The 57,671-nt window shown below is 71.2% G+C and carries 47 protein-coding genes (2 of these 47 cut by a window edge); 27 read left to right on the top strand and 20 right to left on the bottom strand.

Annotation, left to right across the window (positions count from 1 at the left end):
* From NNW99_RS05310 to dnaK, 5 genes are all read left to right on the top strand, one after another.
* Window positions 1–2,054: the 3' portion of a phage holin family protein gene (locus tag NNW99_RS05310; protein ID WP_215117534.1), read on the top strand. 19 nt of this gene lie to the left of the window's left edge; the window shows 2,054 of its 2,073 coding nt (coding positions 20–2,073); its start codon lies beyond the left edge, outside the window; it ends in the stop codon at window positions 2,052–2,054.
* Window positions 2,055–2,154: 100 nt separating this feature from the next.
* On the top strand, window positions 2,155–2,583 hold the full coding sequence (locus tag NNW99_RS05305; RefSeq protein ID WP_215117533.1) for an OsmC family peroxiredoxin: 429 nt from the start codon (window positions 2,155–2,157) through the stop codon (window positions 2,581–2,583).
* A gap of 119 nt (window positions 2,584–2,702) precedes the next feature.
* A complete protein-coding gene (locus tag NNW99_RS05300) occupies window positions 2,703–4,082 on the top strand; it encodes a hypothetical protein (RefSeq protein WP_215117532.1) in 1,380 nt (459 codons plus the stop codon).
* Window positions 4,079–4,819 (top strand): glycerophosphodiester phosphodiesterase family protein, encoded by a 741-nt coding sequence (locus tag NNW99_RS05295; RefSeq protein ID WP_215117531.1) that lies wholly within the window; start codon window positions 4,079–4,081, stop codon window positions 4,817–4,819. The genes NNW99_RS05300 and NNW99_RS05295 overlap by 4 nt, the downstream gene beginning before the upstream one ends.
* Window positions 4,820–4,891: 72 nt before the next feature.
* The gene (gene dnaK, locus NNW99_RS05290; RefSeq protein WP_215117530.1) at window positions 4,892–6,757 is read left to right on the top strand and encodes a molecular chaperone DnaK; all 1,866 of its coding nucleotides are present in this window, start codon (window positions 4,892–4,894) and stop codon (window positions 6,755–6,757) included.
* Window positions 6,758–6,782: 25 nt separating this feature from the next.
* On the opposite strand, the gene NNW99_RS05285 is transcribed toward dnaK, so the two are convergent.
* Both NNW99_RS05285 and NNW99_RS05280 read right to left on the bottom strand, forming a co-directional pair.
* Complete coding sequence (locus NNW99_RS05285; RefSeq protein ID WP_215117529.1) at window positions 6,783–7,250, bottom strand: nitrate reductase molybdenum cofactor assembly chaperone; 468 nt, start codon at window positions 7,248–7,250, stop codon at window positions 6,783–6,785.
* 93 nt (window positions 7,251–7,343) lie between these two features.
* A complete protein-coding gene (locus NNW99_RS05280; protein ID WP_215117528.1) occupies window positions 7,344–8,207 on the bottom strand; it encodes a helix-turn-helix transcriptional regulator in 864 nt (287 codons plus the stop codon).
* A 239-nt stretch (window positions 8,208–8,446) separates the two neighbouring features.
* Here NNW99_RS05280 and NNW99_RS05275 point away from each other — a divergent pair, with 239 nt between their 5' ends.
* On the top strand, window positions 8,447–8,872 hold the full coding sequence (locus NNW99_RS05275; RefSeq protein WP_215117527.1) for a hypothetical protein: 426 nt from the start codon (window positions 8,447–8,449) through the stop codon (window positions 8,870–8,872).
* On the opposite strand, the gene NNW99_RS05270 is transcribed toward NNW99_RS05275, so the two are convergent.
* Entirely contained in the window at window positions 8,854–9,669 is an 816-nt protein-coding gene (locus tag NNW99_RS05270; RefSeq protein ID WP_215117526.1) for a helix-turn-helix domain-containing protein, read from the bottom strand. The genes NNW99_RS05275 and NNW99_RS05270 overlap by 19 nt on opposite strands.
* Window positions 9,670–9,797: 128 nt before the next feature.
* On the opposite strand from NNW99_RS05270, the gene NNW99_RS05265 reads away from it, so the two are divergent.
* Window positions 9,798–10,103, top strand: a complete 306-nt coding sequence (locus tag NNW99_RS05265; protein WP_215117525.1) for a 4a-hydroxytetrahydrobiopterin dehydratase — start codon at window positions 9,798–9,800, stop codon at window positions 10,101–10,103.
* Between the two features lie 4 nt (window positions 10,104–10,107).
* Window positions 10,108–10,866 (top strand): class I SAM-dependent methyltransferase, encoded by a 759-nt coding sequence (locus NNW99_RS05260; protein ID WP_215117524.1) that lies wholly within the window; start codon window positions 10,108–10,110, stop codon window positions 10,864–10,866.
* Here NNW99_RS05260 and NNW99_RS05255 read toward each other — a convergent pair.
* A complete protein-coding gene (locus NNW99_RS05255; RefSeq protein ID WP_215117523.1) occupies window positions 10,835–11,311 on the bottom strand; it encodes a hypothetical protein in 477 nt (158 codons plus the stop codon). The genes NNW99_RS05260 and NNW99_RS05255 overlap by 32 nt on opposite strands.
* On the bottom strand, window positions 11,308–11,787 hold the full coding sequence (locus NNW99_RS05250) for a hypothetical protein (protein WP_215117522.1): 480 nt from the start codon (window positions 11,785–11,787) through the stop codon (window positions 11,308–11,310). Before NNW99_RS05250 ends, NNW99_RS05255 begins: the two co-directional genes overlap by 4 nt.
* Before the next feature lie 39 nt (window positions 11,788–11,826).
* Between NNW99_RS05250 and NNW99_RS05245 the strand changes: the two genes are divergently transcribed.
* Both NNW99_RS05245 and NNW99_RS05240 read left to right on the top strand, forming a co-directional pair.
* Window positions 11,827–12,795: a YafY family protein gene (locus tag NNW99_RS05245; protein ID WP_215117521.1), complete on the top strand. Its 969-nt coding sequence runs from the start codon at window positions 11,827–11,829 to the stop codon at window positions 12,793–12,795.
* 38 nt (window positions 12,796–12,833) lie between these two features.
* Window positions 12,834–14,744 carry a rhamnogalacturonan lyase gene (locus NNW99_RS05240; protein WP_285439931.1) on the top strand — a complete coding sequence of 637 codons (1,911 nt, stop codon included), beginning with the start codon at window positions 12,834–12,836 and terminating at the stop codon, window positions 14,742–14,744.
* Window positions 14,745–14,807: 63 nt separating this feature from the next.
* On the opposite strand, the gene NNW99_RS05235 is transcribed toward NNW99_RS05240, so the two are convergent.
* From NNW99_RS05235 to NNW99_RS05225, 3 genes are all read right to left on the bottom strand, one after another.
* Window positions 14,808–15,437, bottom strand: coding sequence for a hypothetical protein (locus NNW99_RS05235; protein WP_251057708.1), 630 nt, complete (start codon window positions 15,435–15,437; stop codon window positions 14,808–14,810).
* 150 nt (window positions 15,438–15,587) lie between these two features.
* A complete protein-coding gene (locus tag NNW99_RS05230; RefSeq protein ID WP_215117520.1) occupies window positions 15,588–18,242 on the bottom strand; it encodes a cellulose binding domain-containing protein in 2,655 nt (884 codons plus the stop codon).
* A gap of 210 nt (window positions 18,243–18,452) precedes the next feature.
* On the bottom strand, window positions 18,453–21,371 hold the full coding sequence (locus NNW99_RS05225) for a glycoside hydrolase family 48 protein (protein ID WP_215117519.1): 2,919 nt from the start codon (window positions 21,369–21,371) through the stop codon (window positions 18,453–18,455).
* Between the two features lie 415 nt (window positions 21,372–21,786).
* Here NNW99_RS05225 and NNW99_RS05220 point away from each other — a divergent pair, with 415 nt between their 5' ends.
* Entirely contained in the window at window positions 21,787–23,508 is a 1,722-nt protein-coding gene (locus NNW99_RS05220; protein ID WP_215117518.1) for a glycoside hydrolase family 6 protein, read from the top strand.
* A gap of 150 nt (window positions 23,509–23,658) precedes the next feature.
* Window positions 23,659–24,552 (top strand): trans-aconitate 2-methyltransferase, encoded by an 894-nt coding sequence (locus NNW99_RS05215; protein WP_215117517.1) that lies wholly within the window; start codon window positions 23,659–23,661, stop codon window positions 24,550–24,552.
* An 81-nt stretch (window positions 24,553–24,633) separates the two neighbouring features.
* Here NNW99_RS05215 and NNW99_RS05210 read toward each other — a convergent pair whose 3' ends face one another.
* The 3 genes from NNW99_RS05210 to NNW99_RS05200 form a co-directional block, all read right to left on the bottom strand.
* Window positions 24,634–25,425 carry an aldo/keto reductase gene (locus NNW99_RS05210; protein ID WP_215124155.1) on the bottom strand — a complete coding sequence of 264 codons (792 nt, stop codon included), beginning with the start codon at window positions 25,423–25,425 and terminating at the stop codon, window positions 24,634–24,636.
* Window positions 25,426–25,585: 160 nt separating this feature from the next.
* Entirely contained in the window at window positions 25,586–27,412 is a 1,827-nt protein-coding gene (locus NNW99_RS05205) for a long-chain fatty acid--CoA ligase (RefSeq protein ID WP_215117516.1), read from the bottom strand.
* Window positions 27,413–27,656: 244 nt separating this feature from the next.
* Window positions 27,657–28,535: a LysR substrate-binding domain-containing protein gene (locus NNW99_RS05200; RefSeq protein WP_215117515.1), complete on the bottom strand. Its 879-nt coding sequence runs from the start codon at window positions 28,533–28,535 to the stop codon at window positions 27,657–27,659.
* Window positions 28,536–28,706: 171 nt separating this feature from the next.
* On the opposite strand from NNW99_RS05200, the gene NNW99_RS05195 reads away from it, so the two are divergent.
* The gene (locus NNW99_RS05195) at window positions 28,707–29,720 is read left to right on the top strand and encodes a bile acid:sodium symporter family protein (RefSeq protein WP_215124154.1); all 1,014 of its coding nucleotides are present in this window, start codon (window positions 28,707–28,709) and stop codon (window positions 29,718–29,720) included.
* Here NNW99_RS05195 and NNW99_RS05190 read toward each other — a convergent pair.
* The 3 genes from NNW99_RS05190 to NNW99_RS05180 all read right to left on the bottom strand — a co-directional run bounded on the left by NNW99_RS05190 (window position 29,656) and on the right by NNW99_RS05180 (window position 33,846).
* Window positions 29,656–30,891, bottom strand: a complete 1,236-nt coding sequence (locus tag NNW99_RS05190; protein ID WP_215117514.1) for a DUF4185 domain-containing protein — start codon at window positions 30,889–30,891, stop codon at window positions 29,656–29,658. The genes NNW99_RS05195 and NNW99_RS05190 overlap by 65 nt on opposite strands.
* 11 nt (window positions 30,892–30,902) lie before the next feature.
* Window positions 30,903–32,774: a sialidase family protein gene (locus NNW99_RS05185; protein WP_215117513.1), complete on the bottom strand. Its 1,872-nt coding sequence runs from the start codon at window positions 32,772–32,774 to the stop codon at window positions 30,903–30,905.
* 154 nt (window positions 32,775–32,928) lie between these two features.
* On the bottom strand, window positions 32,929–33,846 hold the full coding sequence (locus NNW99_RS05180; RefSeq protein ID WP_215117512.1) for a zinc-binding dehydrogenase: 918 nt from the start codon (window positions 33,844–33,846) through the stop codon (window positions 32,929–32,931).
* A gap of 103 nt (window positions 33,847–33,949) precedes the next feature.
* Between NNW99_RS05180 and NNW99_RS05175 the strand changes: the two genes are divergently transcribed.
* Window positions 33,950–34,387, top strand: a complete 438-nt coding sequence (locus NNW99_RS05175) for a MarR family winged helix-turn-helix transcriptional regulator (protein WP_215117511.1) — start codon at window positions 33,950–33,952, stop codon at window positions 34,385–34,387.
* 93 nt (window positions 34,388–34,480) lie between these two features.
* On the opposite strand, the gene fdhD is transcribed toward NNW99_RS05175, so the two are convergent.
* From fdhD to NNW99_RS05150, 5 genes are read right to left on the bottom strand one after another with little or no spacing between them, the layout of a single operon-like run.
* Window positions 34,481–35,329, bottom strand: coding sequence for a formate dehydrogenase accessory sulfurtransferase FdhD (gene fdhD, locus NNW99_RS05170; protein WP_215117510.1), 849 nt, complete (start codon window positions 35,327–35,329; stop codon window positions 34,481–34,483).
* A gap of 7 nt (window positions 35,330–35,336) precedes the next feature.
* Entirely contained in the window at window positions 35,337–36,197 is an 861-nt protein-coding gene (locus NNW99_RS05165) for a 2Fe-2S iron-sulfur cluster-binding protein (RefSeq protein WP_215117509.1), read from the bottom strand.
* A complete protein-coding gene (locus tag NNW99_RS05160; RefSeq protein WP_215117508.1) occupies window positions 36,194–38,017 on the bottom strand; it encodes an NAD(P)H-dependent oxidoreductase subunit E in 1,824 nt (607 codons plus the stop codon). Before NNW99_RS05160 ends, NNW99_RS05165 begins: the two co-directional genes overlap by 4 nt.
* A gap of 6 nt (window positions 38,018–38,023) precedes the next feature.
* On the bottom strand, window positions 38,024–39,949 hold the full coding sequence (locus NNW99_RS05155; RefSeq protein WP_215117507.1) for a molybdopterin oxidoreductase family protein: 1,926 nt from the start codon (window positions 39,947–39,949) through the stop codon (window positions 38,024–38,026).
* The gene (locus NNW99_RS05150) at window positions 39,946–40,917 is read right to left on the bottom strand and encodes a 2-dehydropantoate 2-reductase (protein WP_215117506.1); all 972 of its coding nucleotides are present in this window, start codon (window positions 40,915–40,917) and stop codon (window positions 39,946–39,948) included. The genes NNW99_RS05155 and NNW99_RS05150 overlap by 4 nt, the downstream gene beginning before the upstream one ends.
* Before the next feature lie 227 nt (window positions 40,918–41,144).
* Between NNW99_RS05150 and NNW99_RS05145 the strand changes: the two genes are divergently transcribed.
* The 4 genes from NNW99_RS05145 (at window position 41,145) to NNW99_RS05130 (ending at window position 44,506) form a co-directional block, all read left to right on the top strand.
* The gene (locus NNW99_RS05145; protein WP_215117505.1) at window positions 41,145–42,476 is read left to right on the top strand and encodes an OFA family MFS transporter; all 1,332 of its coding nucleotides are present in this window, start codon (window positions 41,145–41,147) and stop codon (window positions 42,474–42,476) included.
* A complete protein-coding gene (locus NNW99_RS05140; RefSeq protein WP_215117504.1) occupies window positions 42,448–42,585 on the top strand; it encodes a hypothetical protein in 138 nt (45 codons plus the stop codon). Before NNW99_RS05145 ends, NNW99_RS05140 begins: the two co-directional genes overlap by 29 nt.
* A 151-nt stretch (window positions 42,586–42,736) precedes the next feature.
* A complete protein-coding gene (locus NNW99_RS05135; protein ID WP_215117503.1) occupies window positions 42,737–43,675 on the top strand; it encodes a beta-ketoacyl-ACP synthase III in 939 nt (312 codons plus the stop codon).
* Between the two features lie 153 nt (window positions 43,676–43,828).
* Window positions 43,829–44,506, top strand: a complete 678-nt coding sequence (locus NNW99_RS05130; RefSeq protein ID WP_215117502.1) for a GntR family transcriptional regulator — start codon at window positions 43,829–43,831, stop codon at window positions 44,504–44,506.
* A gap of 12 nt (window positions 44,507–44,518) precedes the next feature.
* Here the strand turns inward: NNW99_RS05130 and NNW99_RS05125 are convergent, their stop codons facing one another.
* On the bottom strand, window positions 44,519–44,926 hold the full coding sequence (locus NNW99_RS05125; RefSeq protein ID WP_215117501.1) for a PaaI family thioesterase: 408 nt from the start codon (window positions 44,924–44,926) through the stop codon (window positions 44,519–44,521).
* Between the two features lie 254 nt (window positions 44,927–45,180).
* Here NNW99_RS05125 and NNW99_RS05120 point away from each other — a divergent pair, with 254 nt between their 5' ends.
* The 9 genes from NNW99_RS05120 to NNW99_RS05080 form a co-directional block, all read left to right on the top strand.
* Window positions 45,181–46,362 carry an ROK family transcriptional regulator gene (locus tag NNW99_RS05120; protein ID WP_184588398.1) on the top strand — a complete coding sequence of 394 codons (1,182 nt, stop codon included), beginning with the start codon at window positions 45,181–45,183 and terminating at the stop codon, window positions 46,360–46,362.
* A gap of 108 nt (window positions 46,363–46,470) precedes the next feature.
* Window positions 46,471–47,988, top strand: coding sequence for a sugar ABC transporter ATP-binding protein (locus tag NNW99_RS05115; RefSeq protein ID WP_215117500.1), 1,518 nt, complete (start codon window positions 46,471–46,473; stop codon window positions 47,986–47,988).
* Entirely contained in the window at window positions 47,985–49,001 is a 1,017-nt protein-coding gene (locus tag NNW99_RS05110; protein ID WP_215117499.1) for an ABC transporter permease, read from the top strand. Before NNW99_RS05115 ends, NNW99_RS05110 begins: the two co-directional genes overlap by 4 nt.
* Before the next feature lie 17 nt (window positions 49,002–49,018).
* Window positions 49,019–50,065 carry a substrate-binding domain-containing protein gene (locus NNW99_RS05105; protein ID WP_215117498.1) on the top strand — a complete coding sequence of 349 codons (1,047 nt, stop codon included), beginning with the start codon at window positions 49,019–49,021 and terminating at the stop codon, window positions 50,063–50,065.
* A gap of 61 nt (window positions 50,066–50,126) precedes the next feature.
* Window positions 50,127–51,341 carry a Gfo/Idh/MocA family protein gene (locus NNW99_RS05100; RefSeq protein ID WP_215117497.1) on the top strand — a complete coding sequence of 405 codons (1,215 nt, stop codon included), beginning with the start codon at window positions 50,127–50,129 and terminating at the stop codon, window positions 51,339–51,341.
* Window positions 51,342–51,356: 15 nt separating this feature from the next.
* Entirely contained in the window at window positions 51,357–52,355 is a 999-nt protein-coding gene (locus NNW99_RS05095) for a sugar phosphate isomerase/epimerase (RefSeq protein ID WP_215117496.1), read from the top strand.
* A 126-nt stretch (window positions 52,356–52,481) separates the two neighbouring features.
* The gene (locus tag NNW99_RS05090) at window positions 52,482–56,222 is read left to right on the top strand and encodes a ThuA domain-containing protein (RefSeq protein ID WP_215117495.1); all 3,741 of its coding nucleotides are present in this window, start codon (window positions 52,482–52,484) and stop codon (window positions 56,220–56,222) included.
* Window positions 56,223–56,304: 82 nt separating this feature from the next.
* Complete coding sequence (locus tag NNW99_RS05085; RefSeq protein WP_215117494.1) at window positions 56,305–57,495, top strand: inositol-3-phosphate synthase; 1,191 nt, start codon at window positions 56,305–56,307, stop codon at window positions 57,493–57,495.
* Window positions 57,492–57,671, top strand: partial view of an SCO3242 family prenyltransferase gene (locus tag NNW99_RS05080; protein WP_215117493.1) — the beginning only. It continues 897 nt past the right edge of the window; 180 of the gene's 1,077 nt are visible here — the first part of the coding sequence; its start codon is at window positions 57,492–57,494; the stop codon falls past the right edge of the window. The genes NNW99_RS05085 and NNW99_RS05080 overlap by 4 nt, the downstream gene beginning before the upstream one ends.

Genomic DNA, 57,671 nt, shown 5'->3' with positions numbered 1-57,671 from the left:
GGCGGGTCGCCAGTCAGATCGGGCGGAGCGTCGCCGTGTGGGCGGTCTCCACCGTCACCCTGCTCCTGCTCGCGGGTATCCTGCCGGACTTCCGGCTCCGCTCGGAGGGCGGCGACAGCGCCACCGACATCGCCGTCACGGCGGCCTTCGGCGCCGGCGCCTTCGGTCTGCTGTCGGCCGTGGTCTGGCCGCTGCTCGTCCGGCTCCTGCTCCTCGTACCGGCGCTCGTGCTCGGGCTGCTGGTGTTCTTCCTGAACGGCGCGCTGCTGCTGCTCGCCCTGCGTCTCAACCCCGCCGAGCGCGGCGCCGCCGCCCCGGAGACGGCCGTCGTGGTCGCCGCCGTGATGTCCGCGGTGGCGTCCGCCACCGGTGCCGCCCTGGCCGTGCGCGACGACGACGCCTACCGCCGCAGGCTGTACCGCCTCTCCGACCGCCGCCGCCGGTCCGGGCCGCCCAGCCCGTCCAGCCCCGGCACGGTGTTCCTCCAGCTCGACGGCGTCGGCCACGACGTCCTGCTGGACGCGGTAGGCAAGGGCCTGATGCCCACCGTCGCCCGCTGGCTCGACTTCGGTGACGGCGGCCGCTCCACCCACCGCCTCACCCCTTGGCGCACCGACTGGTCCAGCCAGACCGGCGCCAGCCAGCTCGGCATCCTGCACGGCAGCAACCACGACGTCCCCGCCTTCCGCTGGTACGAGAAGGACACCCGCGAGGTCGTCGTCTGCAACCGCCCGACCAGCGCCGCCGAGCTCCAGCGCCGCGCCGTCGAGTACGCGGGACACGGCGGTCTGCTCACCGTCGACGGCGCCAGCCGCGGCAACCTGTTCAGCGGCGGCGCCGAGCAGCAGGCCCTCGTGCTGTCCATCGCCACCCGCCGCCGCAGCCGCGAGAACCGCTCCCGGGCGGGCTACTTCGCCTACTTCTCGGATCCGGCCAACGCCGTGCGCACCGCCCTGTCCTTCGTCGCCGACGTCGGCCGGGAGATCGGCCAGTCCACCCGGGCCCGGCTGCGCAAGCAGCGCCCGAGGGTCTCCCGCGCGGGCCTCTACCCGTTCGTCAGGGCCTTCGCGACGGTCGTCGAGCGGGACGTCGTCGTCGCCTCGGTGACGGGCGACATGCTCGTCGGCCGCGCCGCCGTCTACGCCGATCTGGTGGCCTACGACGAGGTCGCCCACCACTCCGGCCCGGCGAGCCGCGACGCGCAGAAGGTCCTGGAGAAGCTCGACCGGTCGCTCGCCCTGATCGAGAGCGTCGCCGAGCACGCCCCGCGCCCGTACCGCATCGTGGTGCTGTCCGACCACGGCCAGAGCCCCGGCGAGACCTTCCGCTCCCGCTACGGCCTCACCCTCGGCGATCTGGTGCGGGCGGGGTGCGGACTGCCCGTGTCGCGCAGCGCGGAGCGCACCCGCAGCGGGGCGGAGGCCCGCGCCGCCGTGCGGGCCGCCCTGCGCATCCCGGTCGAGGAGGGCGGCGAGCGGCACCGCCCCGCGCGCCGCCCGGAGCCGATCGTGCTGGCCTCCGGCAACCTCGGCCTGGTCTCCTTCCCGGACGTCACACACCGGATGAGCAAAGAGGAGATCGACGCCCGCCACCCCGCGCTGCTGCCGACCCTCGCCAACCACCCCGGCATCGGCTTCCTGCTGGTCCGCAGCGACGAGCACGGCGGAGTCGTCCTCGGGGCGAACGGCGCCGAGATCCCGCTGGCCGGCCTCGACGACGACCCGGGTCCGCTCGCCGCGTTCGGGCCGGGCGCGGCCGACGCGGTGCGCCGTACGCACTCCTTCCCGCACACCGCCGACATCATGGTCAACTCCTTCCACGACCCGGCCGACGGCGAAGTCCTCGCCTTCGAGGAGCAGATCGGCTCCCACGGCGGCCTCGGCGGCGCCCAGGGCAAACCCTTCCTGCTGTCCCCGCTCGTCCTGTCCGCACCGGTGGCGGACGGGGCGGAACTCGTCGGCGCCGAGCACGTCCACCGCGTCCTGCGCCGCTGGCTGCGCGAGTCGAACGGCCCTCAGGTGCCGCTGGAGAGCAGCGAGGAACGCGCGGCCTGAATTCGGCGCGTGCGCGGACGCGGCGCCACGGGTGTGATCGGATGGGGGCAGGGGACCCGGAGACGGGCCCACCGCGAGTCCGTACGCGAAAGGAAGAACCGTGGCTACCACGCGCTCCGCACACACCGTCTGGGAAGGCAGCCTGCTCGAGGGCAATGGCGTCGTCACCTTCGACACCTCCGGTGCGATCGGCGAGCAGCCGGTCACGTGGGCGTCGCGCGCCCAGGAGGCGAACGGGAAGACCAGCCCCGAGGAGCTGATCGCCGCCGCCCACTCCAGCTGCTACTCCATGGCCTTCTCCAACATCCTGAACAAGGCCGGGACGCCGCCCACCAAGCTCGTCACCTCCGCCGACGTCTCCTTCCAGCCCGGCGAGGGCATCACCGGCATCCACCTCACCGTCGAGGGCACCGTCCCCGGCATCGAGGAGGCGGCCTTCCTCGCCGCCGCCGAGGAGGCCAAGACCGGCTGCCCGGTCAGCCAGGCGCTGAAGGCCACGCCCATCACGCTGACCGCCAAGCTCGCCTGACCCGACACACCCCCGTCGCGCGGGTCGCCCACCAGGGGCGGCCCGCGCGACGTCGGTTCGCCACCTGCGGCCGGGGTAGGAACCAGACGCTCTCGAACCGGCCGGCCGGAAGGAACGCGATGCTGCCGGGAACGTCCCCGAACGCCACGGTGCTCGACTCCGCCACCCGCGACCGGACCCGCGTCCTGCTCCTGTTCAGCCTCTCCGGACGGCTCCGCCCCCGGGACACAGGCCTCGGCGCCCTCGTCGACCGCTACGACTACGGCCGCTTCGCCTCCCACCTGATGACCAGCCAGGACGTGCTCCCCGTGCCGGTCCTCGACGAACGGATCGCGCCCCGCCGGCTGCGGCTGCCGCACGGCGACCACGGCCTGGGCCTCGCCTCCTTGCGGATCCTCGTCGTCGCCACCCCGCGCGGCGACGCCACCCTGGTCGTGGACTGCGCCTTCGCGGGTGAGACCACGGCCGGCGACCTCGCCGCCTGGCTGGCCACGACCTGCTTCGACCGGGAGCGCATCGAACTCGACGACCGCCCGCTGTTCCAGACGCTGACCGAGCAGCTCGGCCGCCCGCTCGCCCTCGGCCAGAACGTGCACCAACTCGTCTTCCCCGGCGGCCGGTTACACCGCGAACTGCTCAGCGTCGACGAGGCCCGCAAGGCGATCCTGCTGAACGAGATCGTCTACCGCGGGCGGATGCCCTGGAACCCCGCCACGCCCTACGACGCGAGCCTCGCGCCGCATCTCAGGAACCACGGCCTCACCCTGTCCGCCCTCGGCCGGGGCGTCTCCGTCCAGGCCGGCTGGGCCCCGCACGTCGAGAACGGCCTGATGCTCGTCGCCGTCGGCATGGTCTCCGCCTTGGCCGTGCTGCAGCGCACCCGGCTCGCCGCCTTCGCCATGATGAAGGCCAACGAGCAGGCCCTGACCGACTCGCCCACCGAGATCCGCTCCCTGATCTCCCGCCTCTCCGCCGGCGTCAACGAACTCCAGCTGGACCTCGCCTTCGGCGTCGAGGCCTACGTCGACAGCCTGCTGATCCCCGAGATGGTCATGGAGGCCTTCCAGTCCTCGCAGCGTGACGCGCTCGGCATCCGCGACAGCCTGGAGAACTCGGCCCGCATGGTCGAGCGGCTGACCTCGGTGATCAGCGCCCGCTCCGCCGCCCTGGACGCCGAACTCGCCGAGCGCGACGAGCGCCGCGACCGCACCGTGTCCGGCCTGGTCGCCGCCGCCACCCTGATCGCCCTGCCGCCGACCCTGCTGCTCGCCTTCTTCGGCGTGAACGGCACGAACGTCGACGAGCACCGCTCCATCCTCGACCTGCGCTCCTACGGCACGGCCTACGCGCTGGCCTGGCTCCCCTTCGTCGTCCTCGTCGTGATCGGATACGTCCTGCTCAGACGGATCAGCACCCGCTCCGGCTCACTGCTGCCCACGTCCGACGACGCCGTACCCCTGCCGCCGCCACGCCCGCCCTCCGGGAGCCCCCGACCATGACGCCACGCCCCGCGGTCTCCGCCCACCGGGGCGGCTCCGAGCGCGCCGACGCCGCCACCTGGGAGGCGTACAAGGACGCGCTGGAGTCCGGCGCGGAGTACGTCGAGTTCGACATCCGCCGCACGGCCGACGGTGTCCTCGTCGTCTACCACGACCCCCGGGTCGGGCCCACCGGGCCGCCGCTGTCCCGGCTCACGCACGCCGAGCTGAGCGAGCGGGCCGGCTACGACGTGCCGGTGGTGGACGAGGTCATGGCGCTGATCGCCGGACGGCTGGTGGCCCACCTGGACCTCAAGGAGGTGGGCTACGAGCAGGAGGTGGTCGACCGGGCGGTGGCCCTGCTCGGCGTGGACGGACTCGTCGTGACGACACTGGAGGACCGTTCCCTCGCCGCCGTGACCCGGGCCTTCCCCGGGGTGCGCACCGCGCTGTCTCTGGGACGCGACCGCAAGGACCTCGCCCTGTCCCGGCTGCCCGGGACCCGGCTGAGCGAACTGTTCCCCGCCCGCCGGATCCGCGCCTGCGGGGCCCACGGAGTCGCCGTGCACCAGCGGCTGGCCAGGACCACCGTGCTGCGCGAGGCGACCCGGCGCGGCCTGTTCACCATGGTGTGGACGGTCAACGACGACACCCTGATGCGGGCGTTCCTCGCCCACCCGCGCGTGGACGTGCTGGTCACGGACCGGCCCCGGCGCGCCGTGGCCCTGCGCGGGCCGATCACTCCTTCGCGGCATTGACAACAGCGCGCTCAAGTTTTGTGCTGGAGAGTGGGGAGTGGGTGGCCGGTGCCCTGACGGAAGGGGACAGCGATGGGACGAGCGGTCGGGATCGACCTCGGGACCACGAACTCGGTGGTGGCCGTGCTGGAGGGCGGTGAGCCCACGGTCATCGCCAACGCGGAGGGGGCCAGAACCACACCCTCGGTCGTGGCGTTCGCCAAGAACGGCGAGGTGCTGGTGGGGGAGGTCGCCAAACGGCAGGCCGTGACGAACGTGGAGCGCACGGCCCGCTCGGTCAAGCGCTACATGGGCGACGCGAGCTGGCGCTTCCCGGACCAGGGCGACGTGGACGGCACCCGCTACCGGGCGCAGGAGCTGTCCGCCCGGGTGCTGCAGAAACTGAAGCGGGACGCGGAGGCCTACCTCGGCGAGGACGTCACCGACGCGGTGATCACCGTCCCGGCCTACTTCGACGACCATCAGCGCCAGGCGACCAAGGAGGCCGGGGAGGTCGCGGGCCTGAAGGTCCTGCGGATCATCAACGAGCCGACGGCCGCGGCCCTCGCCTACGGCCTGGACAAGGAGAACGACCAGACGGTCCTCGTCTTCGACCTCGGCGGCGGCACCTTCGACGTGTCGCTGCTGGAGATGGGCGAGGGCGTCATCGAGGTGAAGGCCACCAACGGCGACACCCACCTCGGCGGCGACGACTGGGACCAGCGGATCGTCGAGTACCTGGTCAAGCGCTTCAAGGGCCAGTACGGCGTCGACCTCGGAAACGACAAGATGGCGGTGCAGCGGCTGCGCGAGGGCGCCGAGAAGGCCAAGATCGAGCTGTCCAGCTCCACCGAGACGACGATCAACCTGCCCTACATCACGGCCTCCGCCGAAGGGCCGCTGCATCTCGACGAGAAGCTGACCCGGGCCCAGTTCCAGGAGCTCACCTCCGATCTGCTGGACCGCTGCAAGGCGCCCTTCCACCAGGCGGTCGACGACGCCGGGGTGAAGCTCTCCGCGGTCGACCACGTGATCCTCGTCGGCGGCTCCACCCGGATGCCCGCGGTGACCCACCTCGTCAAGGAACTCACCGGCAAGGAGCCGCACAAGGGCGTCAACCCCGACGAGGTCGTGGCGCTCGGCGCCGCGCTCCAGGCGGGCGTCATGCGCGGCGACGTCAAGGACGTCCTGCTGCTCGACGTCACCCCGCTGTCCCTGGGCATCGAGACCAAGGGCGGCATCATGACGAAGCTCATCGAGCGCAACACCACCATCCCGACCCGGCGTTCGGAGATCTTCACGACGGCGGCCGACAACCAGCCCTCGGTCGGCATCCAGGTCTACCAGGGCGAACGCGAGATCGCCGCCTACAACAAGAAGCTCGGCGTCTTCGACCTGACGGGCCTGCCGCCGGCACCACGCGGTGTCCCGCAGATCGAGGTGGCCTTCGACATCGACGCCAACGGCATCATGCACGTCTCCGCCAAGGACATGGCGACCGGCCGCGAACAGAAGATGACCGTCACCGGCGGCTCGGCCCTGGGCAAGGAAGACATCGACCGCATGATGCGCGAGGCCGAGCAGTACGCCGAGGAGGACCGGGACCGCCGCGAGGCCGCCGAGACCCGCAACCAGGCCGAGCAACTCGTCTACCAGACGGAGAACTTCCTCCGCGAGAACGGCGACAGGATCCCGGCCGACACCAAGACCGAGGTCGAGTCGGCCGTCACCGAGGTGAAGGGACACCTGGAACAGCAGGCGGACACCGCCACCCTCCGCACCGCCGTCGAGAAACTCGCCTCCGTCAGCCAGAAGATGGGCCAGGCGATGTACGCCCAGGCCCAGCAGGCCCCCACCGAGGGATCTCCCGGCACCGCACAGGAAGAAGAGGGCGTGGTCGACGCGGAGATCGTGGACGAGGAGAAGGACCAGCGGGACGAGAAGGGCGGCGCCGCGTAGACCGGACCGCCATCGCCGGTCCTGGCTAGCGGCCGGTGTGCGCCGGCGGCAGTGTCGCGCACACCGCGTCCAGCACCGTCGCGTAGGGCGTGCCGAAGTCGGTGAGGCTGGACCGGAGCTGATCCAGGCCGTCGCGGTGCTCCGTGAGCAGTTCGGTGCTGCCCGTGCGGGCCGCGAACTCCAGGACCGCGGGCAGGAAGTCGGGCGGTTCCTCGCCGGTGGTCTCCAGGCCATGCGCGCGGTAGACCTCCTCGGAGGGCGGCGGGGCCGCCTCGCGCCAGACGCTCAGGTACAGGCTGTGGTCCTGCCCGGCCTCGAAGACCTCGACGTAGTGCGCGGCCAGCTCCCGGGGCGGGGTGACGGCCGCGTGGTCGGCGAACTCCCTCAGCTGGGGGGCGGCTTCGCGCAGCAGCGACAGCCGGGCGCGGAAGCCGTCGTCGGGGTACATCAGGCACAGCGCGGCAGCCTGGTACAGCAGCTCGAATCCGGGCATCGGACCTCCTTCGCGTGCGCTCCCTTGCGTGCCGCGTGATGCCGACGCTAGGGGCGGGCCGGGGAGGGCACCCGCCGACGGGGCCCGTACGGGTCAGAACCGCTCGCCGTACTCCCGCAGGAGCGCCTCCGTGCGCTGGGCCGAGCCCGCGCGGGCCGTCATGTGGTCCAGGACCTCCAGATGCGCGGAGACCTCCTTGCGGGAGTCCAGGTACAGCGCGCCCGTCAGATACTCGGTGAAGACCATGTCGGGCAGTTCGGGCTCGGCGAAGCGGAACAGCGAGAACGGGGCGTACGTCCCCGGATGCGGGCCGTCCTTGAACTCGGCGATCTGCAGCGTGACCCGGTCACGGGCGGCGTACTCCAGAAGCTTGTCGAACTGGTCGCGCATCACCCGGCCGTCGACGCTCACCGGGCGGCACAGCACCGTCTCGTCCATGATCACCCACAGATGCGGCGGGTTGTCGCGCTCCAGCAGGCGCTGCCGCTCCATGCGCAGCGACACATGCCGCTCCACCGCCTCCGGCCCCGCGTTCGCGATGGTGCCGGCCTCCAGTACCGCCCGCGCGTACCCCTCGGTCTGCAGCAGCCCCGGCACGAAGTGCGGCTCGTAGGAGCGGATGATCCGGGCGGCGCCCTCCAGGCTCACGTACAGGCTGAACCACTCCGGCAGCACGTCGTGGAACCGCTGCCACCAGCCCGGCCGGTTCGCCTCCTCGGCGAGGTCGACGAACGCGGCCACCTCGTCCTCGGGCACGCCGTACGCGGTCAGCAGGATCTGCACGTAGGGGATCTTCAGCGCGACATCGGCGGTCTCCATCCGCCGGACGGTCGCGGGGGCGACGCGCAGCACCCGGGCGGCCTCGTCACGGCCGATGCCCGCCGCCTCGCGCAGTTCCTGGAGTCGCTTGCCCAGCACCACCTGGCCCACCGTGGGTGCGGCCCGTCGTTCACTCACGCCACGCCTCCCCAACGCGCCCAAGCCCGCGATCAGTCTGCCACGTACCGACGGCAGTCTCCCAGGGCCGACGGCGAGGAGATCACGAGAGAAGGACGTGTCGCCGGGGCATTACCCCGCGGGTAATCGACCGGGCCCGGCCAGGACGGGATCGTGGACGTACCGGGTCCCGGGCCGGCGCACTCCGGCCCGGGACCCGGCTCCCAGCCGCACCATGACCCGACGGAGGGTGATGCCCCATGTCCGCGATCCAGCTCGCCGCACTCGCCCGGACCTCCGAGCCGCAGTCGATGCTGCGCCGCTTCCTGGCCCTGGACGCCGCGGTGACCGGCGCCAACGCCCTCGCCTACCTCGCGCTCCCCGGCCCCCTCGGGCGCTTCCTCGGCGTCGACGCCACGCTGCTGCTCGCACTGGGCGCGTTCCTCGCCGCGTACGGGGCGGGTGTCGGCCTGCTGGCCTCCCGTCGGCAGCCGCCCGCGCTCGGCGTGCGGGCCGTCGTCGAGGCCAACCTCGCCTGGACGGTCGTGAGCCTGGTGGCCCTGGCGCTGTGGCTCACTCCGAGCACGGCGGGCGCCGTGTGGACGGTGCTCCAGGCGCTGACCGTGGCCGGGTTCGCCGTCCTCCAGCACACGGCACTGAAGGCCCGTCAGGACAGCAGCGACTGAAGGTACTTGGCCGTCGCCGGGTCGGCCGGCAGGAGCGTCTCGATGGCCAGCTCGGCGACGGTCACGTCCATCGGGGTGTTGAACGTGGAGATGGAGGAGATGAACGACAGCGTCCGCCCCTCGTGCTCGATCCGCAGCGGCAGCGCGAAGTACGGCACCGGCTCCGAGGGCTCCTGGGACCCGGCCCCCGGATCCTCCTCGGGCACCGGATACGCCGCCACCTCCTCGTACAGCTCCCGCAGCGGCTCGGAGCGGTGCAGCGCGATCTGCCGCTCCATCTGCTCCAGCAGGTGACCGCGCCAGGCCCGCAGATTGCGGATGCGGGGCGCCAGCCCCCGCGGGTGCAGGGCGAGCCGCATCGCGTTCAGCGGCGGCTCCAGCAGGGACGGGCAGACGCCGTCGACCAGCGTCATGATCCCCCGGTTGGCCGCCACCACGTCGTACAGCGCGTCCACCACCAGCGCCGGATACGGCTCGTAGCCCCCGATCAGCCGCTCGATGCCCTCGCGCAGCGCGCCCAGCGCCGGGTCGTCCAGCGGCGTCTCCGGGTAGCGCGGGGCGTAGCCGGCCGCCAGCAGCAGCGCGTTGCGCTCCCGCACGGGGACGTCCAGATGCTCCGCCAGCCGCAGCACCATCTCCTCGCTCGGGCGGGACCGGCCCGTCTCGACGAAGCTGATGTGCCGGGCCGAGGAGTCCGCGCGCAGGGCCAGTTCCAGCTGGCTGACCCGGCGCTGCTCCCGCCAGGCCCGCAGCAGCGGCCCCACGCCCTGGCCGCCCGTGGACGGGTGAGTGGTCATGTCCGGACCGTAGTCGAGAACCGGCCGTGCCGGACAGGCACCGCCCTTGCGACCAGGGCCTCGGGCGCCCCGCTGTGGCAGGCTGAGAGGACACCGAGGACCCCGGCGCGAGGGAAGGAGCGCAGCCCATGCCCGTCGAACCGCTGTCGCAGAAAGAGGTCGAGGACCGGCTGGCCGAGCTGCCGGGCTGGTCGCTCGACACGGACCGCCTCACCCGCTCCTACCGGCTCGGCTCGCACTTCGCGGCGACGGCGATGGTCGTGCACATCGCCCAGGTCCAGGAGGAGCTGGGCCACCACTCCGACCTCACCCTCGGCTACAACACCGTCGCGCTGTCCGTCCACACGCACAGCGCGGGCGGCGCCGTCACCGAGAAGGACTTCGAGCTCGCCCGCAGGGTGGAGGACCTGGCCCCCGGGCACGGGGCACACTGACCGGGTGCTCGACTACGACAAGGAAGCGGAGCGGTACGACGCCTCGCGCGGCGGCGAGCCCAGGGCGGCCGCCGCCGCGGAAGCGGTACTGGGCCTCGTACCGCCGGACACGCGCAGCCTGCTCGACCTCGGCTGCGGCACCGGCATAGTGACCCGGCGGCTCGCCGCCGCCCGCGAGGGCATGCGGGTGACCGGCGTCGACCTCGCCCTCGCGATGGCCCGGCAGGCCGCCGCCCGGCTGCCCGGCGCGATCCTGCTCGGCGACAGCAGGCGGCTGCCCTTCCGGGACGGGGAGTTCGACGCCGTCAGCAGCGTGTGGCTGCTGCACCTGGCCGCCGGGACCGCCGATGTGCGGGCCATCGTCGGCGAGTGCGCCCGGGTGCTGCGCCCCGGCGGGGTCTACATCACGACGGTCGACAAGGCCGCCTCCCACAACGTGGGCAGTGACATCGATGTCGTCCTGTCCTCCCGTCCGCCGAGCCCGGTCCGGGACGCGGCGGCGGACGTCGTGGCCGGCGCCGCCGGACACGGGCTGGTCCCGGCCGGGCAGGCCTCCTTCCGGGGCCACGGGCAGGGCCGCAGCCCCCGGCGTACGGTGGCCGACCTCAGACGCGGCTGGTTCGTCACACTGCCGCCCGGCGACCCGCTCGCCGACGGCTTCGCCACCCGGCTGGCGGAACTGCCCGACCAGGACCGGCCGCGCCCCGACCCGGTCTTCACGCTCCGGGCCTTCAGGAAGCCGGCGGACCCTCCGGCCGGCTGAAGTCCATGATCCAGTTGGTCAGCCAGGTCCGGCCGCCGTCCAGGGAGAACGCCTGCTCCCAGCGGGCGGCGGTGTCCCGCACCCCCGACCACACGAACCGCACCAGCACGTCCTTGCCGTCGTGCGTGTCGTTGCCGGTGAACTCACCCCGGTCGCCCTCGAACCGACCGAAGACGGGCGGGAACAGGGTGCCGGTGCGGCTGGAGGCCCAGCTCAGCGACCACAGCTTCGTGGCCGGGTCGAACAGCCGCAGGGTCGCGCCCTTGGAGCCCAGGTGCGGCATGTCGATCTCGTCGAGGTTGGCCGTCCCGTCGAACAGCGGGCGGCAGTCGCTGGTGCCCGTGAACTCCTCCCAGGCGCTCCCCGGGTCGAGGAAATCGGTCAGCTTGCGGTGCCGGACCTGCCAGGCGCCGTGGAAGAAGTCGAAGTCGTGCGGGCTGCTCATGAGCGGTCTCCAGTGGTTCCCTCAGGCAGGGAGTCGGCCAGGTAGGCGTCGAGGTCGGGGGTGTCGGGGGCGAGCATGTGGCGCACCCAGGCGTCGCGTTCGTGCAGGATCGGCGGCAGCTCCCAGACGCAGCCGATCCACGGCTTGCCGGGCGCGACGAAGTGGGTGGGGTCGTGGTCCGGGCAGCCGAGGACGGGCTGCCCCGCCGCCGCGCCCCCGAAGTGCAGGACGTTGTCCCACACCCAGCTGTAGGCGTTGAGATAGGCGCCGTCGTCACCGCCCCGGTGCAGGACGACGAACGCCGCCGGGGGAGTGCCGTCCGGCTTCGGCAGCAGTGTGGGCAGGAAGCGGTAGGCGCTCTCCTCGACCTCGGGTGCGATGCCCGCCGGGTCGGCGGTCACGTGGTAGCGCTTGACCCACCGTCCCGCCACCTCGATCGGCGGCGGCACGGTCAGGTGTTTCTCCGTGAAGGGCATGGCGGGACGCTAAGGCCGCTTCACTGCCATCCTGTGTCAGTGAAGTCCAGCCGACTCGTCTCCATCCTCCTGCTGCTCCAGACCCGCGGCCGGATGACCGCCGCCCAGCTCGCCGAGGAGCTGGAGGTGTCGGTGCGGACGGTGTACCGGGACGTGGAGGCCCTGGGCGCCGCCGGTATCCCGCTGTACGGCGACGCGGGCCACGCAGGCGGCTACCGCCTCCTCGACGGCTACCGCACTCGTCTCACCGGCCTCACCAGCGGCGAGGCCGAGGCGCTCTTCCTCGCGGGCGCCCCCGCCGCGGCAGCCCAGCTCGGCCTCGGCTCGGTCCTGGCCGCCGCCCAGCTCAAGGTGCGTGCCGCCCTGCCGGCGGAGCTGCGCACCCACGCCGACCGGATCAGCGGCCGCTTCCACCTGGACGCCCCCGGCTGGTACACCGACGCCGACGACACCCCGCACCTCCCGGCCGTCGCCGACGCCGTCTGGAGCGGACGGGTGCTGCACGTCCGCTACCGCCGCTGGCGCGAGCCCACCGACGTGGAGCGCCGTCTGGAGCCGTACGGGCTGGTGCTGAAGGCGGGCCGCTGGTACGTCGTCGCGGGGCCGGGACCGCGGACCTTCCGCGTCGACCAGATCCTCGAACTCACCACCGGCGACGAGGAGTTCTCCCGCCCCGCCGACTTCGATCTGGCCGCCTACTGGGCGGCGTACCAGCGCGATTTCCACGACCTGCTGCACCGCGGCGAGGCGGTGGTGCGGCTGGCCCCGGGGGCGACGCTCACCGGCCCGGCGGGGGAGGCGGTCCGCCGCGACGGACATACCGACGAGGACGGCTGGACGCGCGCGACGGTCCCCATCGAGTCCGTCGAGCACGCCCACGCCGAATTCCTGCGCCTCGGCACGGGCATCGAGGTGCTGGCCCCGGACGAACTGCGCTCGCGCATCGCCCGCACGGTCGCCGAACTGGCCGAGCGGTACGGCAACTCCCGCGCACCCGGCGGCGACTGAGAGGCGGAACCCGCCCGTCCTCTCAGGAGGTCCGTCACGTGAAGCACCCCCACACGCACCGCAGACGCCGTGTGCTCCTCCCGGTGGCCGTGGCCACGGCGGCACTCGCCGGCGCCGGCCTGACCACCTTCGCCACCGGCGACAGCTCCCCCACGCTCGAACTGACTCGCGCGGGAGGGGCCCCCATGGCCGCCACCGCCCGCCAGGTCGAGAAGCTCGACCGGGGCGTGGTCAGCGTCCACACCGGCAGCGGCAACCTGGTGAGCTGGCGCTGGCTCGGCACGGACCCTGACAACGTCTCCTTCAACGTCTACCGGGCCGGTACGAAGGTCAACTCCACGCCGGTCACCGGCTCCACGAACTACTTCCACTCCGGCGCCCCCGCCCAGGCCGACTACACCGTCCGCGCGGTGGTGAACGGCACGGAGCAGGGCGACTCGGTGCACGCGGTCCAGTTCCGAACCGGCTACAAGGACATCCCGATCTCCCCGCCCTCCGGTGGCACGACCCCCGACGGGGTGGCGTACACCTACGACGCCAACGACGCCTCCCTCGGCGACCTCGACGGCGACGGCGCCCTGGACCTCGTCCTGAAGTGGCAGCCCACCAATGCCAAGGACAACTCCCAGTCCGGCTACACGGGCAACACCGTCGTCGACGGCATCAAGCTCGACGGCACCCGGCTGTGGCGCATCGACCTGGGCCGCAACATCCGCTCCGGCGCGCACTACACGCAGTTCCAGGTGTACGACTACGACGGCGACGGCAGGGCCGAGGTCGCCATGAAGACCGCCGACGGCACCCGGGACGGCACGGGCACGGTCATCGGCAGTTCCTCGGCCGACCACCGCAACTCCAGCGGCTATGTGCTGGCCGGGCCCGAGTTCCTGACCATGTTCAACGGGCAGACGGGCAAGGCGATGCAGAGCGTCGACTACGTCCCGGCCCGTGGCACCGTCTCCTCCTGGGGCGACTCCTACGGCAACCGCGTCGACCGCTTCCTCGCGGGCACGGCGTACCTGGACGGCTCACGCCCCTCCCTGATCATGGCGCGCGGCTACTACACCCGCACGGTGATCGCCGCCTGGGACTGGCGGAACGGCTCCTTCACCCGCCGCTGGACCTTCGACACCAACTCCTCCACCAACAGCGGCAAGGGCTACGACGGCCAGGGCAACCACAGCCTGTCCGTCGCGGACGTCGACGCGGACGGCAAGGACGAGATCGTCTACGGCGCGATGACCGTCGACGACAACGGAGGCGGGCTCTGGACCACCAAGCTGGGCCACGGCGACGCCGGCCACGTCGGTGACCTCGATCCCTCCCGCGCGGGCCTGGAGTACTTCAAGGTCTCCGAGAGCACGAGCCAGCCCGGCTCCTGGATGGCCGACGCCCGCACGGGCGCGATCCTCTGGAAGACCGCCTCCGGCGCCGACAACGGCCGGGGAGTCTCCGGCGACATCTACGCGGGCAGCGCGGGAGCCGAGTCCTGGTCCGCCTCCGACACCACCCTGCGCTCGGCGACCGGTGCCTCCCTCGGGCGGGAACCCTCCAGCGTCAACTTCCTGTCCTGGTGGGACGGCGACCCGGTCCGTGAACTCCTCGACGGCACCCGCATCGACAAGTACGGCACGTCCGGCGACACCCGCCTCCTGACCGGCTCCGGCGTCTCCTCCAACAACGGCACCAAGTCCACCCCCGTTCTGTCCGGCGACCTCCTCGGCGACTGGCGTGAGGAGGTCATCTGGCGCACCAGCGACAACACGGCCCTGCGCGTCTACTCGACCCCGCACGAGACGAACACGAGGATCACGACCCTGCTCCACGACACCCAGTACCGCACGGCCCTGGCCTGGCAGAACACCGCGTACAACCAGCCCCCGCACCCGAGTTACTTCCTGGGCAACGCCATGCCGACGGCTCCGAGGCCGACGGTCTACACCCCGTGAGACTCCGGTGGGTGCGCGCCATGGGGGAGCACGCACCCACCGGTCCCGACAGCGGGGCGCGGTCTAACTGAAGCCGCCGCTGAAGTCGCTGTTGAGCTGGGCGGAACAGATGTTGTAGCCGCCCTGGGCCCGGCCGGACTTGGTCTCGCCGTCGATGGTGACGGAGCACTGGATGTCGCCGCCGCCCATGAGCTGCGCGGTCACCTGGTAGTAGAGGGCGTCGTCCTTGACGCTCAAGGTCTTCTCCATGGGCAGGCCTTTGCCCTGGAGGTTGGTGCCGTCGTTGCCGTAGGTGATGTCGACCCCGGACGGGGCCGAGCCCCACACCTTGAACACCGCCTTGCCCTCGGGGGCGGCCTCGGCGTCGTCCGCGGTGTCCACCTCGGGCTTCGCCTTCACCTTGGCTTTGGCCGTGGCGGTCTTGGTGACGGTCACCGTGGGCGCCGGTTCGGCCTCGCCGTCCGCCTGCGCCTTCTCGGTGACGGTGACAGTGGGTCGCGGCTCAGCCGAGGTCTTCTCGCTGCCGCCGCTGTTCCCGGCGGATCCGATCCCCATGCCGATCAGGAGGATGACGGCAGCGACGGGTATCAGGACGCGCTTGCGGGTCCAGGACGGCCGGGGAGGCGGCGGGGAGGGCGGCGGCCCGAAGCCGGGCGGCAGAGGCGGCGGAGGCGGAGGCTGGGTGTACGACATGGACCCCCCTGAGGTATTTCGTGGGGGGTGAGCGTAACGGGAGGTGTGAAGAATATGTGAGAGGTGGGCGGTTAAGGTGATCAGTTCGTGATCGGCCCTGGCGGGGAGAGGGCGCGTGCCGTCTCCGGTACGCGCCCTCCGACAAGTCGGTCAGGCGACCGTGCAGCTCTGGTCCCCGACCTTGAACGCCGTCGGTTTCGCGTTCGTCCCCGACCAGCTTCCCGTGAACCCGAAGCTCACCGACGAGCCGGCCGCCACGTTCGCGTTCCAGCCGACGTTCTTCGCGGTCACCGTGGAACCCGACTGCGCGGCCTCGGCGTTCCAGGCCTGGGTCAGCTTCTGCCCGTCGGGGAAGGGCCAGCTCAGCGACCAGCCGTTCCATGGGCCGGTCCCGGTGTTGGTGAGCTGGACGTCCGCCTGGAAGCCGCCCGACCACTGGTTGGTGACCTTGTACGTCACCTTGCAGGCGCCCGTCGGGGTCGGATCGGGGCCGGGCCCCGGGTCCGTGGTGCCGCCGTCGGAGCTGTCGCCGTAGATGACGCCACGGCCGTTCGTCGAGACGTACACACGGCCGTAGACCCTCGGATCGCCGGTGATGGCCGCGCCCGTCCAGCCCCACTGGTGGGCGTCGTCGTTGACGCGCGTCCAGCTCACGCCCTTGTCCGTGGAGCGGAAGATGCCGCGTACGCCGCCGATCTTCGCGCTCGTGTAGAGGGTCTGGTAGGTCGCGCCGGGTGCCGCCTTGCCGAAGCCGATCGTGTCGGCCTGCTCGACGTTCGAGAGCTTGGTGAAGCTCGCCCCGCCGTCCGTGGAGTGCCACAGGCCGTACGCCCCGTCGCTCGCGCCGCCCGCCAGCCACACATCGCCCTTTCCGCCGGGCAGGGCCTTGAAGCGGACGCTGTCGCCGCTCGGCAGTCCGCCGGCCGGGGACTCCTTGAACGTCGCCCCGCCGTCCGTACTGACGTAGAACTTCCCCGACTTGAAGCCGTAGAAGGTCTTCGGGTCGACCCGGTCCGACTCGACGACGGCCCCGGCCGGGATCCCGCCGGAGGCCTGCCAGGACGTGCCGAAGCCCGTCGCGTGGTGCACGCCGGCGCCCTGCGGACTCCACACGAACCGGCTGCCGTCGGCCGCCGCCGCGACCGTGCCGCCGCCGCTCACCCCCGAAGGGTCGGTGCCCGCGAACCAGTTGGCGCCGTTGTCCGTCGAGAACGCGATGTGCGGGCCCGAGTCGAGGTTGCCGACCCGGACGACCGTGTTCGGGTTCGACTCGGCGAAGTCCAGGCTCGTGGTCGTCGTGAAGTTCGGCTGGGTGAACATCATCGACGGCACCTTGGTCAGGTCCGTGTGACGGAAGCCGCCGACATCGCCGAGCGCGCTCAGCAGCGGGGCACCGGACGGGGGAGAGGCGAGGTCGTTGACCGCCGTCTCCTCCAGGCCCCGCACCATCGGCTTGACCGTGAACTTCCCGCCGCTGTCCCAGTTCGTGAGGTTCTCGGTGCCGTAGATCGTCGCGCCCGTCCCGTACATCAGGCGGGCGGAGTCGAACGGGTCGATCTCCATCGACTCCGTCATCCAGCCCAGCTTCGGGGTCTGTTCGGGAGGCGCCGGGTTCGCGCCCCATGTCAGCCACGGCGAGGACGAGACGTCCATCGTGTAGCGGTTCTCACGGTTGGGGTACGACGTGTAGTCCCACGCCTTGGTCCAGGTCGCCCCGCTGTCCGTGGAACGGAAGATCTGCGTGTCCGGCCACCAGGCGCTGTACGCCGTGGCCATCACCGTGCCCGGCTTCTGCCGGTCCACCGTCAGCCCGCTGAAGCCGTAGAACGTGTCGGCCTCCGCCACCGGGCTGATGTTCGTCCAGGTCCCGGTCCCGGTCGCGTACCGCCACAGCCGGCCCTTGCCGCCGTCGTACGGGCCGCCCTTGTCGCTGTAGGCGACATACAGGTAGCCGTTCTTCGCGTCCAGGACGCCCTTGTGCGCCAGCTGGCCCGTCGGCTGTCCGGCCAGCCGCTGCCAGGTCGCGCCCGCGTCCGTCGAGCGGTACACCGCGTTCTCCGCGTCGGCGACCCCGACGTAGAGCGTCTTCGTGGCGTTGCCCGAGGTGCCCGTCGACTCGTCGAAGCTGACCCAGACGATGCCCTGGTTGTCGGAGGCGTAGCCGGACGTGTCGCTCGGATCCTGCACGTAGTTCCCGACGTTCGGGAAGTTCGTCACCTGCGACCACGTCACGCCCGAGTCCGTCGACCGCCACAGCCCCTTGCCGCTGGGCGCGCCCAGGTACAGCACGCTGTTGCGGTTCGGGTCGACCGCCAGCCGCTCGCCCATGCCCCGCCCCGGCATGTTGCCGCCCAGCTTGAACGGCAGATTCGCCTTCTGCCAGCTCGCGCCCCGGTCGGAGGACCGCATGACGGCGCCGTTCTTCGGGTCCCAGCTGTTGGTGTACGTCCCGACCGCCGCGTAGACCTTGTTCGGGTCGACGGAGTCGGACGCGACGCTCACCACACCCGTGTGCCCCCAGTCGTCCCACCCGACCGAGTCCAGCAGCGGCGTCCAGCTCTTCGACGCCTCCTGCCAGCGGTACACGCCGCCGATGTCGGTACGGGCGTAGGCGAGGTTCTTCTCGCTCCGGTTGAAGACGATCCCGGGAACGAACCCGCCCCCGTCGATCCGGGCGTTCTTCCAGGTGTAGGTATCGGCGGCGAGCTTCGTCGAGTCCGGATCAGCAGCCAGGGCGGAGGGCGCACCCGACAGCAGCCCGGCGGCCAGCGCGAGCACGGCGGTGAGGATACGGGTTCTTCGCACGGTGGGGGTCCTTCCGTGAGGGGGACGTGCGAGGGCCGGGCGGCTCCCGTGCGGGTGGAGCCGCCCGACCGAGGTGGCCCCGCGTCAGGTGCAGGGCCACGTACGCAGAGCTTCGGACGCTGTTCTTGGGGGCGCGGGGAACTGCGCGACCAGCCACAGCCGGGCCCGCAGCCGAAGAACCCGCTCCACCCGCGGAGCGCCCGGCGGGGGCTATTCGAGAAGCTCCGCGTACGAGCCCATGGCAAGCGCGATATCCGCCTGAGCCCAGAACCGGTGATACGTGAACGACGGAACCGCACCGCCCGCCAGATAGCTCTCGATCTTCGACCAGGCCGGGTCGTCCTCGTAGAAGGACCGGATCGAGTCGAACGTCGACGACGAGTTGATCGCGTCACCGTTCGGCATCGTGCCCGTCCAGCCGCTCGGGACGTACACCGGATCGTCGAACCGGTTGTAGTCGGCCCGGTTCTCCGGAACGGCGATCCCGAGCGCGTCCTGGTGGTTGTCCCACATCCCGTCCAGCAGCTTCTTCGCCGCCGCACCGGCCTCCGTGTCACCGGAGCGGTCCGCGTAGTACGTCAAGGTCTTGGCGTACGAGGCCGCCACACCGACATCGTTCGTGTAGTCGGCGACGGTGACGCGCAGCCCGCTGTTGGAGCCGGGGCTGGAGGCGTTCCACGTGTCGGGCTGGCCCGACCACTGCAGCGTCGACGGGATCCGGAACGTGCCGTCCGGGTTGAACGTGGTCTTGGACAGCGCCCAGTCGACCCACTTGTCGAGGACCGTCTTGGCCTGCGCGTTGCCCGTCTGCTGGTACAGCTCGGCGACCCGCTCCATGGACCACGCCTGGAAGCCGAACCACTGGTTGGACGGCGGGTCGTGGTACACGGGCTTCTCGTCGTAGTACATGCCGTAGAACGTCGACTTCCCGGCGGGCGGGGTCGCGTACCGGCCCGCCCAGCTGTTGGTCGCGCCGCCGGCGATCGCACCCTCGCTCGACTGCAGCCAGCGGTAGAACTCCAGCTGCCGTTCCATGGACTTCGACCAGTCGGCCGCGCCCGTCGCCGACTTGGGCTTCAGCGGGGCGTAGTTGCCGAGCGCGTAGGCCGCGAGGGGGTTCTGGTAGCCGCCGTGGGCGTGGCTGGAGCCGATGCGCCAGGCCCAGCCGGCCGCGGTGTCGGTGGCGCCGCCCCAGGCGTAGTACCAGGACATCAGGTAGTGCGAGGCGTCCTTGCCGGTGCCCGCCGGGCAGGCCGCGGGGCCGACGCAGTTGCCGATCTTCTTGAAGTACTTGTCGAACATGGAGTAGCGCAGGTAGTCGCCCATCTTGGCGGCCTTGCCGACCGTCGCGGAGACGTCCCCGCCCTTGCCCTGCTCCTTCGCCCACAGATCCGCCCAGTAGGCGGCCTGCACGGCCCGGGCGTCGGCGTCGGGCGCGTTGGTGAACTTCCACTGCTTGGCGTAGGAGGCGTCACCGGTGAACAGATCCAGATAGCCGTTCTTTCCGCCGTACTTGAAGGCGTCGCAGGTCGGCTGCGGCACCGTCTCCCACACCGACTCCTGCGCGCCGCGCTGGAAGGTGTTGATGTACGACGGGCCGGTGTCCGACGGGCCCGCCTCGCACTTGCCGGGCGAGTTGCCGTAGCCGTAGACGTTGTCCACGTCCTGCAGCCAGTGCATGCCGTAGACGTCGTCCGTGCCGTACGCGCTCTTCAGCTCGGCCGCGATCGGGTCCCGGCCGACCGAGGCGCCGGTGTCGAGCCCCGCCGGGTACTCGTTCGGGGTGTCCAGCTCGGGCGCGTAGGTCGCCGGCTTGGACGCGTTGTAGAAGGAGTTGGTCGGCTGGTCGGCGCGGGTGGGGATCATGTACTTCTCCATGAGGTCCCACGCGCCGTTGAACTTGGCCCAGTCGCCGGTCACCTTGCCGTACATGGCCTGGAGCCACAGGAGGTAGCTGTACGCCTCCGAGGTGGTCTCGTGGCCGTGGTCCGGCGCCTCGACGATCAGCGTCTCGACCGAGTGGTAGGGGATGCCCTCGGGGGAGAAGTAGCCGTTCGCCGGGTTGGTGATCTTCCCGTAGAGCTCCAGGAAGCGGGCGTCGTAGACCTTCGCCGCCGCCAGCTGGGTCACGGTGACCGAGGCCTTGGCGTGACCCGTCGCCGTCGACTCGAAGACGGCCGACCCGGTGCCGGAGTTGGCCGCGGTGACGGTCACCTTCTGTGCCGTGTTCCAGTTCTGCGGGGTGAAGGTGAGCGAGGCGCCACCCGTGACCGACAGGCCCGAGTTGCCGCTCGCGCGGGCCGACGCCACCGTCACGTTGGACGTCGGCTGCTTGGACAGCTTCACGTCGTAGGTGCCCGACTTGCCCGACTGGACGCCCAGTTGGAGCGGCGAGGCCACGACGGTGGGACCGGAGGAGACCGTGATGCCGACCGGGGTGGAGTTCGCGGAGGCGCCCATGCTGTCGTACGCCTTCGCCACCAGGGAGTGACTGCCCACGGTCAAGTCGGAAACGGAGAGCGCGTACGGCGCACTCGTGTCCGTGCCCAGCAGCGTGGTGTCGTCGTAGAACTCCACCTTGCTGATCGTGGCGTTGTCCGCGGCCGCGGCCGTGGCCGCCAGCGGGACCGCCTGGCCCTGCGTGTAGACGGCACCGGCGGACGGGCTGGTCAGCACGGCGATCGGCGGCTGGTGCGCGCCGGTGCAGGCCGTGCCGTTGACCGAGAAGGATGTCGGCGCGGCGTTGGAGCCGCTGTAGGTGAACTGGGCGCCGGTGGAGACGGCGGCGCCCGCGGCGACCCGCGCGTTGTGGGAGGCGTTCTTGACGGTGACGTTCTGGCCGGACTGCGACCAGGTGCCGTTCCAGCCGTTCCCCAGCCTCTGGTTGCCGGAGTAGGCGTAGGTCAGCGTCCAGCCGTCGATGGCGTCCGTGCCGCGGTTGGTGAGGGTCAGATCCGCGGTGAAGCCGGAGCCCCAGTCGTTCGTCTTGTAATCGACACTGCACTGAAGTGCGGCCGCCTGCGCGGGAGTCGACCCTGAGGAGAGCATCGTCAACGGAAGCGCGAGAGCTGCGACGGCGGCGATCCACACGCGCCGCACCGCTCCGCGTCTCCGGGGTGGGGGATGCATGGTGCTGGTTCCTCCTTGCGGCTCGGAGAAGTCAAGGCTTGAACCAGTGGGAGCGCTCCCATAGTGAGGACGGGTGTGGTATCGGTCAAGGGGTTGAAGAGTCGAAAAGATTCGACGCCGTGTGTTGAGCGAAAGTCAGCGACTCCCCTGTTCTTTGCTGACACTTGGCGCTACCTTCCTTGACACCAGTGGGAGCGGTTCCATCAGTCGACGCGTCCGTCACGGCGTGCCCGGCCTGCAAGGAGTCGCTCATGCGTCACCTCTCGCGTTCAGTACTTTGAGCCGCCCCAGCGCGGTCGTCCCCTGCTGCGCGAGCGCCATGCCGGGTTCCTCGGTTCCTCAGTTCCCTCATGTCCCTGTCGGAGCGCGCCCTGAACGGCTGACACCCCCACCAGCGAAAGGGAAACCCGCACTCATGAGCCGTACGAGAACAGCGTTACTGGCCGCCATGGCCCTGGTCGCCGGCGCGACCGGCACGGCGTTCGCGGTCGACCCGGACGGCGCCGGCATCGCCGCCGTCCCCTGCACCGTCGACTACAAGATCCAGAACCAGTGGAGCACCGGCTTCACCGCCGCCGTGACCATCACCAACAACAGCGCCGCCAAGTCCTCGTGGTCGGTGAAGTGGTCCTACGCCGGCAACCAGCAGGTCACCAGCGGCTGGAACGCCAAGCTGAGCCAGAGCGGTGCCGCCGTCACCGCGGCCAACGAGAGCTACAACGCCCAGCTCGCGACCGGCGCCTCGGTCAGCTTCGGTTTCCAGGGCAGCTACAGCGGCAGCAACGCGATCCCGGGCACCTTCACCCTCGACGGCGTCACCTGCAACGTCGACGACGGCGGCACCCCGGGGCCGACCGACCCACCGGGCCCCGGCGGCCCGTCCAACCGGGTCGACAACCCCTATTCCGGCGCCAAGGTGTACGTGAACCCGGAGTGGTCCGCGAAGGCCGCCGCCGAGCCGGGCGGCAGCCGGATCTCCAGCCAGCCGACGGGTGTCTGGCTGGACCGGATCGCGGCGATCAACGGCGCCAATGGCGGCATGGGCCTGCGCGCCCACCTCGACGAGGCGCTGCGCCAGAAGGGCTCCGGCGAACTCGTCGTCCAGCTCGTCATCTACAACCTGCCCGGCCGTGACTGCGCCGCCCTCGCCTCCAACGGCGAACTCGGCCCGACGGAGATCGACAAGTACAAGACGCAGTACATCGACCCGATCAAGGCGATCCTCGCCGACTCGAAGTACGCCTCGCTGCGGATCGTCACCACCGTCGAGATCGACTCGCTGCCGAACCTCGTCACCAACACCGGCAGCCGTCCGACGGCCACCCCGCAGTGCGATGTGATGAAGGCCAACGGCAACTACGTCAAGGGCGTCGGCTACGCGCTCAACAAGCTCGGCGACGTGCCGAACGTCTACAACTACGTCGACGCCGGGCACCACGGCTGGATCGGCTGGGACGACAACTTCGGTGCCTCCGCGACCCTGTTCAAGGAGGCGGCGACCGCCGAGGGCGCGACCGTCGGCGACGTCCACGGCTTCATCACCAACACGGCGAACTACAGCGCCCTGAAGGAGAACAACTTCACCATCAACGACAACGTGGCCGGCAAGTCCGTCCGCGAGTCGAAGTGGGTCGACTGGAACCGCTACGTCGACGAGCAGTCCTTCGCCCAGGGCTTCCGCAACCAGCTGGTCTCGGCGGGCTTCCCGTCCTCGATCGGCATGCTGATCGACACCTCCCGCAACGGCTGGGGCGGCTCGGCCCGGCCCAGTGGCCCGGGTGCGCAGACCTCCGTCGACACCTACGTCAACGGCGGCCGCTACGACCGCCGCATCCACGTCGGCAACTGGTGCAACCAGTCCGGAGCCGGCCTCGGCGAGCGGCCCCAGGCCAGTCCGGCCGCGGGGATCGACGCCTATGTGTGGATGAAGCCGCCGGGCGAGTCCGACGGGGCGAGCAAGGAGATCGCCAACGACGAGGGCAAGGGCTTCGACCGGATGTGCGACCCGACCTACACGGGCAACCCGCGCAACGGCAACAACCTGTCCGGTTCCCTGCCGGACGCGCCGCTGTCAGGGCACTGGTTCTCCGCCCAGTTCCGGCAGCTGATGCAGAACGCGTACCCGCCGCTGTCCTGAGCGGCTGACAGCCCGTCCCCACGGGTCCGCCGGGGCTTCGGCCCCGGCGGATCGGTGTGCCCCGGCTTTTTTGCGGGAGCGGCAACAGTGGTGGCCTTCTCCCGGTGCGTCGGCGCAGTCTGGCGGCATCCGAGGGAGAGGCTGACCGCCATGGCGCACGACCACGACCACGACCGTCACGAGCACGACCGTCACGACCACACGCACCTCGACTGGGCCGCGATGGCTCCCAGGCTGGAGTCCCAGGCCGAGCTGTTCGCTTCCCTGTACGAGCGGGCCATGGGCTGGCTGGCGCACGAGGTGACCGAGCCGGGCCTGATCGTCGACGCGGGCAGCGGGCCGGGTGTCGTGTCGTGTCTGTTCGCCGAGACGTTCCCGGGCGCGCGGATCGTCGCGGTGGACGGCTCCGAGCCGCTGCTGGAGCGGGCGCGGGCACGGGCCGAGCGGCTGGGCGTCGCCGACCGCTTCTCCACGATCGCCGGTGAACTCCCCGAGGTGCTCGGGGAGCTGGACTACCCGGCCGACCTGCTCTGGGCGAGCCGCAGCCTGCACCACCTCGGTGACCAGCGGGCCGCGCTCGCCGCGTTCGCGGCCCGGCTGGCGCCCGGCGGCACGCTGGCGCTCATGGAGGGCGGCCTGCCCGCCCGGTATCTGCCGCGCGACATCGGCATCGGCCGGCCCGGACTCCAGGCGCGGCTCGACGCGCTGGAGGCGGAGTGGTTCACGCGGATGCGCACGGAGCTGCCAGGCTATGTCGCGGAGACGGAGGACTGGCCGGCGCTGCTGGCGTCGGCGGGGCTGAAGCCCGCCAGGACGCACACCTTCCTGCTGGACCTGCCCGCACCCGCCTCGGAGCGGGCCCGTGAGTATGTCGTCGGGTCCCTGTCGCATCTGCGCGAGCGGATCCCGGAGGGCTTCGACGCGGACGACCTCGCCACCCTCGACCGGCTCCTCGACCCGGACGACGAGGCGAGTCTGCACCGGCGGGCGGATGTGTTCGTGCTGGAGGCACACACGGTGCACACGGCGGTCCGGGCGGTCTGAGCAGGGCCGTACCGCCCCGAGGAACACGACTGCCCGCAGCCGAGTGACCGGCTGCGGGCAGTCGCAGGGCCGGGCGGAGGCTCAGGCTCCGTCGAACGTCGCCGGGTCCGGGCCGATGCGGCGGTCCTCGTTGAGGGCGCTGATGGCCGCCAGGTCCTCGGTGTCCAGCTCGAAGTCGAAGACCTCGATGTTCTCCTTGATCCGCGAGGGCGTCACGGACTTCGGGATCACCACGTTGCCCAGCTGGAGGTGCCAGCGGAGCACGACCTGGGCCGGCGTGCGGTTGTGCTTGCGGGCGATGGCCACGACCGCCGGAACCTCCAGCAGGCCCTTGCCCTGGCCGAGCGGCGACCAGGCCTCGGTGGCGATGCCCTGCGCCGCGTGGTACTCACGGGAGGCGCTCTGCTGCAGGTGCGGGTGCAGCTCGATCTGGTTCACCGCCGGGACGACCGACGTCTCGCCGAGCAGCCGCTCCAGGTGCTCGGGCAGGAAGTTGGAGACACCGATGGCCCGGATCCGGCCGTCGGCGTGCAGCTTCTCGAACGCCTTGTAGGTGTCGACGTAGGTGTCCTTGGCCGGCAGCGGCCAGTGGATCAGGTACAGGTCGACATAGTCCAGGCCGAGCTTCTCCAGCGAGGTGTCGAAGGCGCGCAGCGTGGAGTCGTACCCCTGGTCGGCGTTCCAGAGCTTGGTGGTGACGAAGAGCTCCTCGCGGGGGAGACCGGCGGCGGCGACGGCCTTGCCGGTGCCCTCCTCGTTGCCGTAGATCGCCGCTGTGTCGATGCTGCGGTACCCGGCCTCCAGCGCCGTGGCGACGGCCGACTCGGCCTCGTCGTCCGGCACCTGCCAGACGCCGAACCCCAGCTGGGGCATCTGGATGCCGTTGTTCAGGGTGATCTGGGGGACCTTGCTCACGAGCTCTCGATCCTTAGGTTTGTGGGCGGGTGTACTCCCATCGTCAACGATCACGAGCCGTGATGCATTCCTGACGGGAGAATTCCGACGGGTGGCACACCATCCGTTAACAGGCAGTTCATGCCCGGTAGAGTGCCTCGACCTCGTTCTCGTACGCCTTTTCGATCGCCTTGCGCTTCAGCTTCAGGGACGGGGTCAGCAGCCCGTGCTCCTCGGTGAACGGCTGCGCCAGGATGCGGAAGGTGCGGATCGACTCGGCCTGCGAGACCAGGGTGTTGGCCGCGACCACCGCGCGCCGCACCTCCGTCTCCAGGTCCGCGTCCCGCACCAGCTCCGCGGCGGACAGCTGCGGTTTGTTCCGCATCGCCAGCCAGTGCTCCACGGCCTCCGGGTCGAGGGTCACGAGGGCGGCGATGTACGGGCGGTCGTTGCCGACGACGATGCACTGGTTGACCAGTGGATGGTCACGGACGCGTTCCTCCAGCACACCGGGGGAAACGCTCTTGCCACCCGATGTGACCAGGATCTCCTTCTTGCGGCCGGTGATGGTGAGGTAGCCGTCCTCGTCGAGCGAGCCCAGGTCGCCGGTGGCCAGCCAGCCGTCGTGCAGGGTCTCGTCCGTGGCCTTGGGATTGTTGAGGTAGCCCTGGAAGACGTTCTGGCCGTGCAGCCAGATCTCGCCGTCGTCCGCGAGGTGCACGGTCATGCCCGGGATGGGCTGGCCGACCGTGCCGAAACGGGTGCGTCCGGGCGGGTTGGCTGTCGCGGCGGCCGTCGACTCGGTCAGGCCGTAGCCCTCGTAGATGTGCACGCCCGCCCCGGCCCAGAACAGACCGAGCCGCCGGTCCATCGCCGAGCCGCCCGACATGGCGTGCCGGATCCGGCCGCCCATCGCGGCACGGATCTTGGAGTAGACGAGCTTGTCGAAGAGCTGGTGCTGCATGCGCAGCCCCGCAGAGGGGCCCGGCCCGATGCCCCAGGCCTTGGCCTCGACGGCGTCCGCGTACTTGATGGCGATGTCCACGGCCTTCTCGAACGGGCCGGAGCGGCCCTCCTTCTCGGCCTTGCGGCGGGAGGCGTTGAACACCTTCTCGAAGATGTACGGCACCGCCAGGAAGAACGTCGGCTTGAACGCGGCCAGATCGGGCAGCAGAGCCGCCGCGTTGAGCTGGGGCTGATGGCCGAATTTCACCCCGCCGCGAATCGCCGCGACCTGGACCATCCGCCCGAAGACGTGCGCGAGCGGCAGGAACAGCAGGGTGGCGGCCTCGTCGCCCCGCTTGGAGTGGAACACCGGCTCCCAGCGCTCGATGACGGTGTCCGCCTCGTACGCGAAGTTGCCGTGCGTGATGACACAGCCCTTGGGGCGCCCGGTGGTACCCGAGGTGTAGATGATCGTGGCGACCGAGTCGGGCGTGACGGCCTGCCGGTGGCGGTGCACCACCTCGTCGTCGAGGTGCGCCCCGGCGTCGTACAGCTCGTGCACGGCACCGGAGTCGAGCTGCCACAGGCGCCGAAGCTGCGGCAGCCGGTCGATGACGGTGGCGATCGTCATCGCGTGGTCCTCGTGCTCCACGATCGCGGCCGTCACCTCGGCGTCGTACAGCATCCAGAAGCACTGCTCGGCCGAGGACGTCGGGTAGATCGGCACGACCTGGGCGCCGATCGTCCACAGCGCGTAGTCGAAGAGCGTCCACTCGTAGCGTGTGCGGGACATGATCGCGACCCGGTCGCCGAACCGGATGCCGCTCGCCAGCAGGCCCTTGGCCAGGGCGAGCACCTCGTCACGGAACTCGGCGGCGGTGACATCCCGCCAGTGCCCCGCGTCGTCCTTGCGGCCCAGGGCGATGTACAGCGGGTCTTCCTGGGCATGCTGGAAGACCACGTCGGCCAGACCGCCCACCGGAGGTGCCAACGCCAACGGAGGGTTGGTGAACTCGCGCAAACCCCGCTCCCCGCTCCTCAGCGCTTCTGTTGAGTGACGCTCCGCACAGCGCCGTGAAAGCTACCCCACCCGGCCAGGGGTGCGGGAGGGGCGCGAAGCCGAGCGATGCTCTGGTTGGCGCTGGTCAACGCGGGAAAATGCGCTCAGACAGGGAAGGGTCGGACAGATAACTGACGGTTGAGTAAGTTTCGGTGCCGTAATCTCCACCGAATCTGTACGACGCTGCCACGGCCCGGCACGCACCTCACAGGCCCTTCGGCGCACTGCGGTGCAGCCGGTCCCCGCCCGCCAGGATCGCCGCGGCCAGCGCGTCCGCGGCGCCCTGCGCGGAGGGCCGGCGCCGGCCGTGGACCACCACGAAGTCGACCTGCCCCAGCTCCGGCAGGCCCGCCCGGTCCGGGACCCGGACCAGGCCCGGCGGGATGAGGCCGCGGGAGTGGGCCATCACGCCGAGGCCCGCGCGGGCCGCCGCGACGAGGCCGTTGAGGCTGCCGCTGGTGCACACCACACGCCATTCGCGGCCCTGCCGCTCCAGCGCCTCCAGGGCGAGCGCGCGGGTGATGCCCGGCGGCGGGTAGACGATCAGCGGCACAGGGCGGTCCGGGTCGAGGCGGAGCCGGTCCGCGCCGATCCACACCAGCCTGTCGTGCCGGACCAGCTCGCCGCGCGGGTCCTCGGGACGCCGCTTGGCCAGCACGAGGTCCAGCTTCCCGGCGGCGAGCTGCTCGTGCAGCGTGCCCGACAACTCGACCGTGAGCTCCAGATCGACCTCCGGGTGCTCGTGCCGGAAGCCCTCCAGGATCTCGGGCAGCCGGGTCAGCACGAAGTCCTCGGAGGCGCCGAAGCGCAGCCGGCCGCGCAGCCGGGTGCCCGTGAAGAACGCCGTCGCCTGCTCGTGCACCTCCAGGATCCGGCGCGCGAAACCGAGCATGGCCTCGCCGTCCTCCGTCAGCTCCACCGAGTGGGTGTCCCGGCTGAACAGCGTCCGCCCCGTGGCGTCCTCCAGCCGCCGCACATGCTGGCTGACCGTCGACTGCCGCAGCCCGAGCCGCCGCGCGGCCTGCGTGAAGCTCAGCGTCTGCGCCACCGACAGGAAGGTGCGCAGATGGGAGGGGTCGTACATGCCCTCAGGTTAGCGCGCCCATCGCGGAACGCGATGACAGTCAGTGCGGTATACGGGATTCCCGATCGCCGAGCCGGGGAGCAGGATGGGAGGGGGCCTCCCCGGCCCCAGTACCGCCTGTACGTACCGAGCAAGTGGAGCACCGTGAAACGCCTGCGCCGGCCGCGCCGGATGCCGATCGACCCGTTCATCCTTCTCCTGCTGGCGACGGTGGGCGTCGCCGCGCTGTTCCCGGCTCGCGGGTCGGTCGCCGATGTGGCGTCCGGAGCCTCCACGGCGGCGATCGCCCTGCTGTTCTTCCTCTACGGCGCCCGGCTCTCCACACGTGAGGCGCTGGACGGCATGCGGCACTGGCGGCTCCACCTCACGGTCCTGGCCGCCACCTTCGTCGCCTTCCCGCTGCTCGGCCTCGCGGCCCGCGGGCTGGTGCCGGTGATCCTGACGGACCCGCTCTACCAGGGGCTGCTCTTCCTCACGCTCGTCCCGTCGACCGTCCAGTCGTCGATCGCCTTCACCTCGATGGCCCGCGGCAACGTGCCCGCCGCGATCTGCGCGGGCTCCTTCTCCTCCCTCATCGGCATCATCGCCACCCCGCTGCTCGCGGCCTCGCTGCTCGGCGGCAGCGGCGGCGGGTTCTCCGCGGACTCGCTGCTGAAGATCGTGCTGCAACTGCTCGTGCCGTTCCTCGCCGGACAGGTGCTGCGCCGCTGGATCGGCGGTTTCGTGACCCGGCACAAGAAGGTCCTCGGGCTCGTGGACCGCGGCTCGATCCTGCTCGTCGTCTACACCGCGTTCAGCCAGGGCATGGTGCAGGGCATCTGGCACCAGGTCAGCCCCGCCCGGCTGGGCGCGCTGCTCGGTGTCGAGGCCGTGCTCCTCGCCGTGATGCTGCTGCTGACCTGGTACGGCGGCAAGGGGCTGGGTTTCAGCCGGGAGGACCGGATCACCCTGCAGTTCGCCGGCTCGAAGAAGTCCCTGGCCTCCGGACTGCCCATGGCGAGCGTCCTGTTCGGCGCGCACGCCTCGCTGGCCGTGCTGCCGCTGATGCTCTTCCACCAGATGCAGCTGATGGTGTGCGCGGTGATCGCCAAGCGCCGCTCGCACGACCCGGGCGCCGAGGTCACCGCGCCGGAGCCAGCCGCAGAGACACGAACCGCGGTCGGTACAGGGACACGTTCCGGCTGAGCTGGGCCGCCGCGCCGGTCGTCTCCAGCCAGTTGACGTCGTAGCTCAGGACGAGCCGCCCGTCGCCGCTCAGCACCGGATGGACCTGCGGGTTGTAGGCGGCCACCTGGCCCTGCGGCAGCGACGGGCTGAACTCCTTCGCCGGCCCGTGCCACGGCCCGGCCGGGGAACACGCCCAGTACGAGGCCACGGTGGTCAGGCCCTTCGTGCCGGTGGCCATCGTGAACAGCACGTAGGTGCCGCCGTCCCGGACGACCGAGAACGCGCTGCCGACGCCCTTGCGCTGCCCGTCCCCGAGCACCGGCCGGGGGCGGGCGGCGGCCGTCCACGCCGAGCCGTTCCAGTACCGCCAGGCCGCCGGATCCCCGAGCCCGCCCTCCCGTACGCGCGCGAGATACGCGTGCGAGGCCGGGCGGGAGGCGGCCTGGCCGTCGTCGCCGCCGAAGACGTACGTCCAGCCGTCCTCCTCGACCAGTGTGGTGCCGAACAGCACCCGCCGGGACGGGTCGGGGACCAACTGCTGGTCGAGCACCTTGACGATCGACTCCAGGCGCAGAGCGGGCAGGGACAGCGTGGCGACCTCGGTCGCGGTGGGCACGCCGAAGATCCACGGGGCCTGCCCCGCCGTGCGCACCCACAGCAGCACCCGGACGACCTGCTCGGAGGAGCCGGGGGAGCGGGGTTCGACGCGGGCGGCGACCGGCCAGCGCCACTGGTTCGGCGCCGGGTCGGCGAACAGCGGGGCGGGCAGGGTGGTTTCGAGCCTGCCGTCGCGCATCAGCACGGCCGAGTTGCGCACCAGCGGTTCGGCCGTGTCCCGCCAGGCGTGGGACTCGCCGGCCGGGTTGGGCGGGCCGTACACCCGGCCCAGGAAGGTGTCCGAGAACAGCCACAGCACCCGGCCGTCGGGCAGCCGCAGCGAGTGGGTGCCGTCGCCGCCGGTCCAGTCGTCGGAGCGGCTCGCGTCGTCGCCGTAGCGGGCGAACTCGGCGGTGAGGGCGTCGTCCGCCTGCCAGGAGTCCACCGTCCGGGCCCGGCAGGCGTCGTCGTCCCGGCTCTCGTCGTCGGGCAGGGCGATGATCAGGGCGGCACCGAGAACCAGGGCCAGCAGCAGGCCGATCCCGGTTCCGGTGCGCTGTCGTGCTCGTGCTGCTCTTGAGTCGTCGGGCACGCTCCGTGACGTTAGTTGCTGCCGTTCACCTGGTCCATGGGCAGCCACAGGACGGTGCCCCTGGCGGCCGCCTTCGCGGCGCCGGACGCCAACTCCTCGTCGGACAGCGCCCGGTTCCAGACGCGGACGTCGTCGATCGCCCCGCCGAGGAACGCCCTGCTGTCCATCCGCTGGCCGATGTGCACGCCGAACGGGGAGTTGCGGCTGACGGAGCCCGGCACGTCCGCGGTGGTGAGCGGCGTACCGTCGAGGAAGAGCGTCAGCTTCCCGTCGCCCCGGCGCAGGGCCAGATGGTGCCAGCGTCCGTCGTTGTGGGCGCCGTCGGTCCACACCGAGGCCGATCTGACGGTGGTCGCGCCCGACCGGGTGGTGATGAGCCCCCGGACCCGGTCGCTCGCCGGCTCCCCGCGCAGCCAGATCTGCGGTTGGGTGCTGCCGATGCCGCCCATCCACAGGAAGGGCTGTTCGCCGGTCGTGGCCGTGTAGCGGAAGAACAGCGAGGCCGTGAAGTCCCCTTCGCCGAGCGGGAGCCGGGACCGGTACGGCAGCCGTACGGCGTCGTCGGTGCCGTCGAAGGACAGGGCGCCGCCGCGTACGCCGGTGGTGCGCGCGGCACCGCCGAGCACGGCCGCGGGCGTCGTGGCCGACGCGGCGTCTCGGGTGGTCGGGTCGGGGCCCCGGCGGGGCTTGAGCCAGTCCTCGGTGAAGCGGGCGAAGCGGATCTCGTCGCGGGCGTCGACCGCGCCGCCCTCGTACAGCAGGCCCACCGTCGTGCCGTCGACGGCCGCCATGTCGGAGTAGCCGGACCAGTCGGTGGTGACGACCGTGCCCCGGTCCACGGTGTCCCAGGTGCGCCCGCCGTCCCAGGACGAGCGGACCATCATCGTCCGGCGGCGGTCGGGGTCGGCCGGAGCGGACAGCAGCAGCCGGTCGCCGAGGCGTTCGGTCGCGCCCTGGACCTGCGGGGTGTAGAGGTCCGGGAGGTCGCGGAAGGGCGTGGCGAAGCTGTCGCCGCCGTCCCGGCTGAGGGTCTGGGAGCGGTGGCCCAGGTCGGTGCCGTCCTGTTCCCGGCCGCTGACGAGGACGGCGCCGTCGGTGCGTTCGGTGAGGGTCACCTCGGACGGCTTCTGCCGGAACGTGCCGTCCTGCGCTATGGGCCAGGAGTCCGTGGCGCCGATCCGCCAGTGGTCGCCGCCGTCGTCGCTGACGATGAGAGCGGCGTGGTTCGCGGTGACCCGGCTGCCGTCCCAGGTCTCGGTGTTGACGCCGAACACCAGCCGCCCGGCGTGCTTGCCGCGGGTGAGCTGGATGCCGTGCACGGGGCCCGTGGCGTACCAGGAGTTCCAGTGCGCGGGCAGGATCTGGTCGCTCAGGTCGCGCGGCTTCGACCAGGTCCGGCCGTCGTCGTCGCTGTACTGCAGATGCGGGGTGCGGTCGCAGGGGACGGTGCAGTTCCCGGCGTCCGTACGGCCGGTGTTGTACGTCTCGGCCAGCAGGATCCGGCCGGTCCCGCGGTCCACGAGGGGCGCCGGATTGCCGTGTGTGTCGCCGGCGCCCTCGGTGACGACCTGGAGCGGACCCCAGGTGCGGCCGCCGTCGGTGGAGCGCTTGAGGACGATGTCGATGTCGGCCGCGTCACCGCAGTTGAGGACGCGCCCCTCGGCGAAGGCGAGCAGTGTGCCGGACGTGGTCCGCACGATCGCCGGGATGCGGAAGCAGGCGTAGCCGGGGTCCTGGGAGGCCTTGAAGAGGACCTGCTGCTCGAACTCCGGTAAGGCCGTGGCCGGCCGGGCCTCGGCGGGGAGGGCCGGCGCGAGCAGTGCCGCGGCGGCGAGAACGGCTGTCAGGGTGGATCTCAGACGTGCGCGAAGACTTGACGGCATGGTGCGACCTGCCCTTCATGCGTCTGTCGGCTGGACCACCGAGCCATGGGAACGGACATCCGGGCGGCTGATACGGACAACCGGACATCCCACGTCCCATGTGTGGGGCCACAGACGGTACTTGGACTCACAGACCCCCCACAAGAAGCGTGCGTCAGGGGATCAGGACGACCTTTCCGCGGTTGGCCCGGGCCTCGATCTCCCCGTGCGCCTTCGCCGCGTCCGCCAGGGCGAACTCCCCGTGGACGACGGGCTGGATCTCTCCCGCCGCGAACAGCCGCCACAGCTCCTCGCGCCACCGCTCGTACAACTCCGGCTTCCCCCGGGCGATTCGGGCCATCTGGAACCCGATCACCGACTTGGCGCCCACGAGCAGGTCGTACGCCCGGACGGTGCCGCCGCCCGAGCTGTACGCCACCAGCCGTCCCTCCGGGGCGAGCGAGCAGAGGACCCGGGGGAGCAGCTCACCGCCGACCGCGTCCAGGGCGTAGTCGACGGGCGCGCCCCAGCTGTCGTCGCCGTAGCCGACGACGTGGTCCGCGCCCAGGCCCCGGACGAAGGCGGCCTTCGCCGGGTCGGAGACGGCCCCCACGACCCGGCCCGCGCCCCGCGTCCTGGCCAGCTGCACGGCCAGATGCCCGACGCCGCTCGCCGCCCCGGTGATCAGGACCGCCTCGCCGGGCTCGGGCCGGGCCGCCGCCAGGGCGCCGAGGGCGACCAGGCCGCCGCGGACCAGGGCGACCGCGTCGACGGCGCGGGCACCGGCCGGGACCGGGGAGGCCATGGCCTCGTGCAGCAGGGCGAAGTCGGCGTAGCCGTGGCCGAAGCAGAGCCCCGTCACACGGTCGCCGGTGCCGAAGCGGGTGACGCCCTCGCCGACGGCCGTGACCTCCCCGGCGATCTCGCCGCCGAGCGGGCCCGGCTCGGCCGCCTCGGTGACCTTGCGTACGACCGGGAGCGTGACGCCGATGGCCTCCGCGCGCACGAGCAGCTCTCCTGGACCGGGCCGGGGGACCGGAGCCTCCTCCACGAACAGGGGGCCGCCTCGGGATTCGTAGCGGACGCGGCGCATCGCACCTCCGGGATCGTTGGTCACCCCAATGAAGTCGTTGGGGAGCCCAACGGTATAGGACGATCATAGGAAGACCCAACGATTTCTTGGCTAGGCTGCGGCCATGTCGGAAGCCCCTCTGCCCGCGATCCGCTCCCTGCCCAGCTGGCTGCTCGGCCGCGCCGCCGCCCGCGGCCGGACCCTGGTGGCCGAGGCGCTGGCCGAGAAGGACATGAGGATGTGGCACCACGTGGTGCTGTCCGCCGTCCGTGACCTCGGCCCCGTCGCCCAGGCCGACCTCGGCCGCGGGATCCGGCTCGACCCCAAGGACCTGGTCGGCATCCTCGACGACCTCCAGGCGGCGGACCTGGTGCTGCGCGAGCCGGACCCCAGGGACCGCCGCAAGAACGCCGTGTCCCTCACCGCACGGGGAGCCCGGCTGCTCAAGCGCTGCGAGAAGGCGGCCCGCGCCGCCAACGACGAACTGCTCGCCCCGCTGTCGGCGGCCGAACGCGAGCGGTTCACCGACATGCTCCGACGGATATCCGGCACGGACGGCTGAAGCGGCCGGCCCGGGTTCGAGACGGGGCCCCTGCGGCGCAGGGGGCGCTCCCCGCCGGTCGGGGCCCCGCCGCCGTGTCGCGGAGGAACCTGTTCAGCCCTGGGCGGCCGCCGCCCGCAGAGCGATCCGGTCCTCACCCGCGTACACGTTCATGGAGCCGCCCCGCAGGAAGCCCACCAGCGTCAGACCGGTCTCGGCGGCCAGGTCCACCGCGAGCGACGACGGCGCCGACACCGCCGCCAGCACCGGCATCCCGGCCATCACGGCCTTCTGCGCCAGCTCGAAGGAGGCCCGGCCGGAGACGAGCAGGATCGTCCGCGACAGCGGCAGGTCCCCGTTCCGCAGGGCGCGGCCGACCAGCTTGTCGACCGCGTTGTGCCGGCCCACGTCCTCGCGGACGTCCAGCAGCTCCCCGTCCTCGGAGAAGAGGGCCGCCGCGTGCAGGCCCCCGGTCCGGTCGAAGACCCGCTGGGCCGCGCGCAGCCGGTCGGGCAGGCCCGCGAGCAGCTCCGGGGTGACCCGGACCGGGGGAGTGTCGGCGATGGGCCACCGCGCCGTGGTGCGCACCGCGTCCAGCGACGCCTTGCCGCACAGGCCGCAGGACGACGTGGTGTAGACGTTCCGCTCCAGCGTGATGTCGGGGATCACCACGTGCGGGGCCGTCTTCACATCGACGATGTTGTACGTGTTCGAGCCGTCGACCGTCGCCCCGGCGCAGTACACGATGTTCTGCAGGTCCCGCTGCTCCGCCAGCACCCCCTCGCTCACCAGGAAGCCCGCCGCCAGCGCGAAGTCGTCGCCCGGGGTGCGCATGGTGATCGCCAGGGGTTTGCCGTTGAGCCGGATCTCCAGGGGTTCCTCCGCGACGAGCGTGTCCGGGCGGCTGGAGACCACCCCGTCCCGGATGCGGAGCACCTTGCGTCGTTCCGTGACTCGTCCCATGTCCTGATCAGTCCCGGTTCTGTACGTGCTGGTAGCCGAAGCGGCCCTTGATGCAGAGATTGCCGTGGGTCACCGGGTTGTCGTGCGGCGAGGTGACCTTCACGATCTCATTGTCCTGCACATGGAGCGTCAGGTTGCAGCCCACTCCGCAGTACGCGCACACCGTCGTCGTCTCCGTCTGGCGCGACTCCTCCCACGTACCCGCCGCGCGCATGTCGAACTCGGACTTGAAGGACAGTGCGCCCGTCGGGCACACCTCGATGCAGTTCCCGCAGTACACGCACGCCGAGTCGGTCAGCGGCGCGTCGTGCTCCACGGCGATCCGGGCGTCGAAACCGCGCCCGGCGACCGAGATCGCGAAGGTGTTCTGCCACTGGTCGCCGCAGGCGTCCACGCACTTGTAGCAGAGGATGCACTTGTCGTAGTCGCGCACATACAGGTCGTTGTCGACCTTCGGTTCCTCGTTGAGCCGGGCCGCGTCCGGGCCGAAGCGGTCCGGCTTCGCCTCGTACTCCTTGAGCCACGCGGCGACCTTCGGGGTCGTCGACAGGTCCACGGAGGAGGCGAGCAGTTCCAGGACGATCTTCCGGCTGTGCCGGGCCCGTTCGGTGTCCGTGCGCACCTCCATGCCGGCCTCGGCCTTGCGGGAGCAGGCCGGGACGAGGGTCCTGGCCCCCTCCACCTCGACGACGCAGACACGGCAGGCGTTCTTGGGCCGGAGCGTGTCGCCCTCGCAGAGGGTCGGGACGTCCTTCCCGGCGGCCCGGCAGGCGTCGAGGATCGTCGAGCCCTCGGGCGCCCGCACCGGCTCCCCGTCGAGCGTGAACTCCAGCAGCCGGCGCGGGATCCCCAGCGGTGTGACGGTCATTCGTACGCCCCCAGACGGTCGATGGCGGATTCCACGGCGTTCCACGCGGTCTGTCCGAGACCGCAGATCGAGGCGTCCCGCATCGCGCGGCCGACCTCGCGCAGCAGGGTGATGTCCCCGGCGGCGTCGGCGCCGGCGCGCTCCACGATCCGGTGCAGCGCCTCCTCCTGCCGCACGGTCCCGACCCGGCACGGCACGCACTGCCCGCACGACTCGTCACGGAAGAACTCCGCGATGCGCAGCAGCAGCCGGGGCAGGGGCACGCTGTCGTCGAAGGCCATCACGACCCCCGAGCCGAGCGTCGTGCCCGCCTCCCGCGTCCCCTCGAACGTGAGAGGGATGTCCAGCTCGTCGGCCCGTACGAAACCGCCCGCCGCGCCGCCGAGCAGCACCGCCCGCAGCCCCTCGGACGCCCCGGCGAGTGTGAGCAGTTCGCCCAGCGTCGCGCCGAACGGCAGCTCGTAGACACCGGGCCGCTCCACGCTCCCGGACACGCAGAAGAGCTTCGGACCGGTGGACCTCTGCGTACCGATCGCCGCGTACGCCGGGGCGCCCATCGTCAGGATCGGCAGGACGTTGACCAGCGTCTCGACGTTGTTCTCCACCGTCGGCTTGCCGAACAGGCCCTTCTCCACCGGGAACGGCGGCTTCGAGCGGGGCTCGCCCCGGTAGCCCTCGATGGAGTTGAACAGGGCCGTCTCCTCACCGCAGATGTAGGCGCCCGCACCGCGCCGGATCTCGATGTCGAAGGCGTACCCCTGGCCGAGGACGTCGTCGCCGAGCAGTCCACGCGCGCGTGCCTGCGCGATCGCGTGCTCCAGCCGGCGCAGGGCGCGTGGGTACTCGCCGCGCAGATAGAGGTAGCCCCGGTGGGCGCCGGTCGCGTACGCGGCGATCGTCATCGCCTCGACCAGCGCGTACGGGTCACCCTCCATGAGCACACGGTCCTTGAAGGTGCCCGGCTCCGACTCGTCGGCGTTGCAGACGAGATAGTGCGGACGGTCCGGCTGGGACGCCGTGGCCTGCCACTTGCGGCCGGTCGGGAAGGCGGCGCCGCCCCGCCCGACCAGACCCGAGTCGGTGACCTCGCGGATCACCCCGGCCGGGCCCAGCTCGAAGGCCCGGCGCAGGGCGGTGTAGCCGCCGTGGGCGCGGTAGTCGTCGAGGGAGGCCGGGTCGACCACGCCGACGCGCTGGAGCAGCATCAGACCGTCCTGCCCGGCCTGGGGCACCGCCAGCGCCGCGGGCGGCTCCTCCGGCGCCGAGTCGGGAGCGCTCGCGGCGAGGACGGCCCGCTCGACGGTCGCCGGCGCCGACACCGCCGTACGCACGGGATCCCCGGCCTTGACCGCGAGCACCGCCGGGGCCCGTTCGCACAGGCCCAGACAGGGGCTGCGCTCCACCGTGACACCGCTGCCGAGGCCCAGCCGGGCCTCGATCCCGGCGCACAGCTCCGGCGCCCCGGCCGCCGCGCACGCCAGGTCCGTGCACACCTGGAGCACGGTCGCCGGACGGGGCTTGACCGAGAACATGGCGTAGAAGGTGGCGACCCCGTACGCCTCCGCCGGAGGCACCGTCAGCCGCCGGCAGAGGTAGTCGAGGGCGCCGTCGCTGATCCAGCCGATCCGGTCGTTGATCGCGTGCAGCCCCGGCAGCAGCAGGTCGCGGCGGTCCCGGGCCTCACGCCCGCCCCGGGCCCACCTGAGATCGGCATCGGAGCGGTCGGCGCCCTCCCAGGAGGACTCCGGAGGCCCGAGCAGGGCGTCGACGGCCGCCCGTTCCTCGTCCGTCGGCTTGCTGTCACCGAAGTGCAGGTCCACAGTGCGTCACCCCACGATGGTCGCGATGGGCAGCTTCTCGATCCGGATCGCCGACGCCTTGAACTCCGCCGTCCCCGCGATCGGGCAGTTCGCCTCGATCGTCAGCGCGTTGGTGTCCACCTCGTCGGGGAAGTGCATGGTCATGAAGGCGAGCCCGGGCCGCAGCGCGGTGTCCACCCACACGGGCGCCGTCACCGACCCGCGCCGCGAGGTGACCTGCACCTGCTCACCGACCACCACCCCGTAGCGCTCGGCGTCCTCCGGGCACAGCTCGATGAACTCGCCGCGCCGCAGCGGGGAGGCGTAACCGCCGCTCTGCACACCGGTGTTGTACGAGTCCAGCCGTCGCCCGGTGGTCAGCCGGATCGGGTACCGCTCGTCGGTGAGGTCCACGGGCGGGTCGTGCTGCACGATCCCGAAGGGCGCGAGCCGGCCGCGTGCCGAGGGGTCGGACTCCCACAACCGGCCGTGCAGATACGTCGGTTCGAGCCGCTCCGTGCTCGGGCACGGCCACTGGATGCCCTGGTGCTCCTCCAGGCGCTCGTACGTCATGCCGTAGTGGTCGGGCGAGATCGACCTCAGCTCGTTCCACACCGTCTCGGCGTCGGCGTACTTCCAGTCATGTCCGAGACGGGCCGCGAGATCGCAGAGGATGTCGATGTCCTCGCGCGCCTCGCCGGGCGGGGCGACGGCCCTGCGGACCCGCTGCACCCGCCGTTCGCTGTTGGTGGTCGTGCCCTCGGTCTCCGCCCAGCCGGCGGTGGCCGGCAGGACGACGTCCGCGAGTTCGGCCGTCTTCGTGAGGAAGATGTCCTGGACGACGAGGAAGTCCAGGGCCTTGAGCCGCCGTACGGCCTGTTCGCTGTCGGCCTCCGACTGGGCCGGGTTCTCGCCGATGCAGTAGACGGCCTTGAGACCGCCGTCCTCCATCGCCTCGAACATCTCCGTGAGGTTCAGTCCGTAGTGCGGCTGGATGACGGTGTCCCAGGCCGACTCGAACTTCAGCCGGGTGTCCGGGTCGAGGATGTCCTGGAAGCCGGGCAGCCTGTTGGGTATCGCGCCCATGTCGCCGCCGCCCTGCACGTTGTTCTGCCCGCGCAGCGGTTGCAGGCCGGAGCCGTAGCGGCCGACATGGCCGGTGAGCAGGGACAGATTGATCAGGGCGCGGACGTTGTCGGTGCCGTTGTGGTGCTCGGTGATGCCGAGGGTCCAGCACAGTTGGGCGCGCTCGGCCCGGGCATAGGCGTGCGCCAGCTCGCGGATGGCGGCGGCCGGTACGCCCGTCACCTTCTCGGCGAGCGACAGCGTCCACGGCTCGACCAGCGCCCGGTACTCCTCGAAGCCGGTGGTCGCCCGCTCGACGAACGCCTCGTTGGCGAGGCCCGCGTGGATGATCTCGCGGCCGATCGCGTGCGCCATCGGGATGTCGGTGCCGACGTTGAGGCCGAGCCAGCTCTCCGCCCACTCGGCGGTCGAGGTCCGGCGCGGATCGACCGCGTACATCCGGGCCCCGTTCCTGATCCCCTTCAGCACATGCTGGAAGAAGATCGGGTGCGCGAAGCGGGCGTTGGAGCCCCACATCACGACGAGGTCGGTGTGCTCGATCTCCTCGTACGACGACGTCCCGCCGCCCGAGCCGAACGCCGCCGACAGACCCGCCACGCTCGGGGCGTGACAGGTGCGGTTGCAGGAGTCGACGTTGTTGGTGCCCATGACGACCCGGGCGAACTTCTGCGCCACGTAGTTCATCTCGTTGGTGGCGCGGGCGCAGGAGAACATCCCGAACGCGCCGCGCGCGGCCTGGATGCCCCGGGCGGCCCGGTCCAGGGCCTCCTCCCAGCTCGCCCGCCGGAAGGGCTCGTCGCGGGAATCACGGACGAGCGGGTGCGTCAGCCGGGTGTAGGTCTTCGGGCTTCGATCGCGTTTCCTCATGCGGCGCTCCTCAGCGCGAGCAGGTCCGAGATGGCGTGCACGGTGCGCAGGGTGGGCACCTCCACGCCGGTGATCTCCGCCAACTCGACGACCGCCGCGAGGAGTACGTCGAGTTCGAGCGGCTTGCCGCGCTCCAGGTCCTGGAGCGTGGAGGTGCGGTGGTCGCCGACCCGCTCGGCGCCCGCGAGGCGGCGCTCGATGGAGACGCCGACCTGGCAGCCGAGGGCCTCGGCGACCGCGAGCGTCTCGGTCATCATGATCTCGATGACCTTGCGGGTGCCGCCGTGCAGGCACATCTGTCGCATGGTCGCGCGGGCCAGCGCGCTGATCGGGTTGAAGGAGATGTTGCCGAGCAGCTTGACCCAGATGTCGTCCCGCAGATCGGGCTCCACCGGGCACTTGAGCCCACCGGCCTGCATCGCCTCACTGAAGGCGAGACAGCGGGCCGAGAGGCTGCGGTCGGGCTCGCCGATGGAGAACCGCGTGCCTTCCAAATGCCGTACGAGGCCCGGCCCTTCGAGTTCGGTCGCCGCGTAGACGACACATCCGACGGCCCGTTCGGGCGCGAGCACCGCACTGACCGCGCCGTCCGGGTCCACGCTCTCGACGCGGTGGCCGTCGTAGGGGCCGCCGTGCCGGTGGAAGTACCACCAGGGGATGCCGTTCTGGGCCGCGACGACCGCTGTCGTCCCGTGCAGCAACGGCGCGATCAGCGGCCCGCACGCCGCGTACGCGTTGGCCTTCAGGCCCAGGAAGACGTAGTCGACCGGGCCCACTTCGGCCGGATCGTCGGTGGCGTGGGGGTGCGCGGTGAAATCGCCGCGCGGGCTGCGCACCCGGACTCCGTGCTGCCTCATGGCCGCCAGATGCGGTCCACGGGCGATGAGATGGACCTCGGCGCCCGCGCGGTGGAGCGCGGCGCCGACGTAGGCGCCGATGGCACCGGCGCCGAGAACTGCGACTTTCACGGGAACACTCCGTTCGGTTTGAGGGATACCGCGGAGGTGTGACCGCCGTACGGCCGCTGGGGAACGCGCCGTGCGGCTTGTGTCGACGAAATATTGTCTACAGTATGGAGGTTGGGGCGGCAAGGGTCCGCGCGCCGACCGTTCGCCGCATGCTGAATACCGCTCACCGCATACGGTCGACGCGCCGCCTTTTCAACTTCCCTGCGACTGCCTACCGTCCGGGAATCATGAGTCCCCCAGTCGCGCCCCCGGGCTGGAGCCGCTGGCTCGTCCCGCCCGCCGCTCTCTCCGTACATCTCTCCATCGGCCAGGCCTACGCCTGGAGCGTGTTCAAACCGCCCCTGGAGTCCGCGCTCGGACTCAGCGGCACGCAGAGCGCGCTGCCCTTCCAGCTGGGCATCGTCATGCTGGGCCTGTCCGCCGCGTTCGGCGGCACGCTCGTGGAACGCAACGGCCCCCGCTGGGCGATGACCGTCGCCCTGATCTGCTTCTCGTCCGGCTTCCTGCTCTCCGCGCTGGGCGCGTCCCTGGAGCAGTACTGGCTGATCGTGTTCGGCTACGGCTTCGTCGGCGGCATCGGCCTCGGCATCGGCTACATCTCTCCCGTCTCCACCCTGATCAAGTGGTTCCCGGACCGGCCCGGCATGGCCACCGGCATCGCCATCATGGGCTTCGGCGGCGGTGCGCTGATCGCCTCGCCGTGGTCGGCGCAGATGCTGGAGTCCTTCGGCGGTGACAGCTCCGGCATCGCCGTGGCCTTCCTCGTGCACGGGCTGTCGTACGCGGTCTTCATGCTGCTGGGCGTGCTGTTGGTCCGGGTTCCGCCTCATGCCTCAGGGGCGCGGGGAACTGCGCGACAAGCCCCCACCGGCCCGCAGGTATCCGCGAAACAGGCGCTGCGCACTCCCCAGTTCTGGCTCCTGTGGACCGTGCTCTGCATGAACGTCACCGCCGGCATCGGCATCCTGGAGAAGGCCGCGCCGATGATCACGGACTTCTTCGCGGACACCTCCACCCCGGTGTCCGTGACGGCCGCCGCCGGCTTCGTCGCCCTGCTGTCGGCGGCGAACATGGCGGGCCGCATCGGCTGGTCCTCGACGTCCGACCTGATCGGCCGCAAGAACATCTACCGCGTCTACCTGGGCGTCGGCGCCGTGATGTACGCGCTCATCGCCCTGTTCGGCGACACCTCCAAGCCGCTGTTCATCCTGTGCGCGCTGGTCATCCTGTCCTTCTACGGCGGCGGCTTCGCGACGATCCCGGCGTATCTGAAGGACCTGTTCGGGACGTACCAGGTCGGCGCCATCCACGGGCGGCTGCTCACGGCCTGGTCCCTGGCCGGTGTGCTCGGGCCGCTGATCGTGAACTGGATCGCCGACCGGCAGGAGGAGGCGGGCCGGCACGGCGCGTCCCTGTACGGGCTGTCGTTCGTCATCATGATCGGCCTGCTCGTCGTCGGCTTCGTCGCCAACGAGCTCGTCCGGCCCGTCGACCCCCGTCATCACGTCCCGCAGCCGAAGGAGGCCGATCGTGTCCAGCAGCAGTCAGAGTCCGCCTAGCCCGGACCGGCGGTGGCTGATCGCCTTCGCCTGGGTGTGGGTGGGCGTACCGCTCGCCTACGGGCTGTACGAGCTCGTCCGGAAGGCCACGCAGCTCTTCACCGGGTAGACGTTCGACAGGTGCGTGGGCGTCCGGGGTCCTGACCGAAGCTGACAAGCCTGGTGCTCGTTTCCTGTTGCCTTGGCTGCCGTCGTACCCGTGAGTCACTGCTCAGACTGGTGGGTCACGCTACCCAAGGCAACGAGGGGGACCCACCCATATGAACGGCTCGCGCATCGCCGCCGTCGGCCACTACCAGCCCGCCAAGGTGCTCACCAACGAGGACCTGGCGGGCACGGTGGACACCAGTGACGAGTGGATCAGGAGCCGGGTGGGAATCCGTACCCGCCACATCGCCGGGCCCGACGAACCCGTCGACGAGCTGGCCGCCCACGCCGCCGCCAAGGCCCTCGCGGCGGCCGGCCTCGCCCCCGCCGACATCGACCTGGTGCTGGTCGCCACCTCCACCGCCGTCGACCGCTCGCCCAACATGGCCGCCCGGGTCGCGGCCCGCCTCGGGATGCCGAACCCGGCCACCATGGACCTCAACGTCGTGTGCGCCGGGTTCACCCACGCCCTGGCCACCGCCGACCACGCCGTTCGCGCGGGGGGCGCGAGCCGGGCGCTGGTCATCGGGGCCGACAAGATGTCCGAGGTGACCGACTGGAGCGACCGCACCACCTGCGTGCTCGTCGGGGACGGGGCCGGGGCCGCGGTGGTCGAGGCCGCCGAGGAGTCCGGCATCGGGCCGGTGCTGTGGGGCTCGGTGCCCGAGATGGGTCATGCTGTGCGGATCGAGGGCACTCCGCCCCGTTTCGCCCAGGAAGGGCAGAGTGTCTACCGCTGGGCGACGACGCAGCTGCCGCCCATCGCGCGCCGGGCGTGCGAGCGGGCCGGTCTCGAGCCGGCCGACCTCGCGGGGGTCGTGCTGCACCAGGCGAACCTGCGCATCATCGAACCCCTCGCCGAGAAGATCGGCGCGGTGAACGCCGTCGTCGCGCGCGATGTCACCGAGTCCGGCAACACCTCCGCCGCGAGCATCCCGCTCGCCTTCTCCAAGCTCGTCGAACAGGGCGCGGTCTCCACCGGCGACCCGGTCCTGCTGTTCGGCTTCGGCGGGAACCTGTCGTACGCGGGACAGGTCGTGCGCTGCCCCTGAGCCCTCCGGCCGCAGGGGTGTGACGCGGCCAACTGCCCCGAACCCTGGCCTTTGTGCGCCGTAGACTGTAGACGAAAGACAATCGATACTGACTCTGCGGCGGCACCGGTGGCCGCCGCGCTGTGCACGGCCCTGCCGAGGAGGGGGACCGCGATGCTGTCGACAGGCCTGCCCCAGGGGGCGGTACCCAAGCTGGAACGCCCGGGTCCGCTGCGTGACCGTGTCTACGAGGCACTCCTCGAACTCATCACCACCCGGGCCCTCCAGCCCGGCCAGCACCTCGTCGAGAGCGAACTCGCCGGGCATCTGGGGGTCTCCCGGCAGCCGGTGCGCGAGGCGCTGCAACGGCTGAACACCGAGGGGTGGGTCGATCTGCGGCCCGCCCAGGGCGCGTTCGTGCACGAACCGACGGAGGAGGAGGCCGACCAGCTCCTCACGGTCCGTACGCTTCTGGAGGCCGAGGCGGCCCGGCTCGCGGCGGCCAACGCGACCAGCGCGGGGCTCACGGCCCTGGAATCCCTGTGCGCCGAGGGCGAGAAGGCCGTCGAGGCGGACGACGTGGACAGCGCCGTCGCCATGAACGCCCGCTTCCACGCCAAGATCATGGAACTCGCCGGCAACGCCGTCCTCGCCGAACTCGCCGCCCAGGTGGACCGGCGCGTGCGCTGGTACTACACGCCGGTGGCCCGCCAGCGCGGCCACCAGTCCTGGATCGAACACCGCGAACTGATCGCCGCGATCGCGGGCCGGGACGAACAGCGGGCCACTCAGCTGATGCGCGAACACACCGAGCACACACGGCGGTCGTACCACGCGCGGGCGCGTTCGTAGCGCTCGCTCCCTTCAGCGGGCTGTCAGCACCGCCTGGGTCTGCGTCGTCTGGCCCACCAGGGTGCCCTCCTCGTCGTGCAGGTCCGTCCGGACGGCGAGGAACGAGCGCCCCACGTGCACGGGCCGTGCCTCGGCGCGGACGACGCCCGACCGCACGGCGCGGAAGAAGTTCGTCTTCGACTCGACCGTCGAGGTGCCCGCGCCCGGCGGCAGATTGAGGAACGCGCAGACCGCGCCGGCCGTGTCGGCGAGCGCCATCAGGGCTCCGCCGTGCAGGGCGCCGCCCACCGTGCACAACTCCGGAGCCCAGGGAAGCGCGGCCCTGACCCGGGCGGGGGCGGCCTCCTCGAGGGCGATGCCCAGCTTCCCGGCGAAGGGAACCGCCCGCAACAGGGCCTCGGGGGCAGGAGTGTCGGTCATACGGGACCTCCGGACGTCGACGACGCGTGCTGGTGCCAGCCTGACCTGGGCCGCGCTCACGGTCGATTACCTGCCGGGTAAGGCTCGCCCCTCGTGTCTTTGTCCTGTGAGTGGAAAAAGTAGAGCCCAATTCCTGCGCGACTTCTTCCCACCTCCGGCAGCCGCTGCTACGTTCCCTCCGAAAGCAAGCCACTGATGTGGCGGAAAACCGGCGCGCACAGGCCGATCGAGGCGGGGAGGGGCTCGTGAGACGTATGACCGCACGACCCGGAAACGCCCACCAGGCCCGACTGCTCACGCTGTTGCGCGACGGCGGCCCCAACTCCCGTGCCCAGCTGGGCGACCAGGTCGACCTCTCGCGGTCCAAGCTCGCCGTGGAGGTGGACCGGCTGCTGGAGACGGGGCTGGTCGTGGCCGACGGACTCGCCGCCTCGCGCGGCGGCCGCCGCTCCCACAACATCCGGCTCAACCCCGGTCTGCGCTTCCTCGGCGTCGACATCGGCGCGACTTCGGTCGACGTCGCCGTCACCAACGCCGAACTGGAGACGCTCGGCCACATCAACCAGCCCATGGACGTACGCGAAGGCCCGGTCGCGGTCTTCGAACAGGTCCTGGCCATGGCCGCCAAGCTCAAGGCCTCGGGGCTCGCGGAGGGGTTCGACGGCGCCGGCATCGGCGTCCCGGGCCCGGTCCGCTTCCCCGAGGGCATCCCGGTGGCACCGCCGATCATGCCCGGCTGGGACGGCTTCCCCGTGCGGGAGGCGCTCAGCCAGGAACTCGGCTGCCCGGTCATGGTCGACAACGACGTGAACCTCATGGCGATGGGGGAGCAGCACGCGGGCGTCGCCCGCACCGTCGCCGACTTCCTCTGCGTCAAGATCGGCACCGGCATCGGCTGCGGCATCGTCGTCGGCGGTGAGGTCTACCGCGGCACGACGGGCAGCGCCGGCGACATCGGGCACATCCAGGCCGTGCCCGACGGCAGGCCCTGCGCCTGCGGCAACCGGGGCTGCCTGGAGGCCCACTTCAGCGGGGCGGCCCTCGCCCGCGACGCCACGGAGGCCGCCCAGCAGGGACTTTCGGCCGAGCTGGCGTCACGTCTGGAGACGAACGGCGGTCTCACCGCCGTCGACGTCGCCGCCGCGGCCGCCGCGGGCGACGCCACCGCCCTCGACCTGATCCGCGAGGGCGGCAATCACACCGGCCAGGTCATCGCCGGCCTGGTCAGTTTCTTCAACCCGGGCCTGGTGGTGATCGGCGGCGGGGTGACCGGTCTCGGCCACACCCTGCTCGCCGCGATCCGCACCCAGGTCTACCGCCAGTCGCTGCCGCTGGCGACCGGCAATCTGCCCATCGTCCTGGGCGAGTTGGGACCCGCCGCCGGTGTCATCGGCGCGGCCCGGCTCATCAGCGATCACCTGTTCTCACCTGCGTAAGCGCACAGTTCCGTACGGCGTACCTGTACCGCGCCCTGCACAGTGCCCTGCTCCGCTCCGCTCCGCCCTGCCCTGAACCGGCCCGCACGCCTGCCAAGGGGAATTCGCATGGCACCAGAACCACCGCTGCTCAGCATGTCCGGCATCACCAAGTCGTTCCCCGGAGTCCGGGCGCTCGACGGCGTCGACCTCGACGTCCAGGCCGGTGAGGTGCACTGCCTGCTCGGCCAGAACGGCGCGGGCAAGTCGACCCTCATCAAGGTCTTGGCCGGTGCCCACCAACCCGACACCGGCACCATCCGCTGGCGCGGTGAGGAGGTCACGCTCCGCTCGCCGATCGCCGCCATGCGCCTGGGCATCGCCACCATCTACCAGGAACTCGACCTGGTGGAGCATCTGTCGGTCGCCGAGAACGTCCACCTCGGGCATGAGCCGACCACAGCCGGGTTCGTCGTACGCGGGAGGACGGCGCGCGAGTCGACCGCCCGGCTGCTCAAGCGACTCGGGCATCCGGAGGTCGATCCGGCCCGTCTCGTCGGGGAGTTGTCGGCCGCGCAGCAGCAGATCGTGTCCATGGCGCGGGCGCTCTCCCACGATGTGCGGCTCATCGTGATGGACGAGCCCTCCGCCGCCCTCGACCCGGACGAGGTCGACAACCTCTTCCGCATCGTCGGTGATCTCACCGCCGGCGGAGTCGCCGTCGTCTACATCTCGCACCGGCTGGAGGAGATCCGGCGCATCGGCGACCGGGTCACCGTGCTGAAGGACGGACGGGCCGTCGCGAACGGGCTCCCGGCGAAGTCGACACCGACCCGCGAGGTCGTCGCGCTGATGACGGGCCGCAACGTCGAGTACGTCTTCCCCGACCGGCCCGTCTCCCCGCCGACCGGAGAATCGGTTCTCCGGATTCAAGGGCTGGCTCGGCAAGGGGAGTTCGAGGCCTTCGACCTGGAGGTACGGCCGGGCGAGATCGTCGGCCTCGCCGGACTGGTCGGCTCGGGCCGCTCCGAGATCCTGGAGACCGTCTACGGAGCTCGCAAACCGACGTCCGGTCAGGTCCTCGTCGACGGACGGCCCTTGAGGCCGGGCAGCGTACGGGCCGCCGTCCGCGCCGGACTCGGGCTCGCCCCCGAGGAACGCAAGGCCCAGGCCCTGCTGATGCTGGAGTCCGTCACCCGCAATGTGTCGGTCTCCTCCATGTCCCGCTTCTCGCGCGGCGGCTGGATCGACCGGCGCGCCGAACTCGGTGCCGCCCGGGCCGCGACGCGCGAGCTGTCGCTCAGGCCGGACAACCCGTCCGTGCCCGTGCGCACCCTGTCCGGCGGCAATCAGCAGAAGGCCGTCCTGGCCCGCTGGCTGCTGCGCGGCTGCCGGGTGCTGCTGCTCGACGAACCCACCCGCGGCGTCGACGTCGGCGCGCGCGCCGAACTGTACGCCGTGGTCCGCAGGCTGGCCGACGAAGGCCTCGCCGTGCTGCTGGTCTCCAGCGAGGTGCCCGAGGTGCTCGGCCTCGCCGATCGCGTCCTGGTGCTGCGCGAGGGCCGTGTCGTCCACACGGCACCCGCGCGCGAACTCGACGAACACCGCGTACTCGACCTGGTCATGGAAGGAAGCCCGGCGTCATGACGCAGCCCGTCTCCCCACCGCGGGACAGCACCGACAAGGTGCCCGAGGCTCAGCCCCCGGCCTGGCGCGGCCTGCTGTTCCGCGCCGACGTCCGCACCCTCTCCCTGCTCGGCGTGCTCGCCGCGCTGATCCTGATCGGCGGCATCACCAAGCCCGACGAGTTCCTCGACACCCGCAACCTGCAACTCGTCCTCACCCAGGCCTCCGTGATCGGCGTCGTCACCGTCGGCATGACCTTCGTCATCGTCTCCGGCGGCATCGACCTGTCGGTCGGCGCGATCGTCGCCCTCGCCTCCGTGTGGGCGACGACGGTCGCCACCCAGGAGTACGGTTTCGTCGGGATCCTCTTCACGGCGATGATCGTCGGGGTCGGCTGCGGGCTGGTCAACGGGGTGCTCATCGCCTACGGCGCGATGGTGCCGTTCATCGCCACCCTCGCCATGCTGGCCTCCGCCCGCGGTCTCGCCCTGCAGATCACCGACGGCAAGACCCAGATCGTCACCGTGCCCTCCGTCCTCGACCTCGGCGAGCGCGACGCCTACGTCCTCGGCATCCCGCCCCTGGTCCTGGTCTTCGCGGTCGTGACGGTCATCGGCTGGCTGGTGCTCAACCGCACCACCTTCGGCCGCCGCACCGTCGCCGTCGGCGGCAACCCGGAGGCCGCCCGGCTCGCCGGCATCGACGTACGCCGCCAGCGGCTCTACCTCTATCTGCTGTCCGGCCTGTGCTGCGGCATCGCCGCCTTCCTGCTGATCGTGCTGGCCGGCTCCGGCCAGAACACCAACGGCAACCTCTACGAACTCGACGCCATCGCCGCCGCGATCATCGGCGGCACCCTGCTCAGCGGCGGCCGGGGCACCATCGTCGGCTCCGTCCTGGGCGTCCTGATCTTCACCACGATCACCAACATCTTCGCCCTGAACAACCTGCAGAGCGACGTCCAGCAGATCGCCAAGGGCGCGATCATCGTCGCCGCCGTGCTGGTCCAGCGCCGTACCGCGAGCACGACCTGAGGAAAGGGTTCACCGCCATGACAGAGATCACGAGCCGCAGAGGACTGCTCTTCGGGGCCGCCGCCGTCTCCGCCGGTGCCCTCATCACGGGTTGCACGAGCAACGAGCCCTCCGGCTCCAAGGACGAGCCGGCCGGGAACGACCAGCCCGCCGCCGACGACAAGCCGGGCAAGAAGGTCACCATCGGCTTCGCCGGACCGCAGGCCGACCACGGCTGGCTCAACGCCATCAACGACAACGCCAAGGAGCGGGCCGAGAAGTACGCGGACGTCACCCTGGAGATCACCGAGGGCTCCAACGACACCGCCCAGCAGATCGGCCAGATCGAGACCCTCATCAACAAGAAGGTCGACGTCCTGGTGGTGCTGCCCGCCGACGGCAAGGCCCTCACCCAGGTCGGGCTGAAGGCGATGCGCGCGGGCATCCCGGTCGTCAACCTCGACCGGATCTTCAACACCCCGCAGGCCTACCGCTGCTGGATCGGCGGCGACAACTACGGCATGGGCCTCAACGCCGGGCACTACATCGGCGAGAAGCTCAAGGGCAAGTCCGGCGCCCGCGTCATCGAACTGGCGGGCCTGGACAACCTGGAGCTGACCAAGCAGCGCACCAAGGGCTTCGACGACGCCCTGAAGAACTACCCCAACATCAAGAAGGTCGCCCGCCAGGCCGCCGAGTTCACCGTCGAGTCCGGGCAGGCCAAGATGGCGCAGCTGCTCCAGGCCCAGTCGAAGTTCGACGCGCTGTGGAACCACGACGACGACCAGGGCGTGGGCGCGCTGCGCGCCATCGAGCAGGCCGGGCGCGACGACTTCCTGATGGTCGGCGGGGCCGGAGCGCTCTCCGCCTTCCAGGCCATCAAGCAGGACGACGGTGTGCTCAAGGCGACGGTGCTCTACCCGCCGACCATGGCCGCCTCCGCGATCGACCTCGCCCGCGCCCTCGGCCAGGGCAAGGGCGTCGGCGGCATGGCCGAGTTCGAGATCCCCGCGTCGATCACGCTCTACTCGGCCGTCGTCGACAAGACGAACGTCGACCAGTACATGCCCACCGGCTTCCAGTGACCGGTTCCGCCCCCGCACCCCCCACGTGCGCGACCCCGACCAGGACGAGGAGGACTCCCACATGGGACAGCCGCAGCAGCAGTCAGAAGGGACCGAGGAGGCAGGCAAGCCACCCCTGCGCGTGGGGATGGTGGGCTACGCCTTCATGGGCGCCGCCCACTCCCAGGGCTGGCGCACCGCGGGCCGCGTCTTCGACCTGCCGCTGAACCCGGTGCGGGCCGCGATCTGCGGCCGGGACGCCACCGCCGCGCGGGCGGCGGCGGACCGGCACGGCTGGGCGTCCGTCGAGACCGACTGGCGTGCCCTCGTCGAACGGGACGACATCGACCTCGTCGACATCTGCACCCCCGGCGACAGTCACGCCGAGATCGCCCTCGCCGCCCTGGCCGCCGGCAAGCACGTCCTGTGCGAGAAGCCCCTCGCCAACACCGTCGAGGAGGCCGCGTCGATGGAACGCGCGGCCGAGGAGGCGCAGGCACGGGGCCAGGTGGCGATGGTCGGCTTCAACTACCGCCGGGTGCCGGCCACCGCCCTGGCCCGCCGGATGGTCGTCGAGGGCCGCCTGGGCAGGCTGCGGCACGTGCGCGTGTCGTACCTCCAGGACTGGCTCGTCGACCCGGACTTCCCGCTGACCTGGCGGCTGCGCAGGGAGCAGGCCGGCTCGGGCTCGCTCGGCGACCTGGGCGCGCACATCATCGACCTCGCGCAGTATCTGACGGGGGAGCGGCTGGCGGGCGTCTCCGCGCTGACGGAGACCTTCGTACGGGAGCGGCCGCTGCCCACCGGCGCCACCAGCGGGCTGGCCGCGGTCTCCTCGGCCGGCACCGGCCAGGTCACCGTGGACGACGCCGCCCTGTTCACGGCCCGCTTCCCCTCCGGCGCCCTCGCCTCCTTCGAGGCCACCCGCTACGCCACCGGCCGCAAGAACGCCCTGCGCATCGAGCTCAACGGGGAGCGCGGCTCGCTCGCCTTCGACCTGGAGCGGCTGAACGAACTGTCGTTCCACGACGGCACCGAGCCGGGCGCCGAGGCCGGCTTCCGCCGGATCCTCGTCACCGAACCCGACCACCCCTACCTGGATGCCTGGTGGCCGCCGGGCCACGGCCTCGGCTACGAGCACACCTTCGTCCACCAGGCCCGCGACCTGGTCCACGCCGTCGCCGAGGGCCGCCGCCCCGAACCCTCCTTCGCCGACGGGCTGCAGGTGCAGCGCGTGCTCGCGGCGGTCGAGGAGAGCGCCGAGAAGAACTCCGTCTACACCCCGATCGCGGTCTGAGGAGGCTGACGCGCAATGCCGCGTACGTTCACGCTGTTCACCGGCCAGTGGGCGGACCTGCCCCTGGAGGAGGTCTGCCGGCTCGCCCGCGACTTCGGCTACGACGGCCTCGAACTCGCCTGCTGGGGCGACCACTTCGAAGTCGACAAGGCGCTCTCCGACCCGGGGTATCTCGACGGCCGCCGGGCCCTGCTCGACAAGTACGGCCTCAAGTGCTGGGCCGTCTCCAACCACCTCGTCGGCCAGGCCGTCTGCGACGCCATCATCGACGAACGCCACCAGGCCATCGTGCCGGACGCGGTGTGGGGCGACGGAGACCCGGAAGGCGTACGGCAGCGGGCCGCCGACCGCATGAAGGACACCGCGCGCGCCGCGGCCGCCTTCGGTGTCGACACGGTCATCGGCTTCACCGGCTCCGCCATCTGGCACCTGGTCGCCATGTTCCCGCCCGCCCCCGACGCGATGATCGAACGCGGCTACCAGGACTTCGCCGACCGCTGGAACCCGATCCTGGACGTCTTCGACGCCGAGGGCGTGCGGTTCGCCCATGAGGTGCACCCCAGCGAGATCGCCTACGACTACTGGACGACGGCCCGCGCGCTGGAGGCGGTCGGTCGTCGCCCCGCCTTCGGCCTCAACTTCGACCCCTCGCACTTCGTGTGGCAGGACCTCGACCCGGTCGGCTTCCTCTGGGACTTCCGCGACCGGATCTACCACGTCGACTGCAAGGAGGCCCGCAAGCGCCTCGACGGACGCAACGGCCGGCTCGGCTCCCATCTGCCCTGGGGCGACCCGCGGCGCGGCTGGGACTTCGTCTCCGCCGGGCACGGCGACGTCCCGTGGGAGGACGTCTTCCGGATGCTGCGCTCCATCGACTACCAGGGCCCGGTCTCGGTCGAGTGGGAGGACGCCGGCATGGACCGGCTCCAGGGGGCGCCCGAGGCGCTGACCCGGCTGAAGGCCTTCGACTTCGACCCACCGAGCGCGTCCTTCGACGCGGCGTTCAACAGCTGAACCAGGACACCTCCGGGGTGACGGCGCACCCCGGCGCCCGCACCGCACGTCCACGCACCGCACGTCTACGCACCGCACGTCTACGCACCCACCCCGTACGGCCCACCCCGTTCCCGGAGGGACTTCGTGCACAGAACCAGACTCAGAAGCACCCGCACCCCCAGGTATTCCAGGCATCCCAGGCGTTCTGGGCTTCGCGCCACCGTCGCCCTGTTCACCGGCCTGCTCCTGGCCGTGGGCACCCCCGCCACCGTCGCCGGCGCCCACCCCGGGCACCCGGAACACGACGATCCGGCAGCCGCCGAGGGGCAGTTCCAGCAGGTGCCGCTCGCCAAGGGCGAACCCGAGATGGGCGAGCCGATGTCGCTCGCCGTGCTCCCGGACCGCAGCGTCCTGCACACCTCGCGCGACGGCACACTGCGCCTCACCGACCAGGGCGGCGTCACCAAGATCGCCGGCAAGCTCGACGTCTACAGCCACGACGAGGAGGGCCTCCAGGGCGTCGGCATCGACCCGGACTTCAAGAACAACCGGGCGATCTACCTCTACTACGCCCCGCCGCTCGACACCCCCGCGGGCGACGCCCCGGAGACCGGCACCGCCGACGACTTCAAGAAGTTCGACGGCGTCAACCGCCTCTCCCGCTTCACCCTGAACGCCAACGGCACGCTGAATGCGGCCAGCGAGAAGAAGGTCATCGACGTCGCGGCCTCCCGCGGCATCTGCTGCCACGTCGGCGGCGACATCGACTTCGACGCGGCCGGCAACCTCTATCTGTCGACCGGCGACGACTCCAACCCCTTCGCCTCCGACGGCTACACGCCCATCGACGACCGCGAGGGCCGCAACCCCGCCTTCGACGCCCGCCGCAGCTCCGCCAACACCAACGACCTGCGCGGCAAGATCCTGCGGATCAAGGTCGCCGAGGACGGCTCGTACACCGTCCCGGACGGCAACCTCTTCGCCCCGGGCACGGACAAGACCCGTCCCGAGATCTACGCGATGGGCTTCCGCAACCCGTTCCGGATGAGCGTCGACGACAAGACCGGCATCGTCTACGTCGGCGACTACGGCCCCGACGCGGGCGCCGCCGACCCGAAGCGGGGCCCGGCGGGACAGGTCGAGTTCGCCAAGGTGACGAAGGCCGCCAACTTCGGCTGGCCGTTCTGCACCGGCAACAACGACGCCTACCTCGACTACGACTTCGCCACCAAGGAGTCCGGCGAGAAGTTCGACTGCGCCGCCCCCAAGAACTCCTCGCCGTACAACACGGGCCTCACCGACCTGCCGCCCGCGCAGGCCGCCTGGATCCCCTACGACGGCGGCTCCGTGCCCGAGTTCGGCACCGGATCCGAGTCCCCCATGGCGGGCCCGGTCTACCGCTACGACCCCGACCTCGACTCCAAGGTGAAGTTCCCCGAGGCCTACGACGGTGACTTCTTCGCGGGTGAGTTCGGCCGCCGCTGGATCAAGCGGATCGAGCAGACGGCCGAGGGCGCCGTCGCGAAGATCAACGACTTCCCGTGGACCGGCACCCAGATCATGGACATGGAGTTCGGCCCCGACGGCGCGCTCTACGTCCTCGACTACGGCGTCTCCTGGTTCCAGGGCGACGAGCACTCCGCGCTGTACCGGATCGAGAACGCCGAGGACGGCTTCTCCCCGATCGCCGAGGTCAGCGCCGACAAGACGTCCGGAGCGGCCGGCCTGAAGGTCAAGTTCACCGGTTCCGCCAAGGACGCCGACTCCCCGGACCTCACCTACGCCTGGGACTTCGGCGACGGCACCAAGGGCGAGGGCCTCAACCCCACCCACAAGTACAAGAAGGTCGGCACCTACACCGCCACCTTCACCGCCAAGGACGCCGAGGGCAACACCGGCAACGCCAGCACCCGGATCGTCGTCGGCAACACCGAGCCCACGGTGCGGATCGACATCCCGGGCAACGGCGCCCTGGCCGAGTTCGGCAAGCCCGTCCCCTTCAAGGTGACCGTCACCGACCCCGAGGAGACGGTCGACTGCTCCAAGGTCAAGGTCGCTTACAGCCTCGGCCACGACTCCCACGCCCACGAGCTGACCAGCGAGATGGGCTGCGAGGGCACCCTGAAGCCGCCCCCCGGTGACGGCGGCCACGACCCCAACGCCAACATCTACGGTGTCGTCGGCGCCAGTTACACCGACGGCGGGGCGAACGGCCAGGAGACCCTGACCGGCACCGCCCGCGCCGTGCTCCAGCCGCTGCACCGCCAGGGCGAGCACTTCGGCACCCAGTCGGGCGTCACGGTGATCGACAAGACCGGCGCCAACGGCGGCAAGACCGTCGGCAACATCGACGACGGCGACTGGATCTCCTTCACCCCCTACCGGTTCGACGGCCAGAAGAAGATGACCGTGCGGGCCTCCTCCGGCGGCGCGGGCGGCTTCATCGAACTGCGCACCGGCTCGCCCGACGGCAAGCTGCACGGCTCGGCCTACATCCCGCCGACCGGCGGCTGGGAGACCTTCCAGAACGTCGACGTGCCGCTGCGGTCCCTGCCGAAGAAGACCACGGACATCTACCTGGTCTTCAAGGGCGGCGCGGGCGCGCTGTTCGACGTGGACGACTTCGAGTTCTCCACCAAGCCGTTCAAGGGCGGCAAGAAGGTCCTGGTCTTCTCCAAGACCGCCGGCTTCCGGCACGACTCCATCCCGGCCGGCATCACCGCCCTGAAGGAGCTCGGCGGCCCGGCCGGCATCACGGTCGACGCGACCGAGGAGGCCCGCCAGTTCACCACGACCAACCTCGCCAAGTACGACGCGGTGGCCTTCCTGTCCACCACGGGTGATGTCCTCAACGCCGAGCAGCAGAAGGCCTTCGAGGACTACGTGGCGGGCGGCGGCGGTTACCTGGGCATCCACGCCGCGGCCGACACCGAGTACGACTGGGCCTTCTACGGCGGCCTCGTCGGCGCCTACTTCGACTCGCACCCGGCCATCCAGAAGGCCACCGTCCGCGTCGAGGACCACGACCACCCGTCCACCGGGCATCTGGGCGAGGCCTGGGAGCGCACCGACGAGTGGTACAACTACCGCACCAACCCCCGTGAGCAGGCCAAGGTCCTCGCCACCCTGGACGAGACCACCTACCAGGGCGGGAACATGAAGGGCGACCACCCGATCGCCTGGTGCCAGAGCTACGGCGGCGGCCGGTCCTTCTACACCGGCGGCGGACACACCAAGGAGTCCTACGCCGAGGAGGCCTTCCGCGCCCACCTGCTCGGCGGCCTCCAGTACGCCACCGGCCAGGTCAAGGCGGACTGCAAGCCGAGCAAGGACCACCGGAAGATCTTCAACGGCCGGACCCTGGACGGCTGGAAGCAGGCCGGCCCCGGCAAGTTCGCCGTCAAGGACGGCGTGATGGAGTCCGAGGGAGGCATGGGCCTGCTCTGGTACCAGGCCAAGGAGCTGAAGTCGTACTCCCTCAAGCTCGACTGGAAGATGCGGGGCGACGACAACTCCGGGATCTTCGTGGGCTTCCCCGCCTCCGACGACCCCTGGTCCGCCGTGAACAAGGGCTACGAGATCCAGATCGACGCCACGGACGCGGCCGACCGCACCACGGGCTCCGTCTACTCGTTCAAGTCGGCCAACATCAAGGCCCGTGACCAGGTTCTGCGGCCGCCCGGCCAGTGGAACTCCTACGAGATCAAGGTCCAGGGCGAACGCCTCCAGGTGTTCCTCAACGGAGTCAAGATCAACGACTTCACCAACAAGGACCCCCAGCGGAGCCTGACCGACGGCTACATCGGCCTCCAGAACCATGGCGCCGACGACCAGGTCTCCTTCCGCAACATCCAGTTGAAGGAACTGCCCGTCAAGGGCGACTGAACGGCGGCGGGCGGGGGACGCCGGACCCCCGCCCGCCGTCTCCCTTCCCCCCTCGGGTTCGCGCACGACCAGGAGGCTGCCCATGTCCGCGTCCCTCTCCCGACCGCGTGTGGGGGTGTGGCTGATCGGAGCCCGAGGCTCCGTCGCCACCACCGTCGTCACGGGGTGCGCCGCCATCACCGCCGGACTGCACCCGCCCACCGGCATGGTCACCGAGACCCCGGCGTTCACCGACAGCGCCCTGCCCGCGCTCTCCGACCTGGTCTTCGGCGGCCACGACACCCTCGACTGCCCCCTCCCCAAACACGCCGAGACCCTGACCGCCGGCGGCGTCCTCCCACCGGGCGTCGCCACCGCCGTCGCCGCCGACCTCGCCGCCGCCGACCGGGAGATCAGGCCCGGTGGCCCCACCCCGGGGGACACCAGGAGCGAGGCCGAACTGATCACGGCCTTCGCCGCCGACATAAGCGACTTCGCGCACCGCCACGCCCTGGAGCGGACCGTGGTGGTGAACGTCGCCTCCACCGAACCCGCGTCCCAGGGACCCGACGCCCCTCTCCCCGCCAGCACCCTGTACGCCCTGGCGGCCCTGCGCGCCGGCTGCCCGTACGTCAACTTCACCCCCTCCGAAGGCATCCACCACCCCACCGCCGCCCGCGAGTCCGAGCGAAGCGGCCTGCCGTACGCCGGCCGGGACGGCAAGACCGGCCAGACCCTGCTGCGGGCCGTGCTGGGCCCGATGTTCGCGCAACGGGCCCTGAGGGTCCGGGCCTGGTCCGGCACGAACCTGCTCGGCGGCGGCGACGGCGCCGCCCTCGCCGACCCGGCCGCCGCCGCGGCGAAGAACGCCGGCAAGGAACGCGTCCTCGCCGACACCCTCGGCACCGTCCCCGAGGGCGAGGTCCACATCGACGACGTCCCGGCCCTCGGCGACTGGAAGACCGCCTGGGACCACATCGCCTTCGACGGCTTCCTCGGCACCCGCATGATCCTCCAGACCATCTGGCAGGGCTGCGACTCGGCGCTCGCCGCACCCCTGGTCCTGGACCTGGCCCGGCTGACCCTCCGAGCCCACGAGACCGGCCTGTCCGGTCCGCTCGACGCCCTCGGCTTCTACTTCAAGGACCCCGTGGGGGAGGGGCCGTCAGGCCTCGCCGAGCAGTACGAGGAACTGGTCCGGTTCGGCCGGAGCCTGGGGCGGACCGGTGCAGAGGACCGGCGGGATGTGGGGTCGGCGGAGGAGCGCCGTGACGACGCGGGGGATGCCCTGTGACGCCTCGCGACAGCTCTTGCGGATGCTCTGCGGGCTCGTCCACAGCCGCTCCTCGATCCGGCACCGGCGACACGGCCCCCTGCACCTGCACCGGCCGGTCACCGCGCGGACGCGCCTGGGCCGAACTCCTCCGTCTGCCCGCCCTGTTCAGCGTCCCGGGCGACGCCTTGGCCGGC

It is taken from the genome of Streptomyces sp. CRCS-T-1 (assembly GCF_024442335.1).
GTDB classification, from domain to species: domain Bacteria; phylum Actinomycetota; class Actinomycetes; order Streptomycetales; family Streptomycetaceae; genus Streptomyces; species Streptomyces koelreuteriae.
Note: the sequence above shows the minus strand (reverse complement) of the source record. Positions and strands in the feature narration are given on the sequence as shown.

Excerpts from the sequence above, each read along its gene's own strand:
- fdhD (WP_215117510.1), bottom strand. The coding sequence starts at position 35,329 with ATGGGACGAGTCACGGAACGACGCAAGGTGCTCCGCATCCGGGACGGG.
- NNW99_RS05180 (WP_215117512.1), bottom strand. The coding sequence starts at position 33,846 with ATGCGCCGCGTCCGCTACGAATCCCGAGGCGGCCCCCTGTTCGTGGAG.
- NNW99_RS05165 (WP_215117509.1), bottom strand. The coding sequence starts at position 36,197 with ATGACCGTCACACCGCTGGGGATCCCGCGCCGGCTGCTGGAGTTCACG.
- NNW99_RS05175 (WP_215117511.1), top strand. The coding sequence starts at position 33,950 with ATGTCGGAAGCCCCTCTGCCCGCGATCCGCTCCCTGCCCAGCTGGCTG.
- NNW99_RS05220 (WP_215117518.1), top strand. The coding sequence starts at position 21,787 with ATGAGCCGTACGAGAACAGCGTTACTGGCCGCCATGGCCCTGGTCGCC.
- NNW99_RS05155 (WP_215117507.1), bottom strand. The coding sequence starts at position 39,949 with ATGAGGAAACGCGATCGAAGCCCGAAGACCTACACCCGGCTGACGCAC.
- NNW99_RS05135 (WP_215117503.1), top strand. The coding sequence starts at position 42,737 with ATGAACGGCTCGCGCATCGCCGCCGTCGGCCACTACCAGCCCGCCAAG.
- NNW99_RS05215 (WP_215117517.1), top strand. The coding sequence starts at position 23,659 with ATGGCGCACGACCACGACCACGACCGTCACGAGCACGACCGTCACGAC.
- NNW99_RS05285 (WP_215117529.1), bottom strand. The coding sequence starts at position 7,250 with ATGCCCGGATTCGAGCTGCTGTACCAGGCTGCCGCGCTGTGCCTGATG.
- dnaK (WP_215117530.1), top strand. The coding sequence starts at position 4,892 with ATGGGACGAGCGGTCGGGATCGACCTCGGGACCACGAACTCGGTGGTG.
- NNW99_RS05095 (WP_215117496.1), top strand. The coding sequence starts at position 51,357 with ATGCCGCGTACGTTCACGCTGTTCACCGGCCAGTGGGCGGACCTGCCC.
- NNW99_RS05295 (WP_215117531.1), top strand. The coding sequence starts at position 4,079 with ATGACGCCACGCCCCGCGGTCTCCGCCCACCGGGGCGGCTCCGAGCGC.
- NNW99_RS05225 (WP_215117519.1), bottom strand. The coding sequence starts at position 21,371 with ATGCATCCCCCACCCCGGAGACGCGGAGCGGTGCGGCGCGTGTGGATC.
- NNW99_RS05200 (WP_215117515.1), bottom strand. The coding sequence starts at position 28,535 with ATGTACGACCCCTCCCATCTGCGCACCTTCCTGTCGGTGGCGCAGACG.
- NNW99_RS05120 (WP_184588398.1), top strand. The coding sequence starts at position 45,181 with ATGACCGCACGACCCGGAAACGCCCACCAGGCCCGACTGCTCACGCTG.
- NNW99_RS05085 (WP_215117494.1), top strand. The coding sequence starts at position 56,305 with ATGTCCGCGTCCCTCTCCCGACCGCGTGTGGGGGTGTGGCTGATCGGA.
- NNW99_RS05125 (WP_215117501.1), bottom strand. The coding sequence starts at position 44,926 with ATGACCGACACTCCTGCCCCCGAGGCCCTGTTGCGGGCGGTTCCCTTC.
- NNW99_RS05105 (WP_215117498.1), top strand. The coding sequence starts at position 49,019 with ATGACAGAGATCACGAGCCGCAGAGGACTGCTCTTCGGGGCCGCCGCC.
- NNW99_RS05255 (WP_215117523.1), bottom strand. The coding sequence starts at position 11,311 with ATGAGCAGCCCGCACGACTTCGACTTCTTCCACGGCGCCTGGCAGGTC.
- NNW99_RS05265 (WP_215117525.1), top strand. The coding sequence starts at position 9,798 with ATGCCCGTCGAACCGCTGTCGCAGAAAGAGGTCGAGGACCGGCTGGCC.
- NNW99_RS05195 (WP_215124154.1), top strand. The coding sequence starts at position 28,707 with ATGCCGATCGACCCGTTCATCCTTCTCCTGCTGGCGACGGTGGGCGTC.
- NNW99_RS05210 (WP_215124155.1), bottom strand. The coding sequence starts at position 25,425 with ATGCCCCAGCTGGGGTTCGGCGTCTGGCAGGTGCCGGACGACGAGGCC.
- NNW99_RS05185 (WP_215117513.1), bottom strand. The coding sequence starts at position 32,774 with ATGCCGTCAAGTCTTCGCGCACGTCTGAGATCCACCCTGACAGCCGTT.
- NNW99_RS05145 (WP_215117505.1), top strand. The coding sequence starts at position 41,145 with ATGAGTCCCCCAGTCGCGCCCCCGGGCTGGAGCCGCTGGCTCGTCCCG.
- NNW99_RS05100 (WP_215117497.1), top strand. The coding sequence starts at position 50,127 with ATGGGACAGCCGCAGCAGCAGTCAGAAGGGACCGAGGAGGCAGGCAAG.
- NNW99_RS05275 (WP_215117527.1), top strand. The coding sequence starts at position 8,447 with ATGTCCGCGATCCAGCTCGCCGCACTCGCCCGGACCTCCGAGCCGCAG.
- NNW99_RS05235 (WP_251057708.1), bottom strand. The coding sequence starts at position 15,437 with ATGTCGTACACCCAGCCTCCGCCTCCGCCGCCTCTGCCGCCCGGCTTC.
- NNW99_RS05115 (WP_215117500.1), top strand. The coding sequence starts at position 46,471 with ATGGCACCAGAACCACCGCTGCTCAGCATGTCCGGCATCACCAAGTCG.
- NNW99_RS05130 (WP_215117502.1), top strand. The coding sequence starts at position 43,829 with ATGCTGTCGACAGGCCTGCCCCAGGGGGCGGTACCCAAGCTGGAACGC.
- NNW99_RS05250 (WP_215117522.1), bottom strand. The coding sequence starts at position 11,787 with ATGCCCTTCACGGAGAAACACCTGACCGTGCCGCCGCCGATCGAGGTG.
- NNW99_RS05300 (WP_215117532.1), top strand. The coding sequence starts at position 2,703 with ATGCTGCCGGGAACGTCCCCGAACGCCACGGTGCTCGACTCCGCCACC.
- NNW99_RS05270 (WP_215117526.1), bottom strand. The coding sequence starts at position 9,669 with ATGACCACTCACCCGTCCACGGGCGGCCAGGGCGTGGGGCCGCTGCTG.
- NNW99_RS05110 (WP_215117499.1), top strand. The coding sequence starts at position 47,985 with ATGACGCAGCCCGTCTCCCCACCGCGGGACAGCACCGACAAGGTGCCC.